Annotated in this window: 51 protein-coding genes, 1 tRNA gene and 1 riboswitch (1 of these 53 running past the window's edge); of the genes, 29 read left to right on the top strand and 23 right to left on the bottom strand. The window is 71.4% G+C overall.

What is annotated here, in order from left to right:
* Positions 1-1,125, bottom strand: a 1,125-nt coding sequence (locus FJ091_12605) for an acyl--CoA ligase (GenBank protein MBM4384194.1), incomplete at its 3' end; no start/stop codon positions are given.
* 146 nt (positions 1,126-1,271) lie between these two features.
* On the opposite strand from FJ091_12605, the gene FJ091_12600 reads away from it, so the two are divergent.
* The 3 genes from FJ091_12600 to FJ091_12590 all read left to right on the top strand — a co-directional run bounded on the left by FJ091_12600 (position 1,272) and on the right by FJ091_12590 (position 4,957).
* On the top strand, positions 1,272-2,432 hold the full coding sequence (locus tag FJ091_12600; protein MBM4384193.1) for a MaoC family dehydratase N-terminal domain-containing protein: 1,161 nt from the start codon (positions 1,272-1,274) through the stop codon (positions 2,430-2,432).
* Between the two features lie 82 nt (positions 2,433-2,514).
* Entirely contained in the window at positions 2,515-3,351 is an 837-nt protein-coding gene (locus FJ091_12595) for an SDR family oxidoreductase (GenBank protein MBM4384192.1), read from the top strand.
* 40 nt (positions 3,352-3,391) lie between these two features.
* On the top strand, positions 3,392-4,957 hold the full coding sequence (locus tag FJ091_12590; protein ID MBM4384191.1) for an acyl--CoA ligase: 1,566 nt from the start codon (positions 3,392-3,394) through the stop codon (positions 4,955-4,957).
* A gap of 9 nt (positions 4,958-4,966) precedes the next feature.
* On the opposite strand, the gene FJ091_12585 is transcribed toward FJ091_12590, so the two are convergent.
* The 3 genes from FJ091_12585 to FJ091_12575 all read right to left on the bottom strand — a co-directional run bounded on the left by FJ091_12585 (position 4,967) and on the right by FJ091_12575 (position 7,531).
* Positions 4,967-5,797: a GNAT family N-acetyltransferase gene (locus tag FJ091_12585; GenBank protein MBM4384190.1), complete on the bottom strand. Its 831-nt coding sequence runs from the start codon at positions 5,795-5,797 to the stop codon at positions 4,967-4,969.
* 2 nt (positions 5,798-5,799) lie between these two features.
* Positions 5,800-6,600, bottom strand: a complete 801-nt coding sequence (locus tag FJ091_12580; protein ID MBM4384189.1) for a glucose 1-dehydrogenase — start codon at positions 6,598-6,600, stop codon at positions 5,800-5,802.
* A 109-nt stretch (positions 6,601-6,709) separates the two neighbouring features.
* On the bottom strand, positions 6,710-7,531 hold the full coding sequence (locus tag FJ091_12575; protein ID MBM4384188.1) for a ThuA domain-containing protein: 822 nt from the start codon (positions 7,529-7,531) through the stop codon (positions 6,710-6,712).
* Between the two features lie 37 nt (positions 7,532-7,568).
* On the opposite strand from FJ091_12575, the gene FJ091_12570 reads away from it, so the two are divergent.
* Complete coding sequence (locus FJ091_12570) at positions 7,569-8,093, top strand: nuclear transport factor 2 family protein (protein MBM4384187.1); 525 nt, start codon at positions 7,569-7,571, stop codon at positions 8,091-8,093.
* Positions 8,094-8,096: 3 nt separating this feature from the next.
* On the opposite strand, the gene FJ091_12565 is transcribed toward FJ091_12570, so the two are convergent.
* From FJ091_12565 to FJ091_12555, 3 genes are all read right to left on the bottom strand, one after another.
* Positions 8,097-8,468, bottom strand: coding sequence for a DUF423 domain-containing protein (locus tag FJ091_12565; protein MBM4384186.1), 372 nt, complete (start codon positions 8,466-8,468; stop codon positions 8,097-8,099).
* 197 nt (positions 8,469-8,665) lie between these two features.
* A complete protein-coding gene (locus FJ091_12560) occupies positions 8,666-9,664 on the bottom strand; it encodes a chromosome partitioning protein ParB (GenBank protein ID MBM4384185.1) in 999 nt (332 codons plus the stop codon).
* The gene (locus FJ091_12555; GenBank protein MBM4384184.1) at positions 9,664-10,485 is read right to left on the bottom strand and encodes an amidohydrolase family protein; all 822 of its coding nucleotides are present in this window, start codon (positions 10,483-10,485) and stop codon (positions 9,664-9,666) included. The genes FJ091_12560 and FJ091_12555 overlap by 1 nt, the downstream gene beginning before the upstream one ends.
* Positions 10,486-10,543: 58 nt before the next feature.
* Here FJ091_12555 and FJ091_12550 point away from each other — a divergent pair, with 58 nt between their 5' ends.
* Both FJ091_12550 and FJ091_12545 read left to right on the top strand, forming a co-directional pair.
* Positions 10,544-10,954: a nuclear transport factor 2 family protein gene (locus FJ091_12550; protein MBM4384183.1), complete on the top strand. Its 411-nt coding sequence runs from the start codon at positions 10,544-10,546 to the stop codon at positions 10,952-10,954.
* Positions 10,951-11,559: an SMI1/KNR4 family protein gene (locus tag FJ091_12545; protein MBM4384182.1), complete on the top strand. Its 609-nt coding sequence runs from the start codon at positions 10,951-10,953 to the stop codon at positions 11,557-11,559. Before FJ091_12550 ends, FJ091_12545 begins: the two co-directional genes overlap by 4 nt.
* On the opposite strand, the gene FJ091_12540 is transcribed toward FJ091_12545, so the two are convergent.
* The 6 genes from FJ091_12540 to FJ091_12515 form a co-directional block, all read right to left on the bottom strand.
* Complete coding sequence (locus FJ091_12540; GenBank protein MBM4384181.1) at positions 11,556-12,623, bottom strand: HlyC/CorC family transporter; 1,068 nt, start codon at positions 12,621-12,623, stop codon at positions 11,556-11,558. The two genes, FJ091_12545 and FJ091_12540, sit on opposite strands and share 4 nt — an antisense overlap.
* Before the next feature lie 51 nt (positions 12,624-12,674).
* Positions 12,675-13,088, bottom strand: coding sequence for a VOC family protein (locus tag FJ091_12535; protein ID MBM4384180.1), 414 nt, complete (start codon positions 13,086-13,088; stop codon positions 12,675-12,677).
* Positions 13,081-13,977, bottom strand: a complete 897-nt coding sequence (locus FJ091_12530; protein MBM4384179.1) for an SDR family oxidoreductase — start codon at positions 13,975-13,977, stop codon at positions 13,081-13,083. The genes FJ091_12535 and FJ091_12530 overlap by 8 nt, the downstream gene beginning before the upstream one ends.
* Positions 13,974-14,768: a Rieske (2Fe-2S) protein gene (locus tag FJ091_12525; protein MBM4384178.1), complete on the bottom strand. Its 795-nt coding sequence runs from the start codon at positions 14,766-14,768 to the stop codon at positions 13,974-13,976. The genes FJ091_12530 and FJ091_12525 overlap by 4 nt, the downstream gene beginning before the upstream one ends.
* A 4-nt stretch (positions 14,769-14,772) precedes the next feature.
* Positions 14,773-16,038, bottom strand: coding sequence for an alpha/beta hydrolase (locus FJ091_12520; GenBank protein ID MBM4384177.1), 1,266 nt, complete (start codon positions 16,036-16,038; stop codon positions 14,773-14,775).
* A gap of 104 nt (positions 16,039-16,142) precedes the next feature.
* Entirely contained in the window at positions 16,143-17,687 is a 1,545-nt protein-coding gene (locus FJ091_12515) for an AMP-binding protein (protein MBM4384176.1), read from the bottom strand.
* Positions 17,688-17,804: 117 nt separating this feature from the next.
* On the opposite strand from FJ091_12515, the gene FJ091_12510 reads away from it, so the two are divergent.
* The 3 genes from FJ091_12510 to FJ091_12500 are packed head-to-tail and all read left to right on the top strand — an operon-like array spanning position 17,805 to position 19,787.
* Entirely contained in the window at positions 17,805-18,386 is a 582-nt protein-coding gene (locus FJ091_12510; GenBank protein MBM4384175.1) for a tRNA-(ms[2]io[6]A)-hydroxylase, read from the top strand.
* A gap of 8 nt (positions 18,387-18,394) precedes the next feature.
* On the top strand, positions 18,395-19,267 hold the full coding sequence (locus FJ091_12505; GenBank protein MBM4384174.1) for an alpha/beta fold hydrolase: 873 nt from the start codon (positions 18,395-18,397) through the stop codon (positions 19,265-19,267).
* 25 nt (positions 19,268-19,292) lie between these two features.
* Entirely contained in the window at positions 19,293-19,787 is a 495-nt protein-coding gene (locus FJ091_12500; GenBank protein MBM4384173.1) for a hypothetical protein, read from the top strand.
* Here the strand turns inward: FJ091_12500 and FJ091_12495 are convergent.
* Entirely contained in the window at positions 19,784-20,158 is a 375-nt protein-coding gene (locus FJ091_12495) for an energy transducer TonB (GenBank protein MBM4384172.1), read from the bottom strand. The genes FJ091_12500 and FJ091_12495 overlap by 4 nt on opposite strands.
* Complete coding sequence (locus tag FJ091_12490; GenBank protein ID MBM4384171.1) at positions 20,155-22,224, bottom strand: TonB-dependent receptor; 2,070 nt, start codon at positions 22,222-22,224, stop codon at positions 20,155-20,157. Before FJ091_12490 ends, FJ091_12495 begins: the two co-directional genes overlap by 4 nt.
* Before the next feature lie 104 nt (positions 22,225-22,328).
* A riboswitch (cobalamin riboswitch) is annotated at positions 22,329-22,521 on the bottom strand.
* 163 nt (positions 22,522-22,684) lie between these two features.
* On the opposite strand from FJ091_12490, the gene FJ091_12485 reads away from it, so the two are divergent.
* Together FJ091_12485 and FJ091_12480 are read left to right on the top strand one after the other, a co-directional pair.
* Positions 22,685-24,142, top strand: a complete 1,458-nt coding sequence (locus FJ091_12485) for an MMPL family transporter (protein ID MBM4384170.1) — start codon at positions 22,685-22,687, stop codon at positions 24,140-24,142.
* 27 nt (positions 24,143-24,169) lie between these two features.
* The gene (locus FJ091_12480) at positions 24,170-24,904 is read left to right on the top strand and encodes an MMPL family transporter (protein ID MBM4384169.1); all 735 of its coding nucleotides are present in this window, start codon (positions 24,170-24,172) and stop codon (positions 24,902-24,904) included.
* A gap of 141 nt (positions 24,905-25,045) precedes the next feature.
* Here the strand turns inward: FJ091_12480 and FJ091_12475 are convergent, their stop codons facing one another.
* Complete coding sequence (locus tag FJ091_12475; protein MBM4384168.1) at positions 25,046-26,137, bottom strand: aminotransferase class V-fold PLP-dependent enzyme; 1,092 nt, start codon at positions 26,135-26,137, stop codon at positions 25,046-25,048.
* Positions 26,138-26,201: 64 nt separating this feature from the next.
* Here FJ091_12475 and FJ091_12470 point away from each other — a divergent pair, with 64 nt between their 5' ends.
* The 7 genes from FJ091_12470 to FJ091_12440 all read left to right on the top strand — a co-directional run bounded on the left by FJ091_12470 (position 26,202) and on the right by FJ091_12440 (position 33,532).
* Positions 26,202-26,468 carry a hypothetical protein gene (locus FJ091_12470; protein MBM4384167.1) on the top strand — a complete coding sequence of 89 codons (267 nt, stop codon included), beginning with the start codon at positions 26,202-26,204 and terminating at the stop codon, positions 26,466-26,468.
* Positions 26,465-27,607, top strand: a complete 1,143-nt coding sequence (locus FJ091_12465) for a deoxyguanosinetriphosphate triphosphohydrolase (protein MBM4384166.1) — start codon at positions 26,465-26,467, stop codon at positions 27,605-27,607. Before FJ091_12470 ends, FJ091_12465 begins: the two co-directional genes overlap by 4 nt.
* Before the next feature lie 118 nt (positions 27,608-27,725).
* Entirely contained in the window at positions 27,726-28,112 is a 387-nt protein-coding gene (locus FJ091_12460) for a divalent-cation tolerance protein CutA (GenBank protein ID MBM4384165.1), read from the top strand.
* A gap of 7 nt (positions 28,113-28,119) precedes the next feature.
* The gene (locus tag FJ091_12455) at positions 28,120-29,286 is read left to right on the top strand and encodes a hypothetical protein (GenBank protein MBM4384164.1); all 1,167 of its coding nucleotides are present in this window, start codon (positions 28,120-28,122) and stop codon (positions 29,284-29,286) included.
* A 2-nt stretch (positions 29,287-29,288) separates the two neighbouring features.
* Entirely contained in the window at positions 29,289-29,591 is a 303-nt protein-coding gene (locus FJ091_12450; protein MBM4384163.1) for a S24/S26 family peptidase, read from the top strand.
* Positions 29,592-29,755: 164 nt separating this feature from the next.
* Positions 29,756-32,662 carry a hypothetical protein gene (locus FJ091_12445; GenBank protein MBM4384162.1) on the top strand — a complete coding sequence of 969 codons (2,907 nt, stop codon included), beginning with the start codon at positions 29,756-29,758 and terminating at the stop codon, positions 32,660-32,662.
* 90 nt (positions 32,663-32,752) lie between these two features.
* Positions 32,753-33,532, top strand: a complete 780-nt coding sequence (locus FJ091_12440) for a 7-carboxy-7-deazaguanine synthase QueE (GenBank protein ID MBM4384161.1) — start codon at positions 32,753-32,755, stop codon at positions 33,530-33,532.
* 7 nt (positions 33,533-33,539) lie between these two features.
* Here FJ091_12440 and FJ091_12435 read toward each other — a convergent pair whose 3' ends face one another.
* The 3 genes from FJ091_12435 to FJ091_12425 all read right to left on the bottom strand — a co-directional run bounded on the left by FJ091_12435 (position 33,540) and on the right by FJ091_12425 (position 38,037).
* Positions 33,540-35,624 carry a DUF3488 domain-containing protein gene (locus FJ091_12435; protein ID MBM4384160.1) on the bottom strand — a complete coding sequence of 695 codons (2,085 nt, stop codon included), beginning with the start codon at positions 35,622-35,624 and terminating at the stop codon, positions 33,540-33,542.
* On the bottom strand, positions 35,621-36,616 hold the full coding sequence (locus FJ091_12430) for a DUF58 domain-containing protein (GenBank protein ID MBM4384159.1): 996 nt from the start codon (positions 36,614-36,616) through the stop codon (positions 35,621-35,623). The genes FJ091_12435 and FJ091_12430 overlap by 4 nt, the downstream gene beginning before the upstream one ends.
* A 62-nt stretch (positions 36,617-36,678) precedes the next feature.
* Positions 36,679-38,037, bottom strand: coding sequence for a MoxR family ATPase (locus FJ091_12425; protein ID MBM4384158.1), 1,359 nt, complete (start codon positions 38,035-38,037; stop codon positions 36,679-36,681).
* Here FJ091_12425 and FJ091_12420 point away from each other — a divergent pair.
* The gene (locus tag FJ091_12420) at positions 37,924-38,736 is read left to right on the top strand and encodes a 50S ribosomal protein L11 methyltransferase (protein MBM4384157.1); all 813 of its coding nucleotides are present in this window, start codon (positions 37,924-37,926) and stop codon (positions 38,734-38,736) included. The two genes, FJ091_12425 and FJ091_12420, sit on opposite strands and share 114 nt — an antisense overlap.
* Here the strand turns inward: FJ091_12420 and FJ091_12415 are convergent.
* The 3 genes from FJ091_12415 to FJ091_12405 all read right to left on the bottom strand — a co-directional run bounded on the left by FJ091_12415 (position 38,733) and on the right by FJ091_12405 (position 42,808).
* Complete coding sequence (locus FJ091_12415) at positions 38,733-39,623, bottom strand: GDP-mannose 4,6-dehydratase (protein MBM4384156.1); 891 nt, start codon at positions 39,621-39,623, stop codon at positions 38,733-38,735. The two genes, FJ091_12420 and FJ091_12415, sit on opposite strands and share 4 nt — an antisense overlap.
* A gap of 237 nt (positions 39,624-39,860) precedes the next feature.
* A complete protein-coding gene (locus FJ091_12410; protein ID MBM4384155.1) occupies positions 39,861-40,664 on the bottom strand; it encodes an enoyl-CoA hydratase/isomerase family protein in 804 nt (267 codons plus the stop codon).
* Positions 40,661-42,808, bottom strand: coding sequence for a S9 family peptidase (locus FJ091_12405; GenBank protein MBM4384154.1), 2,148 nt, complete (start codon positions 42,806-42,808; stop codon positions 40,661-40,663). The genes FJ091_12410 and FJ091_12405 overlap by 4 nt, the downstream gene beginning before the upstream one ends.
* A 110-nt stretch (positions 42,809-42,918) precedes the next feature.
* Between FJ091_12405 and FJ091_12400 the strand changes: the two genes are divergently transcribed.
* The 3 genes from FJ091_12400 to FJ091_12390 all read left to right on the top strand — a co-directional run bounded on the left by FJ091_12400 (position 42,919) and on the right by FJ091_12390 (position 44,733).
* A complete protein-coding gene (locus FJ091_12400; GenBank protein ID MBM4384153.1) occupies positions 42,919-43,923 on the top strand; it encodes an AAA family ATPase in 1,005 nt (334 codons plus the stop codon).
* 123 nt (positions 43,924-44,046) lie between these two features.
* On the top strand, positions 44,047-44,646 hold the full coding sequence (locus FJ091_12395; GenBank protein MBM4384152.1) for a hypothetical protein: 600 nt from the start codon (positions 44,047-44,049) through the stop codon (positions 44,644-44,646).
* A gap of 11 nt (positions 44,647-44,657) precedes the next feature.
* Positions 44,658-44,733: transfer RNA gene (locus FJ091_12390), tRNA-Met, on the top strand.
* A 156-nt stretch (positions 44,734-44,889) separates the two neighbouring features.
* Here FJ091_12390 and FJ091_12385 read toward each other — a convergent pair.
* A complete protein-coding gene (locus FJ091_12385) occupies positions 44,890-46,452 on the bottom strand; it encodes an AMP-binding protein (protein MBM4384151.1) in 1,563 nt (520 codons plus the stop codon).
* A gap of 125 nt (positions 46,453-46,577) precedes the next feature.
* Between FJ091_12385 and FJ091_12380 the strand changes: the two genes are divergently transcribed.
* The 7 genes from FJ091_12380 to FJ091_12350 all read left to right on the top strand — a co-directional run.
* Entirely contained in the window at positions 46,578-47,441 is an 864-nt protein-coding gene (locus FJ091_12380) for a hypothetical protein (protein MBM4384150.1), read from the top strand.
* A gap of 28 nt (positions 47,442-47,469) precedes the next feature.
* Complete coding sequence (tilS, locus tag FJ091_12375; protein ID MBM4384149.1) at positions 47,470-48,477, top strand: tRNA lysidine(34) synthetase TilS; 1,008 nt, start codon at positions 47,470-47,472, stop codon at positions 48,475-48,477.
* Between the two features lie 98 nt (positions 48,478-48,575).
* Positions 48,576-50,495, top strand: coding sequence for an ATP-dependent zinc metalloprotease FtsH (ftsH, locus tag FJ091_12370; GenBank protein ID MBM4384148.1), 1,920 nt, complete (start codon positions 48,576-48,578; stop codon positions 50,493-50,495).
* Entirely contained in the window at positions 50,464-51,423 is a 960-nt protein-coding gene (gene folP, locus FJ091_12365) for a dihydropteroate synthase (GenBank protein ID MBM4384147.1), read from the top strand. Before ftsH ends, folP begins: the two co-directional genes overlap by 32 nt.
* Positions 51,420-52,289 carry a TIGR00159 family protein gene (locus FJ091_12360; protein ID MBM4384146.1) on the top strand — a complete coding sequence of 290 codons (870 nt, stop codon included), beginning with the start codon at positions 51,420-51,422 and terminating at the stop codon, positions 52,287-52,289. The genes folP and FJ091_12360 overlap by 4 nt, the downstream gene beginning before the upstream one ends.
* A complete protein-coding gene (locus FJ091_12355; protein MBM4384145.1) occupies positions 52,286-52,966 on the top strand; it encodes a hypothetical protein in 681 nt (226 codons plus the stop codon). The genes FJ091_12360 and FJ091_12355 overlap by 4 nt, the downstream gene beginning before the upstream one ends.
* A protein-coding gene (locus tag FJ091_12350) for a phosphoglucosamine mutase (protein ID MBM4384144.1) crosses the window boundary here: on the top strand, positions 52,963-53,983 show its 5' portion. It continues 344 nt past the right edge of the window; 1,021 of the gene's 1,365 nt are visible here — the first part of the coding sequence; its start codon is at positions 52,963-52,965; the stop codon falls past the right edge of the window. Before FJ091_12355 ends, FJ091_12350 begins: the two co-directional genes overlap by 4 nt.

Below are 53,983 nucleotides of genomic sequence, written 5' to 3'. Positions count from 1 at the left end.
CTTGTGCAGGACTCCGGGCACGGGTCGCCCGAACGAGCCGCGCAGGCGCTCGGGCAGAACCTCGTCGATGTGCCCCATCGTGTGCGGGCCGCACGTCTCGGTCATGCCGAGGCCCGTCGCGCGCAGCCCGAGATCGGCGGGCCGCTTCTCGGCGGGCAGCACGGCGTAGAGGTTGCCGCCGCGGATCGCGCGCAGATCGCGCTTCGCAAAGTCGCCGTGCTCCGCGAGCGCGCTGCCGTAGTGCGGCCAGCCGGAGACGAGGGTCGCGCGCTCGCGCTCGAGCAGCGCGAGCGTCGCGCCGGGCTCGAAGGCGTCTTCGGTGACGAGCGATGCGCCCGCGTGCATCACGGCGAGCAGCGAGAACACGAAGCCGCCCACCCAGAAGAACGGCATCGGGGAGTACATCCGGTCGCTCGCGAGGATGTCGCGATACGCGTTCAGATTGCGCGCATGCCGCAGCACCGCGCCGTGCGCATGGATCGCGCCCTTGGGCTCGCCGGTGCTGCCCGAGGAGTAGATCGCGACCATCGGATCCGCGGGCGCGACCTCGCGCTCCGCGGCCTCGAGGATCGCCTCGCTCACGCCCGCGCCTAACACCTCGAGCGCCGCCGCGCCTCCGCTCGTCCACGTGCGCTCGCGGCCGTCGCTCTGCCACACGCGAGCTTCCCGCAGGAACGGCAACTCGGGGGCGAAGAGCGGCGCGCCGCGCTGCTCCCCGAGGCTCGGCGCGGCTCGCTCGAGGCGATCGAGGTAGTCGTTGCCGAGGAAGCGCGCGCAGGTGAGCAGCAGCGCGACGTCGGCGTGGCGCAGCGCGAAGCCGAGCTCGCGCGCCTGATAGAACGTGTTGATCGGCACGACGAGCGCGCCGATGCGCGCCGCCGCGAGCCACGCCACGACCCAGTCGGGCCCGTTCGGCAGCAACAGGCCCACGCGCGCGCCCTTGCCGATGCCGCTCGCGAGCAGGCCCCGCGCGATGCGACGCGAGCGCGCGTCGGCCTCCGCGTACGTGAGCACACGGCCGTCCGCATGCGCGAGCAGCCGCGCCTCGCCGCTGCGCGCCGCGCAGGCGCGCGCGAACGCAGCCACGGTCAGCGGAGTCGCAGCCTGCTCGTTCGCGCCCGGCATGGTCATCTCCGCTCGCGCGCATTCTCACCCAACGCGCTGCGCCTCCCAAGCTCGCGAGCTCGCCGTGATACGGTGAGGGGCCAAGCGGGTCCGCGGTGCGCCGCCCGCAGAACCCGCCGAACAGCGCGCGCGAAGAGGCACCTGCGATGGCAGCCGACGTCGATTTCGACACGAGTGACGTGGATCGCTGGATCGGAGTGCCGCTCGGCGGCGGCGAGCTGAAGGATCCGGTCGGCGCGAACGACGTGCGGCGCTGGACGCAGGCGATGCAGAACCCGAACCCGCTGTTCTTCGACGAGCGCTACGCCGCGCAGAGCCGCTTCGGCCGCCTCGTCGCGCCGCTCTCCTTCGCGGTGTGCACGGACGACTCGCACGGCGCCGCGCCCGCGATCCAAGGCACGATCAAGGGCACGCACATGCTGTTCGGCGGCGACGAGTGGTGGTTCTTCGGGCCGCGTATCTACCCCGGCGACACGTTCCGCCACGAGCGCATGCTGTTCGACTACAAGCTCACGCAGACGAAGTTCGCGGGGCCGACGATGTTCTCGCGCGGCGATACGACCTACGTGAACGGCCGCGGCGAGATCGTGTGCAAGCAGCGCTCGACCTCGATCCGCTATCGCCCGAACGACGCGCGCGAGCGCGGCCAGTTCGACGCGAACCGCGAGAAGACGTGGACGGACGCCGAGCTGCGCGAGATCGAGAAGCAGAAGTTCGAGTACTACCGCTCGTTCCTCGACCTCGGGCACGAGAAGCGGCTGTACGTGAAGAAGGGCGACAAGCTCGCCGCGCGCCCGATCGGGCCGCACACGCTCGCGAGCTTCAGCACGGAGTGGCGCGCGTTTCTGATGAGCGTGTGGGGCGCGTTCGCCGAGAGCGGCGGGCCCACCTCGCTGTGGCGCGCGGGCTGGCTGCCGGAGATGAGCCGCGACCTCGAGGGCGCGAAGATCGACCCGAGCTACTCCGACGGTCTCTACTACGGCCCCTCGCGCGGTCACGTGCAGGACCGCTACGCGCAGGTGATCGGCATGCCGCGCAGCTACGGCTACGGCGCCTCGATGGGCGCGTGGATCCTCGACTACCTCGCGAACTGGGCGGGCGAGTGGGCCGACGTCCTGCACAGCAAGATGTCGTATCGCGCACCGGCGCTGACCGGCGACGTGACGTTTCTGAACGGCGAGGTGATCGAGCTCGCCGAGGATCGCCGCAGCGGGCGCAGCATCGCGACGCTGCGCGTCGTGATGACGAACCAGCGCGACGAAGTGATGGCGAGCGGCGACGCGGAGATCGCGCTGCCGAGCGCGTGACCAGGGCGAACGTTTCGGCCGGGCCGTTTTGTTCCACCGGTCATTTCGGCCGGGCCAAAATGTCGCAGCCAGGGAGTGAGTGATGTCCTTCGATTCGCAGCCGCTCGCCGGCAAGGTCGCAGTCGTTACGGGCGGCGCGCGCGGCATCGGCCGCGGCATCGCGCTCGCGCTGGCGGAGGCGGGCGCCGACGTCGCGATCGCCGACGCGCACCCCGAGCCGTTCCGCGGCGAGCGGTACTACCGCCTGCGCTCGCGCACGTCCGGGGCGGACGAGGAGACGCCCACCAGCGAGGCCGTGCGCGCGCTCGGGCGCCGCTCGCTCGCGCTGCAGGTCGATGTCGCGGACGCCGAGGCCGTGCTGCGCGTCGCGGAAGAGGTGGCGCGCGCGCTCGGGCCGGTGGACGTGCTCGTCAACAACGCCGGCATCGTGAACAACATCGCGCGCATCGCGGACATGAAGCCTGACGCGTGGGATCACGAGCTGCGCGTGAACCTCACGGGCATGTTCCACACGGTCCGTGCGTTCGTGCCGGCGATGGCCTCGCGCGGCTGGGGGCGCGTGATCAACATCTCGAGCGTCGCCGCGATGACACCATCGCTCGGGCAGCCCGCTTACTCCGCCAGCAAGGCTGGCGTGATCGCGTTCACGCAGAGCGTCGCGCAGGAGTTCGGCCGCGGCGGCGTCACTGCCAACGCCGTCATGCCCGGGCTGATCGCGACGCCGCTCGTGCTCTCGATGCCCGAGCACCTGCGCGAGCGCTCCATCGCGCAGACGCCCGTCGCGCGGCTCGGCACGCCCGCCGACATCGGCGCGCTCGTCGCGTTCCTCGCTTCGCCCGCGGCGGGATTCATTACGGGCGTCGCGATCCCGTGCGATGGCGGCATGTTGCACGCGGCACTCGGCGGGCTCGATGGCTGAGGCGGGGCTCGGTCTCGCTCTCCAGCCCGATGCTTCGCGCTTGACGCTCTCGCGCTTCCTCGAAGACGTCGCCGCGCGCCATGCTTCGCGCACGGCGTTGCGCTGCGAGGGGCGCAGCATCACGTACGCGCAGCTGCGCGACGAAGCGCGCGCAGTGGCGCGCGGGCTGATCGCCGCGGGTGTGGCGCGCGGCGAGCACGTCGCGCTGCTCTTCGCGAATCGCCCTGAGTTCGCCGTCGCGATGTTCGGCGCCGCGCTCGCGGGCGCGGTGGTGGTGCCACTCAGCACGTTCGCGACGCCGGAGGAGCGCGCGTACCTGCTCGACCACAGCGACGCGGTGGCGCTGCTCCATCAGCGCGCGCTGCTCGGCCGCGACTTCGCGGCGGAGCTCGCGCGCGAGCCGCTTCCGCCGCGCTTGCGCCTCGTGAGTTGTTGGGGAGACACCCGCGCGCTCCCGGCAGATCGTGCGCTCGATGCGGAGATCGGCGCACGCATCGCAGCGACCGCGCCCGAGGATCCGGGCATGCTCATCTACACCTCGGGCACGACCGCGCGCCCGAAAGGTGTGCTGCATCGCCAGCGGGCTCCCGTGATCCAGAGCTGGCGCTTCGCGGAGCTGATGGACCTGACGAGCGACGACCGCGTGTTCACCGCGCAGCCGTTCTTCTGGACGGCGGGCATCGCCATGTCGCTCGGTGCGACGCTCGCCGCGGGCGGGACGCTTCTCCTGCAGGAGACCTTCGAGCCCGGCGCAGCGCTCGCGCTGATCGATGCCGAGCGCGCGACCACCGTGCACGCCTGGCCGCACCAAGAGAAGGCGATGGCGGAACACCCGACCGCGGCGCAGCGCGATCTCTCGCGCGTGCGCAAAGTCGAGTTCGCGGGCGCGCTCGCGAAGCTCGTCCCGCTCGCGCGCGACGAGTGGGGCACGTACGGCTCCTACGGCACGACCGAGACGTTCACGCTCGCGAGCGCGTGGCCCGCGCGCGCGCCTGCCGAGCGGCGCCACGCCTCGCACGGGCCGCCGCTCCCGGGCAACGACGTGCGCATCGTCGCGCCTGGCGGCGGCCCCGCGCTGCCTCGCGGGGAGCACGGCGAGATCGCGCTGCGCGGGCCGACGCTGATGCTCGGCTACTGGAAGACGCCACCCGCGGAGTGCTTCGACAGCGAGGGTTTCTACCGCAGCGGTGACGCCGGCTGGATCGATGGGGACGGCTGCCTTCATTGGCGCGGTCGCCTGACGGGTCTCATCAAGACCGGCGGCGCGAACGTGTCTCCACTCGAAGTGGAGGAGAAGCTCGCGGCGTATCCCGGCGTTCAGTCCGCGCACGCGCTCGGTGTGCCGCACCCGACCCTCGGCGAGGTGCTCGTGCTGTGCGTGGTGACGACCGAGGGCGTCCGCGCGCGCGCGCTCGACCTCGCCGCGCTGCGCGAATTCCTGCGCCCGCAGCTCGCCGCCTACAAGCAGCCGCGCCTCGTGCTCGCCTTCGACGCGCGCGACGTGGCGCTCACCGGCTCCCAGAAGATCGCGACGGCGCAGCTGCGCGAGCGCGTGCTGGAGCGGCTCGCAGAGCAGGGCGCCGAGATCGCGGGGCATCGCTACTGAGTTCAGTCATTAGGCGATCACCGGGGCGGTGAAGATCGTTTGCGTCGCGATGCGACTGCAGCCGAGGCGCGCGAAGACGCTGCGCATCGGTGCGTTGCGCACGTCGCAGGAGTCGACGTAGCGAGTCGCGCCGCGCCCCTGCATTGCGCGCATGCCGCGCGACGCCATCGCCTGCGCGAGGCCGCGCGAGCGCGCCCACGGCAGCACGCCGAGGTAGAGATTCGTCGCCGGCTGGCGGCTTCGGTCGGCAAACGCGGGCAGCACGAACCCAGCCGCGCGCTCGCCGACGCGGGCGAGCTGCCAGTCTTCGGGGAAGAACACCTCGTCGGCCCGGCAGCGCTCCTCCATCTGCGCGAGGAACTCTGTCGCGTCCGTCTTGCGATCGGACTCCGTAACGGACGTCGCCAACACTTCCGCGAGCGCTTCGATCAGCTCAGGGTCTTTCGAGCCGCGCGCGGGCGAGAGCACGGTCTTTGCCCGCAGCGCCGCGCCGCCAGCTGCGACGACTCGTTCGATCGGGGCGCGCACGAGCACCTTCGTCACGTCGTGGCTGAAGCCGAGCTGCGGAGCGAGCGCGACGAGCGCCTCCGCGTGGTCGCCGCGGTCTTCGAGGATCCAGCGAAGCCGCGCGGCTCCGAGCCCGGCCGCGTGCGACCTCGCGGCGGTGGCAAGCGCGCTGACGACTCGAGCGAGCGCCGCGGCTTCGACGTGCGTGGGATGGAAGAGCACGAGCTCGAACGGTGGGGCGACGAAGAACTCGAGCCGCCCAGCGAGTGTGTCGCCCTGAACTGCGACGAGATGGCTCGCATCCGCGAGCTGCACGCGCAGCGCTGCGTCCACGCTCAACTCCGCTTTCGCACGGGGTACACCGCGCTCACGCCGCCATCGACGCGCAGACACGCGCCCGTGACGAATGCGCTCGCGTCGCTCGCGAGGAACAGCGCCGCGCCTTTGATGTCGTCCGCGCCGCCGGGTCGGCCGAGCGGCACCTGCGCGTTGTGGTGCGCGAGTGCGGCGGGGTCGCGGCGCAGGTGATTCAGCATGTCCGTGTCGAACGGCCCGGGCGCGAGCGAGTTCACGCGGATGCGGTGCTCGGCGAGCTTCAGCGCGAGGTCGCGCGTCATCGCCTCGACTGCGCCCTTGCTCGCCATGTACGCCGCGATCGGCTGCTCGCCCTCGCTCGCGCCGAAGAACGCGTTCAGCGAGCTCACGTTCACGATCGAGCCACCACCTTTGTCGCGCATATTCCGCGCGACTTGGCGCGCGAGCCAGAACGGGCCGCGCACGTTCACGGCGAAGCTGTTGTCCCAGGCCTCGAGCGGAAACTCGAGCGTCGGCGCCGCCCACGCGATCGCCGCGTTGTTCACGAGGACGTGAAGTCGCAGCGTCTTCGCGAGAACGCCGGCGACGCACGCGTCGATCGAAGCGGGGTCCGCGACGTTCAGCTCGCACGCGGTCGCGCGCCCGCCGCTCGCGCGAATCGCCGCGGCGACCTCCTCACACGCGGCGAGCTTGCGCGACGCGACGAACACGTGCGCGCCCGCCTCGGCGAGCCCCTCCGCGATCCAGCGCCCGATGCCGCGGCTCGCGCCGGTAACGAGTGCGCTGCGCCCGCTCAGGTTGAAGAGCTCGCGGACGTGCATCAGCAAGCGCAGCGCGCAGCGAGGCGAAGCCGTGCGGAGATCAAGCAGTGGCCTCCATGCATGCCGAACCTCTGCGTGTGGTGGTCGCGGACATCTGAGTGAACTCCCACTACGCCGCGTCGCGGATGCGCTTCGTCTCCGCGGCCACCCAGCGAATCGTGTTCTCGAGCAGCCTGCGCAGGCCCGGATTCTCGTAGGCCGCGGGTCCGTCGCCGCCGAGGATCGTCGCGGTCTGGCTCTTGCCGATGCGCTGCGCCCACGCGGCGAGGTTGGAGCCGCGTGGATGCGTCCAGCCCTCGTTCGTGAACATCTTGCCCGCGATCGCCGCCGCGGCGCTGTAGAAGTTCTCAGGCACGAACGCGTGCGAGCTGCGCGCGAGCGGTGTGACGAGCTCCTCGAACACGGGGCACAGGTAGAGCTCGTCGCTGATCTCGTAGCCGCTCTCGATGCCAGCGAAGACCGGGTGCTTCGGGTCCACCGGCGTGACGACGTGCTTCACGTCGTGGCGGTAGCCGGAGTCGGGATACTTCACGCCGCGCGCTTCGCCGGGCGCGTAGAGGAAGCGCGCGCCCGTCCACTCGCCGTACTCGGGCCACGTGGGCCAGCCGGCGATCGCGTGGTGGAGGAACACGATGCCTTTGCCGCCCGCGAGCAGCGCGCGCCAGCCGCGCTTCAGGGCCTCGCTCGGCGCGACGGTGCCGAGGGGGCTGCGCTTCGCGAAGTCGATGCCCGGCATGTCGTAGAGCACGATCGCGTCGTAGGGCGCCGCGAGTGCGGGGCTGAAGAACACCTCGGCCGCGGGGTGCTCGACCGCGGTCACCGCGCAGTCGGGGATCGCGTCGAACATGGCGTGGAAGGCATCGCGTGCGAAGGGGTGGCCCTTCGTGACGAGCAGGACGTTGAGCTTGGCGCCGTAGCGCATCGTCGACATGGGACCGCATCCTACGCCACCACGAAGGAGGCGAGCGATGGCGGCGCAGAAGAAGAGGCGGGCGGTGAAGGGCAATGCGAAGAAGCCGAAGGCGCGCCGCGCGAGCGACGTTGGCGCAGCGCTCGCGCAGCTGGTGCGCGAGCTGGCCGACCGACGCGCGATCGAGGACGGCATCATTTGTTATGGCCACGCGCTCGACACGAAGAGCTACGCGCGCCTCGCCGAGTGCATGAAGCGCGACGTGCGCGTGAAGTACGGCGACGCCGAGTGGATCACCGGCGTGGTGGAAGCGGGCCGCTACTGCGCGAACGCCCTCGATCCGCTCGATCTGAGCCAGCACCGCCTCGGCACCGCGGACGTGAAGCTCGCCGGCAACCGCGCGACTTCGAAGACCTACCTGTGTGCCGAGCACGTGAAGAACGGCGAGCGCTACACGGTCGGCGGCCACTACCTCGACGAGTGGGAGCGCACGCCCGCCGGCTGGCGCATCGCGGTGCGGCAGCTCGTGACGACGTGGACGGAGGGGAATGCGGAGGTGCTCAGCGGGGTCCAGCTGAAGTGAGCCTCAGCCGCGCGTGATCGCCGCCCTCGCGAGCCACAGCCAGCCCGCGATCAGCGCGAGGCCGCCGATCGGCGTGACGGGCCCCAACAAGCGCGGGCCGCCGAGGCTGAGCGCGTAGAGCGAGCCCGAGAAGAGCACGATGCCCGCTGCGAAGCACCAGCCCGCACCGCGCAGCTGGGGCGCGTGGGGCGAGAGCGCGAGCGCGAGCAGCGCGGCGGCGTGAATGAGGTGGTACTTCACCGCGGTCTCCCACACCGCGAGCTGCTGCGCGTCGAGGCGCGACTTGAGACCGTGCGCGCCGAAGGCGCCGAGCGCGACGCCCGCGGCGCCAAGCAGCGCGGCGACGAGAAGCAGGGAGCGCACGCGATCGTCCATCCTTGTTTCCTCCGCTCGGCTTCGAGGACTTCGCCTCGCTGCGCGCCGCGATGCTCCGCTTGCCGATTGTTGACTCCGCTCGGCTTCGAGGACTTCGCCTCGCTGCGCGCGGCGATGCGCCGCTTGCCGATTGTTACCTCCGCTCGGCTTCGAGGACTTCGCCTCGCTGCGCGCGGCGATGCGCCGCTTGCTCGCGGCTAGTCGCTGCTCGCCGCCGCGACGAGCGCCACGTCGCGATCTTTCACGCTCCCCACATCGAACTTCTTCGCACTCGCGAGCATCTTGGTGAGCGCCGCCGCGAGCGGCGTCTTCGAGCGCTCGCCCGGCTTGACGCGCTCGAAGCGCACGGGGTTGATGCGCGCGACGACGTAGTTGCGCAGGTACGGCGACTTGAAGCCGCGCGCCTCGAGCGCCTTCAGCACGCGCTTCACCTCGGCGTCGATCTCGAGCAGGCGCGCGGCGAGGCCGGCGCGCTGTGTGAGCGACTTGGCGAGGGCGTCGTCCGCGAAGCGATCGGTCTTCCGTAACAACGAGCCATACGCGCCGCCGGCGAAGCGGCCCTCGCGCTCGTACACGATGCCGAGCGTGAGCAGCTCCGGCGCCTCGAGCTGCGCCGCGTACGCTGACTCCTTCGCCTTCGCGTCGCGCTCCGCGAGCGCGCGCGCCATGCGGATCGCCTCCAGCGCGCGGTCGCGCAGGTTGTGCGCCTTCTCGGTGTTGAGCGCGAGGATGCGGAAGGCGAGGTCGGCGTCAGGCGAGACGAGCGCGGTGATCGCGCGCTGGCCGAGCACCTTGCTGGCCGCGAGGCGGTGGCGCCCGTTCGGGGTCCAGAAGCTCGCCCCGTCCGGTGCCAGCACCGCGATGATCGGATCGAGGAACGCACCGGTCTCGGCGATCTTCTCCGCGAGTCGCTTCGCGTGCGTTGGCGAGAGGTCGCGTTGAAACGGCGTGGGCTCGACCTTCTCGCGCGGGAGCGAGGCGAGCAGCACGGGGTGATCTCCCTGAGGGTCGCGGTATGCGCCGAGCGCCGCACCGCCGGCGGCCTCGACCGCAGCCGTCAGGGACGCAAGCTCCGGCCCGCGCGGATCGAGCGGCATCGCGCTCGGGACGGGGCCGCTCGCGGCGCCGCGCGGCGTGAGGCGCTGCTTCGCGGCGCCCGCCTTGCGCGGCTTCGACGCCGTCTTCCTTGCCGCCATCAGCGCGCACGTCGCGGCGAGAAGAACAGCCGCTCGGCGTTGGCGCGCAGGTACTTGTCGAGCACGCCGGGCCGCAGATCGAGCTTCTGCGCCTCTGCGATGCAGCGCTTGAACGAGAGCACCGGGTGATCCGACGCGAACAGGATCTTGTCCTGGCCGCGCGTGTTCATGAAGTGGATCAGCTCCGGCGGGAGGTACTTCGGCGCGTACGCGGAAGTCATTAGGTGGAGGTTCTTGTACTTGATCATCAAGCGGATCGCGACGCTCCACCACGGATCCGCGCCGTGCGCCATGCAGATCTTCAGCTCGGGCAGCTGCACGCACACGCGGTCGAGGTGCAGCGGGTCCTGGCACTCGCCGGGGACGGGCGGGCCCGGCAGATCCGTGTTGATCGAGACGGGCAGATCGAGCTCGATGCACTTCACGTAGAGCGGGTAGTAGTTGGGATGGCTCGGCGGCGTGTCGGTCGTGAACGGCACCACGCGCGCCATCGCGACGGGCTCGCTCTTGGTGAGCGCCTCGAGGTCCCACACCTCCTGCATGCGTCCCGTCGGCCGCACGCTCAAGGAGTAGAACACGCGGCCCGGGTGCTTCGCGGCGAAGCGCAGCGCGTGCTTCGATGGATTCGTCGCGTCGAGCGTCACGACCGCCTTCTCGACGCCCGCCTCGTCCATGTCCGCGATCAGTCGATCGGGCTCGATGTTCTGGAAGAAGTCGTCGCCGCCCTTGAAGTAGTCCTCCTTCACGCGCACGAGAAACTCGGGCGGCTCTTGCTCGCCCATCGTCACGTTCACCCACAGATCGATCGCGCGTGCGGACATCGCGGCCTCCTCACGAAGCGGCCGACTGTATCGTGCTCGCCCTGCGGGAGAGGACGCGATGAGCGACGCGAACAAACAGTTGGTGCGCGACTACCTGCGCGCGATGGCGAGCGGCGATCCGAAGCTGCCGGAGCTCTTTACCGAGGACGTGACGTGGTGGGTGCCGCCGTCCTCACCGCTCGGCGGACTCAGGCAAGGCAAAGCCGCGGTGCTGGAGCTGATGGGCAGCGGCATCGGGCTCTACGACACGACGGTGCCGTTCGGAATCGAGGTCGAGGCGATCGTCGCGGACGAGGATTGGGTCGCGCTGCAGATGGTGATGACCGCGCGCACCGCGAGGGGCGCCGCGTATCGCAACTACTACCACTGGGCGTTCCGCATTCGCGGCGGCCGCATCTGCGCGGTGAAGGAGTACGTGGACACGCTCTACGCGCAGAAGATGTTGTTCGACGGGAAGGGACCCGAATGAGACTCCCCTCGCTCGACGCTGCCGTTCGCGAGCACGCGGGAGAGTTCATCTGCGAGCTAATCCGTTCTCCCGGGGAGACCAAGGTGGTCGCGTTCCACCACGAGGTCTCTCCTTCAGTGGGGTCCGGCGGTCTGCCTGACCTCGGAAGTCTGAGAGACTTCTACGACACGTTCGGCAGCGTCGAGTTCTACAGAGACGCGACCGACGATGTCGCTTTCCGCATCGCCAGTCCGGGAGAGTGGGACGAGCTCAAAGCTGAGTTTCGCGCGTGGTTTGAGGATGCTCCGGACCTGGCCGAGTTCGTCCCGCCTTGGGTAGGCGATTGTGTCGTCTTCGGAGAGCAACCCCGGACGGGCAACTATCTGCACCTCCCGACGACTGGCGCAGTCGCCGGTCGTGTCTTCCGCTTCGAGCACGACGGCTTCGACTTTCCCGAGATCGCGGACCACCTCATCGCGTTCGTCGAGCGTCTCCTCGAGCCCGATCACGAGATGCTGATGGAGATCGCGTCGCACAAGCGGTTCGTCACGGACGACGACTGGTCGGTGCAATGGTGGATGCGGGAGATGCGTGACAATCGCGGCCGCGTGATGCGCACCAGCTAACTCAGCTCCATCGGCGCCTGCGCTTCTTCCATGTCTTGCTCGTCCTCGATGGCGCCGACGATCTGCTCGAGCACGTCCTCGAGCGTGATGATGCCGAGCACCTTGCCTTCGGCGCCGCGCACGACGGCGAGGTGGCGGCGCTCGCGGCGGAACAGGCGCAGCGCGTCGGCGAGCGAGACGTCCGGCGCGATCTCTTGGTGCGGGCGCAGCGCGTCGTCGAGGATCACGAGCAGCGAGAGCGAGTGCAGGTAGAACACGTCCTTCGCGTGCAGCACGCCCACGATGTTGTCGAGCGTGCCGTCGTAGACGGGAAAGCGCGTGAAGCCCTCCTCGCGCACGAGGTCGAGCATGTCGTCCATCGCCATGTTGCGCGGGATCGCCTTCACCTGATCGCGAGGGATCAGCACGTCGGCCACGGTCTTGTCGGTGATGCGGAACAGGTTGCCGAGCATCTGTGCCGCGTCGCTGCGCAGCTGACCCGCGTCGCCGGCCTCGCGCACGAGCAGCGCGAGCTCGGCCACCGAGTGCGACTTCTCGCCGTGGCCCGCAGGCGGCACGCCGATCGCGCGCACGAGGAGGTTGCCCGCGCGGTTCATCACGCTGATCAGCGGGCGGAAGAGCGCGCCGAACAGCAACAGCGGGCGCGCGCAGATCAGCGCGACGGGGCCGGGGCGGTCGAGCGCGAGCGCCTTGGGTGCGAGCTCGCCCACGACGACGTGGAGGAACGTCACGAACGTGAAGGCGATGCCGATGGCGATCGCGTGCGCCGTGGCCTGAGAGTCCGCGCCGAGGTCGGCGACGAGCGGAGAGAGGAGGTCTGCGAGCGCCGGCTCCCCGAGGAATCCGAGGCCGATGCTCGCGAGCGTGATGCCGAGCTGCGTCGCCGCGATCGCGTCGTCGAGACGGTCGAGTGTGCGCGCGACCGAAGCGGCGCCGGGCACGCCTTCGCTCTTCCAAAGCTGCACCTGGCTGCGCCGCACCGCGACGAGCGCGAACTCGGTGGCGACGAAGTACGCGTTCAACAGGATCAGCGCGAAGATCGCGACGAGTCCGAGCCAGCTCATGCGAGTTCACGCGCGCGCATCGCGAGGACGTTAGCTGCGCAGGCTCGCGATTCAGCCGCGAAGCGTGGCGAGTCCGATCTCCTGGCCGTGCGACAGCTCGAGCGTGTGGTTGTCGGGGTCGCTGATCAGCGCCCAGTAGCCGACCGGCGGGCCTGAATCGGTCGGCCCCCACACGGGGCGCTGCTCCGCGCGCGCCTCCGCGACGAAGCGATCGACCTCGTCGCGCGAGGCGCAGCCGACGCCGAGATGCGCGATCGGCAGCAGCGGCGCGGCGACCTTGTCGGCCTGGATCAGCACGATCACGAACGGGCGCGTGCCGTCCGTGAGCCACACCACCTCACGCCCGTCGCTCGCGTCGACCCGCTGATGCACGACGCGCATCGCCGCGTACTTCGCGTAGAAGGCGACGCTCGCGGCGATGTTCGTGACGGGCAGCGCGACGTGCGTGAGCCCTCGGTCAGTCATCCAGCGTGCCGCGCTGCGCCGCCTCGAAGCGCTCCGCGCCGATCGCGCCGCGTGCGATTTCGTCGAGCGCCGGGAACGCGCGCAGCGAGTGGCCGCCGTCGATCGTGAGATTCTGTCCCGTGATCCAGCGCGACTCGGGGCCTACCAGGAAGCGGATCGCGTCGGCGACTTCGCCGGGCTCGCCGAGGTGGTTCAGCGGCTGCTGCGCGAGGAACTGCCCCAACAAGTGCGGCGTGGACGCGAGGAACTCGGTGCCGTCCGTGCGCGTGATGCCGGGGCGAATCGAGTTGACGCGCACGCCGAGGTGGCCGAGCTCGTCGGCCGCGACGCGCGCGAGGTAGTCGACCGCGGCTTTCGCGGCGCCGTAGCCGCCGAGGTAGCGGTTCGAGAACGCCGCGGAGTTCGAGGACATCAGCACGATCGAGCCGCCGCCGCTGCGTGCGATCGCGCGGCCGCCGTACTTCACCGCGAAGAACGCCGGCATCGCGTTGGCCTCGAGGTCGCCGCGGAACGCGGCGTCGTCCATCGCGAGCAGCGGCGAGAACGTGCCCGCGCCGGGAATGCACACGAGCGCGTGGAGGCCACCGCCGTCCGCGACGAAGTCGACGGCGCGCCGCACCTGCTTCGCATTCGCGCCGTTGCAGAGAATCGCGTCGAGGGAGGCGCCGGGGACTTCGCGCTCGAGCGCGACGAGGGCGTCCTGCAGCACGGGCTTGCGGCGCGCGGAAATCACGACGTGCGCGCCGTGGGCGGCGACGAGGCGCGCGGTGGCGAAGCCAATGCCGCGGCTTCCGCCGATCACGAGGATGCGTTTTCCGAAGAGGGGGCCTTCGATCGAGGCTGCCGTCGCGACGGACCTCGGTTTGCGCGGGTTGTTACGGCTCGTCACGAGATCACCAGCCAGGCTTCGCCGCGCTCCGTCACGCGCACCTCTGCGCGCGCCGGCATACGGCAACGTTGTGCGGCGGGCCCGCGCCCGCTCGCGAGGTCGAAGCGATAGCCGTGCCACGGGCACATCACCGCGTTCTCTTCGATGCGCGCGCTCGCGAGCGAGGCGCCCCAGTGCGGACACGCGACGGCGTGCGCGACGAGGCGGCCCGCGTGCTCGCGCACGAGCCAGGCGTCTCCGGCGACGTCCACCGCGAGGGGCAGCTGCGCGCGCAGTGCATCGGCGCGGCCTAACAGCTTCGGCGCGCGCGCGCCTGGGCGCGGCGGGCGCGGCGCGACACCATCCAGGAACGCCTGCCGGTGCTGCATCATCGCCTCGTCCTCGTCCCAGAGCCGCGTGTAGAGCTGCACGAAGGCTGCGCCGAGCTTGCTCACCGCGTCAGCCGGAACGTTCGGCGCGAGAAACGCCACCGCGATGTCGGTGGCGTGTGCGCCGACTTCGGTGACGCGCGTGAAGATGTCGGTGCCGGCGCCCGGGCCGCCGACCGTGCGCGAGTGATAGGAGCGGCGATCGGACTCGAGGCTCAGCTCGAGCGCGATCTCGCCGCCGTTCGCGAGGCCGATCTGCGCGCGCCAGCCGTTCGCATCGGCGCGCGCGCAGCGAATGCTGCGGAACGAGGCGGCGTGCAGAGTCGGGAGGTGCTCCCAGTCATGCACGTTTTCCCACACGCGCTCGGCCGAGGCGCGCACGCGGCGCGAGTAGGTCGCGACCTCGCTGAGCGCGGCGCTCATCGCGTCACGCCTTGCGCCGCAGCCACGCGATCACCTCCTCGATCGCGCCGTCGCGGCCCTGGTCGGCGGGGAAGCCGTAGTGGTCGCCCGGCACCGCGCGGCGCGTCACGTCCTTCGAGGCGAGGCTGTTCGCGATGAGGTCGGTGTCGCTCGGGAAGATCGCGTTGTCGCCGTCGTACTGAACGACGAGCGCGGGCAGCGTCATGCGCGCGCCGGTGTGCGCGATCTCCGCTCGCGACGTGTTGCCCGACCACGTCGAGAGCCAGGCTTCGGGCGAGACGACGCGCGAGAAGCCGACCGCGCCGTAGTTGATGATGTCGGGCCGGCGTCCCCAGAGTGAGCCGTAGTCGCGCCGCGAGGGATCGATCGAGAGATCGACATAACGCGGATCGGCGTCCGTGCGATAGAGCAGCATGAAGTCGGTGATCGTGGCAGCACGCCGATCCGCGACGGAGCCTGTCTTCGCGGCGCGCTCGCGCGCGGCGGACTTCGCGGCGAGGCGCGTGCGCGCGATGGCATCGATGCGTGCGACGCGGGCCTGCTGCGCTGCGCGGTAGCGGGCGAGGAACTCGCGCGAGTAGGCGCTCGACAGCGGAGGCGCCGCGAAGCCGTTCGCGGGCTCGTACATGTCGAGCTCGGCGTCGCACGAGAGCGCGTTGCCCTCCTCCACGAGCGACGGATCGATCGCGTGCAGCAGGTAGTGCCCCTCGCCGGGGTGCGCGGCGACGTACGCCATCAAGTCCGCGCGGGGCATCTCGAACTGGTTGAGGTCGAGTGCCTCGCCCCAAGGCAGGTCGCGCAGGCGCGCGCCGCTCGGGGCGAGCGCTTGGCTCAGGTAGAACGTGTAGAGCGAGCCGCCGCCGGAATTGCCTAACAAGACCACGCGCGAGAAGCGCGAGCGCGCGAACTTCACGCCCTCGGCCACGTCGAGCAGCACGCGCTCGTGCACGAGCGTCGAGTCGTTGTTCAGCCAGCGCGAGTTCTGGCACAGCACAGCGAAGCCCGCGTCGACGAGGCCCGGCACCGCGTAGTGCCGCGAGAAGTTCGCGCGCGGGTGCATGAGGCACACCACGGTGTCCTCGCCGCCACGCGAGTAGAGCCAGCCGTGCGAGATCGCGCGATCGGGCGTCGCGAGCTTCACCGGCTCGCAGCGCGTGCCGGTTGGCGGCGAGCGATGCCACTCCGCCACCTCGAAGGCGTTGTCGTACCGACCGACCTTGGTGACTCCGCTCGGCTTCGCCTCGCTGCGCGCTTCGCTCTTGCTCGTCAAGGCATTCACCTCTCGTTCGGGCTGCGCTCCGCTTGCGGTCGCGACGACCTCGGCGCTCGGTCGCTACACAGAGGCTCCGGCTCCGCGCGCGTGGGAACGCGGCGTCACACGATCCGGCTCGTCTTGTTCCCCCAGTAGCGATCCTTGATCAAGCGCTTGTAGAGCTTGCCGGTCGGGTGGCGCGGCAGCTCCTCCATGAAGTCGACGCTGCGCGGGCACTTCACGTGGCTGATGCGCGCCTTGCACCACTCGATCAGCTCGCGCTCGAGCTCGGGCCCCGCGAGCGCCATCGAGACGGGCTGCACGACGGCCTTCACCTCTTCGCCGAAGTCCTCGTTCGGGACGCCCACCACCGCGCAGTCCGTCACTTTCGGGTGGCCGATCAGGCAGTTCTCGGTCTCTTGCGGGTAGATGTTCACTCCGCCCGAGATGATCATGAACGCCTTGCGATCTGTTAGGTAGAGCCAGCCCTCCGGGTCGACGTAACCGACGTCGCCGAGCGTGGTCCAGCCCTGCGGGCTGCGCGCGCTCGCCGTCTTCGCCTCGTCCTTGTGGTACGAGTACTTCGCAGCGCTCTCGAAGAAGATCGTGCCGACTTCGCCCGCAGGCTGTTCCTTGAACTCGTCGTCGAGGATGTGGAGCTTCGCATTGAGCGCGCGGCCAACCGAGCCGCGGTGCTGCAGCCACTCCTCGCTGTTGATCGCGACGAAGCCTTGGCCCTCGGTGCCGGCGTAGTACTCGAACAGAACGGGCCCCCACCACGCGATCATCTTCTCCTTCACCTCGACGGGGCACGGCGCGGCGGCGTGAATCGCGATCCGGAGGCTCGACACGTCGTACTTCGCGCGCACCTCCTCGGGCAGCTTGCACATGCGCACGAACATCGTCGGCACCCACTGCGAGTGCGTCACGCGGTGCTTCTCGATCAGCGCGAGCGCCTGCTCGGCGTCGAAGTGCTCCATCACCACGACCGTCCCGCCCACGCGCAGCATCGACATGGTGAAGCCGAGCGGCGCGGAGTGATAGAGCGGAGCAGGCGAGAGGTAGATCGTGCTGGGCGAGGCCCTGTAGAGCCCAGTGATCAGGGAGAGCAGGCCGGGCAGGGGCTGCCCGATCGGCACGTCGGGGAGCGGGTGCTTCACGCCCTTGGGCCGGCCCGTCGTGCCCGACGAGTAGAGCATCGGCGCGCCTTCGCTCTCGTCCGCGATCTTCGTCTTCGGCTGCGCAGCCCGCGCCTCCTCCCAGCGCGTGCAGCCCGGCGCGTCGCCGTTCACCGCGTAGCGCGCGATCAGCTTCGGGCACTTCCCGACCAGCTCGCCCGCCAGCTCCGCCTTCTCGCGCGACGTGATGAACACCCGCGCGTCGCAGTCGTCGATGATGTACTCGACCTCGGGGCCCGTGAGCCGCGAGCTGACCGCGGTGTAGTAGATGCCCGCGCGCTGCGCGGCCCACGCGATCGCGTGGTAGTGCGCGTTGTTCTCCATGCAGATCGCGATGTGGTCGCCGCGCCGGAGGCCGAGGCTCCGTAACAAGTGCGCGCCCTGGTTCGAGCGCTCGTCGAGCTGGCGATAGGTCACGACCTCACCGCTGCCCGCCATGATCACGGCGGGCTTGTCCGGGAACGTCTGCGAGTGAATGCCGGGGTACATCGCGATCTCCGAGTGGTCGCGGCGCGGGCGCGCGCGAAGGCCAGAGGGGTAGCGCAGCGATCGCCGAGATCGTGAGCACCCGCGCGCACTTGCGAGCGGTCCTTTAGGATGGGCGCGATGCGGCTGATCGCTTCGCAGACCGAGCCCGGCTGGGCGGCCCACGCCCTCGCGCACCTCGACGAGGTGCTCGTCGATCACGCGCACCTCGAGCGCAAAGCCGCCGGCACGGCGCTGCGCCTCTTGTTCCAGTACCCCGATCGCCTCGCGCTGCAGGCGCCCCTCGCGGCGCTCGCGCGCGAGGAGCTCGCGCACTTCGAGGAAGTGCTCGCGCACCTCGCGCGGCGTGGCGTCGCGTTCGGGCGCCAGCAGCCGAGCCAATACGCGGGCCGCCTGCGCGCCGCGGCGCGTTCGCGCGATCCCGAGCGCCTCGTCGATACGCTGCTCTTCTGCGCGCTGATCGAGTCGCGCAGCTGCGAGCGCCTCGGGCTGCTGGCGGAAGCGCTTGCCTCGCTCGACGCTGACCTCGCGCGCTTCTATGCCGGCCTCGAGCGCGCCGAGGCGCGACACCAAAATGTGTACGTCGAGCTCGCGGAGACCGTGGCGGCGCGCGACGACGTGCGCGCGCGGCTCGCCGAGCTCGCGAAGCACGAAGCCGACGTGGTCGCCTCGCTGCCGCGCGCGCCGCGGCTGCACAGCTGAGCCGCGCGATGAGCAGAAGCGTGCGCGTCCGCGGCATCGACATCTTCGTCGAGGAACACGGGGCCGCGCGCAGCGAGCCGCGGGCGAGCGAAGTGGATGCGGAGCGGCCGCTCGTGCTCGTGCACGGCTTCACCGGCTTCCGCCAAGACTTCGCGCCCGCGATCGAGCCGCTGCTCCCCGCGGCGGGCCGCATCGTCACGCTCGATCTGCGCGGCCACGGCGCCAGCACCAACAGCGGCGTCGAGGCGCACTACACGCTCGACGCGCTCGCCGCGGATGTCGCCGCCACGCTCGCAGCGCTCGGCATCGCGCGCTGCGATCTGTTAGGACACTCGATGGGCGGGATGCTCGCGCAGCGCGTTGCGCTCGCGGCGCCGGAGCGCGTCGCTTCGCTCGTCTTGCTCAGCACGAGCGCAGAGCCGCTCGCGTGGATCAACGAAGACATGCTCGCGCTCGCGGCGCGCATCGGGCGCGAGCAAGGCATGGCGAAGGTGGCCGAGATCCAGCGCGCGATGGCGCCGAGCGACAAGTCGCGCAGCGAGCCCGATCGCAGGCTCGAGCGCGAGTGGGGTGCGGAGCGCTTCTGGGCGTGGCGCAGCGCACGGGTCGCCGCGATGGACCCGGTGGCGTACCCCGCGCTCGGGCGCGCGATGAAGTACGCCGCAGACTTTCGCGCGCAGCTCGCGGGCATCGCGTGCCCCACGACCGTGATCGTCGGCGCGCTCGACGCCGAGTTCGTGGCGCCGAGCGCGCGCATCGCGGAGGCGATTCGCGGCGCGCGGCACATCGTGTTGCCCGAAGCCGCGCACCAGCCGCAGCTCGAAGCGCCGGAGGCGTTCGCGGCTGCGATGCGAGCGCATCTCGCCGGAGCGCGCGGGTAAACGCTCGCGCAGGAAGGAGCGAACGATGAGCCCGTTCGACACGCTGAGCACACTCGCGCAGCTCTCGATCGCGCTGGCCGGTTTCTCGAGCGTGACCGTCGTGTTTCGGCGCAGCGGCGCGCAGGGCGCCTGGCTCCAGGAGGACGTGTTTCGCTTCAAGTTGATGCTTCGGTTCAGCTTGCTCGCAGGGCTCCTCGCCATGATCCCCGCCGTCGCCAGCAACGGGGCCGCGGCTGCCAACGCCTTCCCGCCAGCGCTGAACGTGCTCTCGGCGGTCACCGTGGCGGTCGTGTTCATCCTGGCGCGACGCGAGGGAAGCGGGTTGGCGAGGCGACTGGATCGAGGCGTGTTCGCACTGAATCTCGCGTCGATCGCTGCGGCGGTTGGGCTCCAGCTGCTCGGGGCGCTGCGCGTCGTCGATGGCGCGAGCGCATACATCGCGGGCGTCGCGATTCTCGCGAGCATTGCAGGGCTGATGTTCTATCGCCTGACCACGATCCCACTCGACGAGGGCCGCTAGCGCCGCGCGAGCTCGAACCTCACCGGAATGCGCACCCAGCCGTAGAGCTGCGGCAGCGTGAGTGCGTCGCGTGCGGCCTGCAGCGCGGCGCCGTCGAGCAGCTGCGAGCCGCTGCTCTCGACCGTAACAACGTCTGCAGCGCGCCCGGCTGGATCGATGCGGAACTGGATGCGCGCCACGCCCTGAATGCCGCGCTCGCGCGCAGCCGGCGGATACACGACGGCGGCCTGCACCCGTTCGCGAATCTGCTCGAGGCGCACCTCCGGGTTCGGCGGTGCGGCGACGAGGTCGACTTCACCCGCGCGCACGCCTGCACCCGCGCTTGCAACCGCGAGGGCGAGCGCGGCGAGCGTGCGCGCGGTGCGGGTCATCGCTCGAACCGAATGCGCGCACCCACGGACCAATTCGCCTGCGCGGCAGGGTAGAAGCGCGTCGCAGGCGGGAACGAGAAGATCGAGTAGCCCGCGAAGTCCGCGTAGTCGCTGCCGGTGAGATTGCGCCCGTTCGCTTCGAGCGTGAACGCGAGCCCCGGCGCGAGATCGCGCGTGTAGGCGAGGTGCGCGTCGAGCGTGGCGTAGCCGTCCAGGTCGGCGACGGAGCCGAGCGGATCGTTCGCGACGCGGCGATCGCCCACGAAGGTGCCCGCGAGGCGCGCCTCGATGCCGAGCGGCAGCTCGGCTTCGAGTGCGAGCTGCCCGCGATTCTTCGGCGTGATGGGCAACTGCTCGCCCTCGAGCGAGCCCACGGAGTCGCGCGTGACCTTGACGTCGTCGCGCGTGTAGCTCGCGCTGGCGTGGAGCCAGTCGAGCAGGGCGACGCGCCCTGATAACTCGGCGCCTTCGTGCCTCACCTCGTCGAGGTTCACGTTCTGGCCGAAGCCGCTGAAGGGGTCGAAGAACATCTCGTCCTCGACCCACATCGCGTAAAGCGCGCCGCGCAGCTCGAAGCGCTCGCTGCGCCAGCTCGCGCCGGTTTCAACCGAGTGCGCACGCTCGGGGGAGAGCGTGGGCGAGAAGCCGAAGAACCCGAATGTCTCGTCCACGTTCGGGAAGCGGAAGCCGCGGCCGTAGCTCACGTAGGCGGAGCCGTTCTCATGGAAACGCCACGTGAGCGACGCGCGCGGTGACCAGAGCGCGTGCTCTTTGTCGAAGCGCGTTCCGGGGAACTGCGTGCTGCGGCCTTCGAGGTCGCTGCGATCGCGGCGCAGGCCGAAGGAGAGCAGCACGTCGTCGCGCAGCCACGACTCGGCCTGCACGAACACGCCACACACTCGGCGGCGCGCGTCGTTCTTCGCGAACGAGCTCGCGACGTCGATGTCGTCCTGACGAAGCTCGGCGCCGCCGAGCAGGCGCACGGACTTTCCGAGCACCTCGAGATCGCGGCTCAGCTGGAGGTCGACGCCGGCGCTGTCGTTGTCGGCCTCCGAGTCGAACGTGAAGAACGGGTTCTCGAAGTGATTGCGAGCCTTCGAGTGCCGGTAGTACGGCGTCGCTTGCATGCGCCACTCATACGGAAGCTCGAGGTCGAGCGCGCCGCGCACGAAGCCCTCGCGCTCGCGCGCGAAGTCGAGCGTGGTCGGGTCCGTGCTGCGGGGATCGGTGCCTGCGTCGAGCGCGCCGGGCCGCGAGCGCTCCGAGGACGCGTAGCCCGCGGAGAGTCCCAGCTCGCCGCCGTCCGCGAGCTCCCAGGCGACATCGACGCCCGCGCGCTTGTTGTTGAGATCGGAGCGCGCGCGGTAGCCGCTCGTGTCGTCGAACGCTGCGCTCGCGCCGACGCGCAGCGCGCCGAAGCGCTGCGACACGAGCGCAGAGGCGCGCTCGGCATCGAAGCTCGCGCGCTCCGCGGATAGCGCCGCGAGCGTGCCGCCCTCGGCCGACGCGCCGCGCGTGAAGATCGCGATCACGCCGCCGAGCGCGTTGTCACCGTAGGCGGCGGAGCCGGTGCCGCGGATCACCTCGACGCGCTCGATCTGGTCGAGGCCGAGGAACGTCCAGTCGACGCAGCCCGAGTCTGGCTCGTTGGCGCGCCGGCCGTCCACCAGCACGAGCGTGCGGCAGCCGCTGCCCGCGCCGTTCAGGAAGCCGCGCGCCTCGACCGTGTAGCCCTCGGCGTTCGTGGTGGTGTTCGAGACGCCGATGCCGGCCTCGCCCCGTAACAACTCAGGCAGGCTCGCCGCGCCGCTGCGCTCGATCGCCGCGCGATCGAGCACCGTCACGTGCGCGGGCACGTCGAGCAGATTGCGCTCGCCGCGCGTGGCCACCACCGAGACTTCACCCGCGTCGCGAATGATCGTGGGCGGGGCGGGCGGCTCGGCCTGCTCGGCGCCCGCGAACAGCGGGCAAGCGAGCGCGAGCAGGAGGGCGAACGAACGAGAGGGAAGGCCGCTCGTGCGCGCGCAGACTTTGCGCGCAACTCGAGCGACGGGTGCCGGCGTCATCGTGGACTCCTCGCACCCTTCGCGAGATGTCCGGGGATGACAGGGGCGCGCGCTTTCGCGATCGGCCGGTCGTCATCGCACCGCTCTCTTTCGCGAAGAGCAGTTGCTGATTCCGCCGCCCGGGCAGGTCTCCTGGCTCTCGGATCCATGCGTTCGCGACGCCTTCCCAGCCCGTGGGCCAGTGGCAGATGTCGCGAAAGCTCCCCGATCACAGTGGCGCGACCGCGGCCGATTCTCACGGCCTTCCCTCGAAGCCCCGCTCACCTTGAGCGGTGCACCCGAGCAGCGCGGGCGAGTTTGCAGCGCGATGCGCGCGTGGTCAACCGCGCGCGAGCGCGGGCGAACGTTTCGGCCGGGCCTTTTTGTATCAGCGCCACTTTGGCCGGGCCGATTCGTTCGCGGGCCGAGTCGCGCGGCGCGGTCGCGTCGCCGGTAGCCTGCGCGCGGCACTGGGGGGTGCATGCGCTCGGACGCCTCGCTCGATTCGCCCTACGCGCGCTTCGGCGCCGCGCTCGCCCGTCTGCGCTTCGCGGTGATCGCGCTGTTCGCAGCGCTGCTCGCGGTCGCCGCGATCTACGGCTCGAGCGCCGCGGATCACCTCCCCGCCGGCGGCTTCGAGGTGCCGGGCAGCGAGAGCGATCTCGCGGTGAAGGAGGCCGAGCGCCGCTTCGGCATCGGCGCGCCCGACGTGCTCGTGCTCTACCGCGACGCGACGAGCGACGTGCGCGATCCGCTCTTCGGCTCGCTCATTCTGGATCTGCTGGAAGTCGTGTTCGAGGACGACGGCGTCGTGGGCGCGACGACTTATTGGGACACGAGCCAGGAGTCGCTCGTCTCGCACGACGCGCACGAGACGCTCGTGATCGTCTCGCTCGGCGGCACCAACGCGCACAAGCTCGCCACGCTGAAACGCATCGAGCCGCTGCTGCGCGAGGTGGAGGAGCCGATCGAGGTCGCGATCGGCGGCCACGTCGCGGCGTCGATCCTCGCGCAGAGCACCGCGAAGGTGGATCTCGCGAAGGCCGAGGCGTTCGCGCTGCCCGTCGCGCTCGTGCTCACCCTGCTGTTCTTCCGCAGCGTCGTCGCGGCGCTGTTGCCGATCCTGATCGGCGGCTTCGCGATGGCGGCCTGCGCAGCACTGGCGCGCTTCGGCTCGAACTTCATGGACATCTCGATCTTCGCGCTCAACGTCGCCGCGTTCCTCGGCCTCGGGCTCTCGATCGACTACGCCTTGTTATTGGTGCAGCGCTACCGCGAGGAAGCCGGGAAGGGCCTCGCGCCGAGCGAAGCCGTCGCGACCACGCTCGACACCGCCGGCCGCGCGATCTTCGTATCGGGCCTGACAGTCGTCGTGAGCCTCGCCGTGCTGATCCCCGTGCCCGTGCCGATCCTGCGCAGCATCGCGATCGGCGGCGCGCTGGCGGTGGTCGCCTCGCTGCTCGGCGCGCTCGTGTTGCTGCCCGCGCTGCTCGCCTGGCTCGGCCCGCGCGTGAACAAGTGGGCGATCGGCCGCGCGCCCGAGCGCACCGAGCCCGGCGTGTGGTGGCGCCGGATCGGCGGCTTCTCGATGCGGCACCCCGTCGTGACCGTGCTCGGCTGCCTCGTCGCGCTGGCCGCCTTCGCGAGCCCGGTGCTGCACATGCAGAGCGCCGTGCCCGACACGCGCATGTTCGCGAGCGACAGCGAGGTGCGGCGCGTCGACAAAGCGCTCGGCGACGCGAGCCGCTTCGATCCCGGTGGTGCTTCGATCATGCAGGTCGTCGCGACCGCACCGGGCGATCCGCTGGCCCCTGACAACCTGCGCCTCCTGCGCGCCTACGCCGCGCGCATCGCCGCGGTCCCCGGCGTGACCGAAGTGCGCACGCCGCTGAACGACCTCGATCCCGACGCGCTCACCGAGGCCGAGATCCGCGCCTAGGCCGCCGCCGATCCGCTCGCGACGCGCGTGCGCCGCACGCTCCACGAGGACACCGCGCTGCTCGTCGCGGGCAACTCCCACCCGTGGCGCTCGCTCGCCGCGTCCGGCGTGCTCGACTCGGTGCGCGCCGTGCCGCACCCCGGTCTCGAGTCGAAGGTGGGCGGCGCGACTGCGCAAATGAACGACCTCAAGGCGATCATGAAAGAGTGGGGCCTCGGCGCCGCCGCGCTCGTCCTGCTCTGGAACTTCCTCGTGTTGTTGTTCGCCTTCCGCTCCGTGTTCGTCCCGCTGAAGGCGACGCTCATGAACATCCTCTCGCTCTCGGCGAGCTACGGCCTGCTCGTCTGGGTCTTCCAAGACGGAAACTTGTCAGGCCTGCTGAACTTCGAACCGCTCGAAGGCATCGACCCAACGATCCCGGTGATCCTCTTCGCCGTCGTGTTCGGCCTCTCGATGGACTACGAAGTCTTCCTGCTCTCGCGCATCCGCGAAGAATGGCTGCGCTCGCGCGACAACCGCGAGAGCGTGCTCCACGGCATCGAGCACACGGGCCGCATCATCACGAGCGCCGCGCTGATCCTGATCGTCGTGATCGGCGCCTTCGCCGCCGGCGACCTCGTCTACGTAAAGCAAGTCGGCGTCGGCATCGCCGCCGCCGTCGCCCTCGACGTCACGCTCGTGCGCGCGCTGCTCGTGCCCGCAACGATGCAGCTGATGCGGGAGTGGAACTGGTGGGCGCCGGGGTGGCTCAAAGCCAAGTGAGGAGGCGCCGGTTCGCGTGCGTTTCCGGGCAACGTGCGTCGCACTGATCGCGGGGCTCGGAATCGCGGCACGCGCGTACTCCGACCCGAGCTGCGATCTCGGGTGTGTGCAGGCGGACGCCTCGATTGGTGGGGGGCTTGACTAAGCCAACGCCTCGACGAGTCGCCTCACATTCTCCTCTCTCGCATTCTCCCCCATCAGCCCCACGCGCCACACCGTGCCCGCCAGCTTCCCGAGCCCGCCGCCCACTTCGATGTTGTGCTCGTCGAGCAGCTTGCGGCGCACCTTCGCTTCGCCCGCGGCGACGATGCGCTCGGAGAGGCGCAGCGTTGTTAGGGAGGGGAGGCGCACTTCTTCGGCGACGAGCGGCGTGAAGCCGAGCGGGGCGAGCTGCTCGATCAGGGACTGCGCGGCGGCGCGGTGGCGGGCGGCGCGGGCGTCCATGCCTTCTTCTTCGACGATGCGCAGCGCTTCGGCAATCGCGTAGATCATCGAGATCGGCGCGGTGTGGTGGTAGACGCGCTCGCCGCCGTAGTAACGCGCGAGCATCGAGACATCGAGGTACCAGCTCTGAACTTTCGTCTTGCGCGCGAGCACGGTCTCGACGGCGCGCGGCGAGAACGTGACGGGGCTGAGGCCCGGTGGGCACGAGAGGCACTTCTGCGTGCCGCTGTAGGCGGCGTCGATGCCCCACGCGTCGAGCGTGACGGGGATGCCGCCGAGGCTCGTGACGCAGTCGAGGATCACGAGCGCGCCGACCGACTTCGCAGCCCGCGCGATCGCCTCGACCGGCTGCAGCACGCCCGTGCTCGTCTCGGCGTGCACGAACGCGACCGCTTTCGGCCGCACGTGCGCGATCGCGCTCGCCATCGCTTGCGACGAGAGTGCGCTGCCCCACTCGGCGTCGACGCGCGTGACGCGCGCGCCCGCGCGAGCCGCGACGTCGCACATGCGCTCGCCGAACACGCCCGCGACGCCGACCACGATCGCGTCGCCGGGCTCGAGCAGGTTCACGAGGCACGCTTCCATGCCCGCGGAGCCGGTCGCGCTGAGCGGGAGCGTGAGTGCGTTCTGCGTGCCGAACAGGCGTCGCAGCCGCTCCTGCACCTCGTCCATCAGCGTTAAGAACTGGGGGTCGAGGTGGCCCACGAGTGGCGTCGCGAGGGCCGCGAGCACGCGCGGGTGGGCGTTCGAGGGACCGGGGCCTAACAGCAGTCGCGGGGTGATGGGCATGGCGGCGGATGGTAAACGTGAGCCGCGCGTGCGGCACAAGGCGAAACGCGCGAAGGGGGTTGGCGTGGCGAAAGGCGTGAAGACGTCGCTCGCGGTGCGCGGCGCCGCGTTGCTCTTCGCTCTCGCCCTGGTCGCCCTCGCGGCGAAGCTGTGGCTCGATCCCGCACAGGAAGCGCCACTGCCGGAAGCCGGCGAAGCGGTCGTGGAGGAGGAAGAGGGCGCTGCCGCCATCTCCGCGGAGCCGCCGCCGCCGGATTACGAGGAGACCCCCCCCGAAGACCGCGAGGCGATGCGCGAGTTGTTACGGAAGTCGCAGGAAGCGCCGGAGTGAACCCGCTCCGCACGCGCACGGACGCCGAGGCGGAGGAGCGCGCGCGGCTCGCGCCGTACGCGCAGAAGGCGGCGGATTCGCGCGGGCGCGTGCACGCGGAGCCGGAGCACGCGTACCGCACCGCGTTCGCGCGCGATCGCGATCGCGTCGTGCACAGCCGCGCGTTTCGGCGCCTCGAGTACAAGACGCAGGTGTTCGTGCCGCACGAGGGCGACCACTACCGCAACCGCCTCACGCACACGCTCGAAGGCGCGCAGATCGCGCGCACGCTCGCGCGTGCGCTGCGCCTCAACGAGGACCTCGCCGAGGCGATCGCGCTCGCGCACGACCTCGGGCATCCGCCCTTCGGCCACGCCGGCGAGCGCGTGCTCGACGAGCTGTTAGGGGAAGACGGCGGCTTCGATCACAACCGGCAGACCCTGCGCATCGTCGACTGGCTCGAGGATCGCTACCCCGCGTTCCGCGGCCTCAACCTCAGCGCCGAAACGCGCGAGGGAATCCTCAAGCACGGCGCGCACTGGCCGCATCCGGTGGCGCTGCCGCAGCGCGGCGCCCAGCCGTCGCTCGAAGCGCAGCTCGCGGACCTGAGCGACGAGATCGCGTACCTGAATCACGACCTCGACGACGGGCTGCGCTCGGGGTTGTTATTGCCCGCCATGCTCGACGAGGTGCCGCTCTGGCGCGCGGCATTCGCCGAGATGTCGCGAAGGCTCGCCGGCGCGAGCGAGTCCGTGATGCACGCGCAGACGATCGTCGCGCTGATCAATCAGCTCGTTACGGACGTGCTCGAAGAGTCCGCGCGCCGCATCGCCGCGAGCGCGTGTCAGAGTGCGGACGCAGTGCGCGCGCACAAGGACGCGCTCGTGCACGCGAGCCCCGGCGTCGCGCGCGAGCAGGCCACGCTGAAGCGCTTCCTCTACGAGTGCCTCTACCACCACCCGCGCGTGATCGCCTCGATGCAGCAGGCAGAAGGCACGCTCGGCGCGATCTACCGCGCCTATCGCCGCGACGCGGCGCTGCTGCCGCCGCAGGTGACGGCGCGCTTCGCCGAAGAAGGCGAGGCGCGCGCGATCGCGGACTACATCGCGGGCATGACCGACCGCTTCGCGACCGCGGAGCACGCGAGGATCCTGGCGTGAACGCGCTCGGCCGCGAGTTGCGTGAGACATTTCGGCCGGGCCGAAACGTCTCACGGGTGAGACGATTCGGCCCGGCCGAAATGTGTCGGCGCCGCCTTGCCGCGCGGCGGTTCCCCGCGTGACGCCTCGACGGCGCGGCGCCGCGCCTCGCCGCAGCCGCGAGCCCGGCGCGCGCGAAGCCGCAGCGGTACGCCTCTGCCTCGTCACCGCGCCCGACGCCGACACCGCGCAGCGCATCGCGCGGGCGCTGGTGGAGGAGCGGCTCGCGGCGTGCGTGAACGTCGTGCCGGGCGTGACCTCGATCTACCGCTGGCAGGGCGCGCTGCACAGCGACGCGGAGCAGCTGCTCGTCGTGAAGACGACCCGCGCGCGGCTGAAGGCTCTGGCGGAGCGCCTCGCGGTTCTGCATCCCTACGCGCTTCCCGAGCTCGTCGCACTCGCGCCGAGCGGCTGGAGCGCGCGGTACTTCGACTGGGTCCGCGCCGAAAGCGAACCCGAGAGGTGATCCCGAGATGAGTCTGGCTTCCGCGCTCGACGCCGCGGCGCGCGCGCTTCCCGAGTACGAAGACCTGATCCGCCCCGCGAACGGCGACTCGCTGCGCGTGCTCGCCGGCGCTTCGCCCGCTGCCGCGCAGAAGCTGCTCGGCTGGCTCTTGTCCGAGCATCCCGACGACGCGGACGAGCTCGTGAACGAGTGGCTGAGCGAGGAGGCCGGGCGCAGCGCGCTGTTTGGACTGAAGGAGGGCGCGCTCTCGAAGCCGGGCAAGAAGGCGCTGCGGCGTTGGCTGCATCGCCTGCGCTCTGCGGGCGACGCGGTGCCGAAGCCCGCCGCGCCCGCGCCGACGGTCGCGAAGCTCGCCAAAGTCGAGGAGGACGTGACGGGCGCGTACCTCTCGGCGATCGATGCGAGCGGCATCCGCATGGCGTACTTCCTCGAGCCGCATCCGCAGGGCGGGACGCGCGTGTTCGAGGTGGTGTTCGACGACGCGCACGGGATCCAGGGCTTTCGCGTGCTGCAGGCGACGCGCGGCAACGCACGGCGCTTCCTCGACGATCTCGCGCGCGAGAACAAGGGCAGCGCGGACGCGCTCGCCGCGGACAGCGTGCGCGCGGTCGTGGCGCGCGCGGCAGCGCGGCAGCCGAAGGATCGCCCGCTGCCGCGCGGCTTCGCGGAGTGGCGAAGCCGCGTCGCTGCGGCGCCAGAGGGCGCGCAGCTGCCCGGCGAGATCGCCGAGGCCGCGCTCGGCGCGAGCGTGGTCGCCGAGGACCTGCGCGCGGCGGTGAAGCTCGTCGAAGAGAGCAAGCTCGGACCGTGGCCGCCGCTGCGCGAAAAAGTGTTGCCGATCATCGAGCGCGTGCGCGCGGATCTCGCGAGTCCCCTCGCGCTCTCGGGTGCGACGAAGGCGGAGCGCCTCGACGGCCGGATCGAGGAAGCGCTCGCCGACCTCTACGACGCGGACGGCAGCGCGACGGCCGCGCACCGCTGCCGCGAGAGCGCCTTCTCGTTCTGGCGCGCGGGCGATGAACCCGCCGCGCGTGCGTGCCTCGCCGCCGCGCGCGAGTTCGCAAGCGCGAAGCCTGCCGACAACCCGGTCGCGCGCGCGCTCGCGGAGCGGCTGCTGCGCCCCGCGTTCGAGGCGCTCGCGCGCGAGGCGGAAGCGAGCGCGAAGCCGGCGTAGTCGTGGGCTGGGCAAGTGCGCACATCGCGAAGCTGCAGGCGGGCGAGCCCGTGCAATTCCGCCCCCGCGGCAATTCGATGTCGCCGCGCATCGAGTCCGGTCAGCTCTGCTTCGTCGAGCCCGTTGACCCGGCCAACCTCGCGGTCGGGGACATCGTGCTCTGCCGCGTGCGAAGCGCCGAGTACCTGCACTTCGTGAAGGCGATTCAGGGCGCGCGCTTCCAGATCGGGAACAACCGCGGCGGCATCAACGGTTGGATCGGCGCACGCGGCATCTTCGGCCGCCTCGTTCGCGTCGAGTCGTGACCCGGCCAAGGCACGCTCGGCAGCGACGTCAATTCGAATGGCCTTCGCTGTGGAACTTCCGCACTAGAGCCGCCGCGCCTTGTTTCCTCTCGCTGCGGCAGGTACTTACCCGCGCTCACTCCCCCTTTTGAGCGCAGGCGCGCCGCGCCGCGCGGGATGACGCCATGTTTGGATTTCGTGGGCGCTTCGGGCGCCGTCGCAGCAACTCGAACCGACCCTCCGCGATCGACGAGGCGTGGCTGCGCAAGCTCGCGGGCGTCCTGCCTGGCGACTCGGTGGCCCGCGTCTCGTGCGAGCAGGTCTCGGACACCTTCGCGCTGCTCGCCTCGGGGCGCGACGCGAACGGCACGCCCTGGCTCGCGGCGGTGAGTCCGCGCAGCGGGCTCGACGCGGCGCTTGCCGTGGCCGTCGCAGCGGGCCGTGGTGCATGCGACGCGGGCGCCGTGCTCTACGCCGCGTCGCCGGATTGGACGGGCGCCGCGCGCCGCCTCGCCGCGCAGGTGCGCGCGGCCGATGGTCGCGCGATCGCCCAGGCTGCGGTCGCGGCCGATGGCGACGCGCCCGAGGACGAGACTCCGGTGTTCGTGCCGGCGGAGCTCCTTGCGGCGGGCCTCGCGAGCGCGGAGGCGCGCGCCACGTTCGAGCGCGCGGCGGAGGGCCTGCGCGGCCTCGCGGCGAAGCACGGCGGGGCACTGCGCAGCGCGAACGGCGAGCTCGAGCTGGTCGTCGCGGCCTCCGCGATCGCGGCGCTGCGCGCTGAGGGCGAGCCGAGCCTCGAGATCCGCTGGCCCGATCGATCGCGGCACGCGCTCGGCGGAAGCCAGCTCGCGGACGCGCTCGATCGCCTCGAAGGTCAGGTCCGCAAGCGGCTCGGCGAGCGCGACGCGCGCGACGGTGAGGACGGCATGCGCGCGCGGCTCTCGCGCGCGTTCGCGGCGAGCGAGGCGCGGCGCTTCGCGGCGCTGTGGCCCTTCGGCGGCGCTGCGGAGCCAGTGGATGCCGTCGGCGTCGCCGACGACGGCGCCGTCGTGGTGCTCGCGGCGCGCGAGCGCGTGGGCTTGATCGAGGTCGCCGCGGTGATGCAGGCGAGCGCAGCGCTCGAGCCGGTGCTCCCGCATCTCACGCGCGATGTGGCGCCGCCCGTGCGCGTGCTCGAATCGCCGCGCGTGCTGCTCGCGGGGCTGAACTTGCTGCCCGCGGCAGAGGACGCCGCGCGCCTCGTGGGCAGCGCGCTCACGCTCGTGCGCGCGAGTGCGATCGAGGGGCCGTTCACGCCGATTGCGGCCAGTGCGCCTCCCGCCGCTGCGGCGAAGCCCGCACCTGCACCGGTGTTCGCGCCTCCCGCGAACGTGCCTTCGGCAGCCCCGCTCGCGACTGCGCCCGCTGCGGCCGCAGCTCCCGCCGGAGCGGCACCGTTCGTTTCGGGCGCGCCTGCGCCCGAGGGTGATCGCGACGAGAACGGCGAGGAAGGCCGCGGCGGGCGACGGCGCCGGCGGCGCGGCCGGCGGCGTGGTCGCGGCGACCGCCCCTTCGGCGACGAGCGCGATGCGCAGGGGGGCGACTCGTTCGAGGCTTCCGACGGCGACGACTTCGCGGGCGATGACGGCGCACCGGAGGAATCGGCGCCGGTCGCTGCCGCTCCGGCAGAAGCGCCGGCCAGCGGCGGGTTCGAGACGCTCTCGCTGCTCGATCTCGACGACGACGCGGGCTTTGGCGGAGAAGAGGCGCCCGCGGGCGACGGCGCGGAAGACGGCCGCGACGGGCGACGCCGGCGCCGGCGCGGTCGCGGCGGCCGCAGTCGCCGAGGCGGCGACGGCGAGCGCAGCGAAGGCGAAGACGAGGAGGAGCCCGCGGGCGCAGCGCGGGTCGCGGCCTCGGAAGACGAGGACGATCACGCCGAGCTGCCCGAGCTCGCGGAAGCGCCCGAGCTGAGCGCGGTCGACGTTCCCCGCTACGAGGACGAAGAGGAAGAGCCCGAGTCCGAGCTCGATCGCATTCGCCACGAGCGCGAGCGGCGGCGGCGTGAGCGCGCAGCTTCGGGCGAAGGCTCGGCTGCTCCGGTGGACGACGCCGGCGCCGCGGCGCCGGCCGAGCAGCGCGGCCTTCCGCGCGGGCGCGTCGCGATCGTGGCGCACGCCGATCGCGAGTCGATCGCGGCGGCGGTGCTGCTCGCGCGCGAGATGCGCCAGCTCGAGGGCATCTGGATCTATCCGCAGGAAGATCTGATGACGTTCTTCCGCGGCGTCGCGACCGACCTGCGCGAGGACACGCCGATCTACTTGTTAGGGTTCGCAGCGCGCCCGGCGCGCGACGCGCTGCAAGCCGCGAGTCTCTATCAGGGCCGGCTCGTGTGGTTCGATCATCACGAGTGGCCGCCGGAAGACTTGGGCGCGCTGAAGGGCTCGCTCGGCGACTTCGCGTTCGTGCACCCCGGCGGCGGCTCCGTGCTGCCGCTCGTGCTGCCGCACTGCGGCCGCCGCAGCCGCTTCTCGGACAAGCTCGTCGACCTCGTGACCGGCCGCTTCACCGCGCACGACTTCCAGCGCTGGGGCCGCCTCTGGTGGTGGCGGCTCGGTCAGCTCGCCGCGAAGAAGGGCGAGCGGCGCGCGGAGCTGAATCTGCTGATCGAGGGCCGTCCATCGGACCTCGCGCGCGAGGCCGAGCGCTGCGACGTGCCTGCGCCGCCGAGCGAGGTGGAGTGGGCCGCTGCGCGCGACTTCCGGATGGTGCACTTCGCCGGCATCGCGATGGTGATCGCCGAGGTGCCCGCGGAGCTCGATCTGCACATGAGCCTGCGCATCGCGCGCGAGCGCTTCGGCGCGCTGCTCGGCCTCGGCCGCCACGAAGGCGAGTCGACGTTCGTGCTGACTGCCGAGGACAGCGCCGGGCGCCGGCCCGTCGATGTCGCCGGCATGGCTGCGCACCTCGCCGAGAAGTTCTCGTGGGTCGAGGCGCTCCCCGACGACGATCACGTCGCGCGCTTCCACGTGAAGAACCTCGCGAGCGACCCCGCACGGCTCGAAGCGCTGATCGCCGAAATCGGGATGGGGCGCTCCATTCTGGAAGGCTGAAGCCGACTCCGCGCCTCTCCGAGCGGGGCGAAGTGTCATGCGAGCGTCAGACTCCTCCATCACGTTGCGCCTCAGGTTGGCGCGGGCGGTATGAGCGGCACCGCGAACCTCGTCGAGATGTTCTCCTCGATTCAGGGCGAAGGCCCGTTCGCGGGGCTCTCGACGCTGTTCATCCGCTTCGGTGGCTGCGACCTGCGCTGCAGCTGGTGCGACACGCCGCACACGTGGCGGCCCGCGGCGCAGGCGCGCATCGAGACGGCGCGCGGCGGCGGAGAGTTCGCGGTGCGCGCGAATCCGTTGCCGGTCGCGCAGATCGTCGCAGCGGCGGAGTCATTAGGGGCGGCACGACATCGGCAGGTGAGCCTCACCGGCGGCGAGCCGCTGCTGCAACCGGAGGCGATCGCCGAGGTCGCGCGAGCGCTGCACGGGCGCGGGCCGCAGATTCTGCTCGAGACGCACGGGCTGCACGCGGACTCGCTCGAGCGAGCGCTCGCGTGGATCGACGTCGTCTCGATGGACTGGAAGCTCGCGAGCGACGTGCGCCGCGAGGGCGCGCCCACGACTGCCCCGCGCGAACAGTTCCACGACGCGCACGAGCGCTTCCTCGCCGTCGCGAAGCGAGCGCCGCACGTCGTGGTGAAGCTCGTGATCACCCGCGCGAGCGAGGACGCCGAGATCGAGGAGGCGCTCGCGCGCATCGCGCGCACGCACCCTGCAGCGTGCGTCGTGCTGCAACCCGTCACGCCGACCGGCGCGGTGAAGGATGGTGTTGCGAGCGCGCGCATGCTCGCGCTCGGCCGCCGCGCGGAGGAGTTGCTGCGCGAGGTGCGCGTGATGCCGCAGCTGCACCCCGTGATGGGCGTGCGCTAGCGGCGGCCTAAGCGCTCCGCTTCGCGAGCAGGCTCTCGCGCAGCCGCGTCAGCGCCTGGTCCGTGCTCGCGGCGCGCGCGCCGCCGAAGCGCTCCGCGAGGTACGCCTCGGTGATCGCCGCGAACGCGTCGGCGCCTTCGCGCGGGATGCGCGCCGCGACTTCGCCGGCGAAGGCTCGCGCACTCGTCGCGTCGCCGCGCGTGAGGCCGCGGCGGCGTAACAACCGGAGCGCGCGCGCGTAGTCGCGCGGCAGGGACGCGGCGCGCTGCGCCGGCCAGCGCGCGCGCAGCTTCCAGATCGCCGCTGCCGCGAGCGCGCCGGCCGCGATCCACTTCCACGGGAGCCCGCTCGGCTCGCGCGAGCCCTCCGCCGGCACCGTCTCGGCGCCGCGTGGATCGCTGCGGTGCTCGCTGCGCCACTCGTTCCAGCGCATCCACAGCGCGCGCAGCGCGCGCGCTTGATGCCCGCGGTCGAAGTCGACGACGTTGCGGAACCACCAGAGCTCGAGCGCGGAGGCGAGATCGGCGAGCGAGCCGGGGCGGGCGTCGTCTGCGCTCGCGAGACGCTGTGCCGCGGGCGTCGGATCCGCGGGCACCCAGCCCGCGCGCTCGAAGTACACCTCGACCCAGGCGTGCGCGTCGGAGTTGGTCACCTCGACGAACCCGCCGAGCGCATTCTCGTGGCCGCCGGCGTATCCGTTCACGATGCGCGCGGGAATGCCGAGGCTCCGTAACAACACGGCGTGCGCGCTGGCGAAGTACTCGCAGTGGCCCTCGGTGCGCTCGAGCAGGAACTGCTCGACGGGGCTCACGCCCTCGCGGATCGGCGGGGGCGAGGTCGTGTAGACGCCGCGCTGCTGGAGCCAGCGCGCGAGCAGCGCCACGCGCTCGGCGTCGCTCTGCGCGCCGGCGGTGATTTCGCGGGCGAGCGCGCCGATGCGCGGATCGAGCGCGGGCAGCTGCACGTACTTCGCCGCGGCGTCGGCAGGCGCGGCGGCGCGATCCCCCGCGAGATCGGGCGCCTCCGGCCGCGTCACGACTTCGTAGATCACGCGTCTTGCGGTCGTGGCCGGCGCGATCAGCGAGCCGTTGGAGTCGCGCGTGAGCCGGCCGGTCGCGCCGCGCAGCAGCGTGGGTCGGCCCGCGGTGAACAGAACGCCCGGCGTGACCTGCTCGCGCGCGATGCGCTGCACGACGCGCGCGCCGCGCCGCGGGCCTCCGAGATCGATGCCGAAGTCGGCGTCGCCGAGCACTGGCTTCGGCACGGGATCGGCCACGCTCCAGCCCCGCCCGTCGAACGTGTCGAACGCGAGCCCGCGCCAATAGCGCTCCTCGGGAGCGAGCCGCGCGCCCTCGAGCGTCTCGACGCGCAGCGCGACGCTGCGGTCCTCGTCGATCTTTCCGGCGTGGCCGAGCTCGATGCGATCGGAGAAGCCCGCGGACGCCTCACCGCCACCGAACGCGCTGTGGAAGATCGCGCCGGAGCGAATGCGCGGGAGAAGCGGGAACAGGAGCGCGGAGAACGCGACCGAGCCGAGGCTTGCGATCAGGGTCGTACGCCAGAGACCGACGGTGAAGATGCGCTGCGCCGCTGCGAGCTCGCCGGACTCGATCGCCTCCGCGCGCAGCGTGTGCACCACGAGCGTCCACACGCAGCACACGGTGAACGCCACGAGCAGCAGCGGGTACCACGCGCTGTCGGTGAGGTTCGCGCCGATCGTCACCTGAAACACCGCGAGTGCGACGAGCAGGAACTCGCTCGGGCGCGGGCGCGCGTCGAGCAGCTGCAGCGCTTGAGCGAGCACCGCGAAGTGCGCGAGCGCGACGATCGGGAGCGCGCCGGTCCCCCAGAGCGCGACGCCGGCGCTGACGCACGCGATCAGCCCCGCATTGAGAAGCCACGGGTTCAGCCGCCAGCGCGCAGGCGGATCGCCGCGCAGGGCGATGTAGGCGAGCACGAGCGCGGAGCCGCCGAGGGCCCACGACGCGATCTGGCCGGAGATTGCCAGCGTGGCCGTGGCGAGCGCGACCATCGCGGTCGCCGCGGGCGGACGCGGCAGCGCGACGGGAACGCGGAACTCGCGGCGGCTCACGGCGCGGGCTCCGCTTCCGGCGCGGCGGTCGCGAGATAGCCGAGCAGCAGCGCACGCTGACGGGCGCCGCTTCCCGCGAGGAACGCGGTGTCGTCCGTTCGCAGCGAGACGCGCCGGCCGTCCGCGAGATGCACTGCGACCTCGGAGGCGACGCGCCGAACCTCGCGCTCGAAAGCGTCACCGGGCTTCGCGCCGCGTGTCGCGAGGCGCAGCGTGACCTCGTGCTGCTGCTCCTGCTCCGGCTCGCGCACGAGCAGCTCGTCGCGCCTCAGCGAGGCGCGCCAGTGCACGCGCCGCAGCGAATCGCCGCGGGCGTACTCGCGCAGCCCCGACGCTTCGGCCGAGGCGCCACCGCGCGCGCCCGCGCGCTCCGCCTCGCGCGGCTGTCCGCCGCGCACGCCGCGCACGTCGACCGGATCGAGCGCGGGAAACACGACGATCTCGCCCGTGAGGTCGAGCCACATCGCCTTCGAGAACAGCCCGAACGGGAAACGCGTCGCGACGCGCACGCCCGTGAACTCGAGCAGGCCGCGCGTCGCAGGCAGGAACGTGTAGCTGCGCTGCTCGCGCTCACCGGGGCCGACGCGCAGCGCGAAGGCGCGGCCCGTGACGACGCGTTCGTCGCCGGCGATGCGCACGCAGTCCTCGACGACGATCGCGAACGAGAGAATGCGGGTTTGGCCGTTCGTGATCTCGAGCGCGACTTGACCGGGCCGCTCCGCCACGAGCTCCGCCGGGAGAATTCGGCGCACGCGAATTCCGCGCAGCGCGGACTCGGAGAAGACGCCCGAGAGCACGAGGAACGAGAGCAGCAGCGTGTGGATCATGTAGAGCAGGTTGTTGCCCGTGTTCAGCGCGGCGAGTCCCACTCCGAACGTGAACGCGAAGAACACCCAGCCCGCGCGCGTCGGCCGCAGCGTGCGCGGCAGGCCCCTGCGAAGGCCGCGCGCCTTCGCCGCGCGGCGCTCGGCCCGCGTCGGCGAAGCCGGCACCCGGGCGCTTGCGGGGGAGCGCCGTGCGACCGCTCGCGGCAATCGCGTCTTGTCGGAGCGGGTCACAGCGGAACCGGTGCGCGCTCCACGATCTCGCGCAGGATCCAGCGCGCTTCGGCGGCGGCGCCGGCCGAGCCCGCGCGCGCGGCGAGCTGAACGCGATGCGCGAGCACGTCGACCGCGAGCGCCTGCACGTCCTCGGGAATCGCGAAGTCGCGCGCGTCGAGCAGCGCCTGCGCCTGCACCGCGCGGCGCAGCGCGAGCGCGGCGCGCGTCGAGGCGCCGAGCGCGATCGCCTCGTGCTCGCGCGTCTCGTGCACGAGCGAGAGCAGGTACGCGATCAGCGCGTCCGAGATCTTCACGCGCAGTGCGGCCTCGCGCAGCGCGAGGAGCTGCGCGGTCGTCAGCACCGGCGCGAGGCGCGGCAGCTCGTTGGCCGAGGGGTCGTCGCGCAGGACCGCAGCCTCGTCGGCGGCGCTCGGGTAGCCGACCTCGAGGCGCATCATGAAGCGATCGAGCTGTGACTCCGGCAGCGGGTTCGTGCCGTAGTGCTCGAGCGGATTCTGCGTGGCGACGACGAAGAACGGATTCGGCAGCGCGTGGGTGACGCCGTCGACGCTGACGCGCGCCTCGCTCATCGCTTCGAGCAGCGCCGACTGCGTCTTCGGGCTGGCGCGATTGATCTCGTCCGCGAGCACGACGTGCGCGAACAGCGGTCCGGGCTGAAAGGCGAGGGCGCCGGTCCTACTGCCGTTCGCGAGCTCTGGCACGGAGGCGCCCGTCATGTCGCTCGGCAGGAGATCGCTCGTGAACTGGATGCGGCGGAAGCTCGCGTCGAGGCTGCGCGCGAGCGCTGCGGCGAGCGTCGTCTTGCCCACCCCGGGCACGTCCTCGAACAGCAGGTGGCCCCCCGCGACGAGCGCCACGGCCGCGCGTGAAACGACTTCGGGTTTGCCGCGCACCGCGCGTTCGACGTTCGCGCGCAGCTTGGCGCCGAGCGCGGCGGCGTCCTTGGGATCGAGCAGCTCCAGCGCGGACAAGACGCCTCCGTCTGTGGATCGGGGAATCCCGGTGGACCCACCCGGCGCGCGGGTTCGCTCGCCTGGCGCGGCGAGCGAAGCGCAACCCAGCCAGCCGAGCGAAGACGCGTGCCCGGCTAGTGTCGGCAGATGGCGGAGGGCACTGGAGACGACGCGCGCGCGCAGCGCACCGGCAACTCCGCCATGACGACTGCGCAAGACGGCGAGCACGGCGGCACGGCGGCGAGCGAAAGCGCGCGCATCCGCATCGCGAGCGCGGACGCGGAATTGCTGGAGCGCGCAGCGGCCGAGGCGTACGAGGCGGGTGCTGCTGGTGCGATCGAGCACGAGGGCGCGCTCGAGCTGTTCGTCCCGCGCGCCCACATCGCGGGAGTCGAGCATGCGCTCGCGCGGCTCGCGCGCGCGGGCCTCGCCGTTGGCGAGCCGCAGGCAGAGCGCGTCGTCGAGTGGTCCCAGGAGTGGAAGCGCGGCCTCGCGGCGGTCGTGATCTCGCCGCGGCTGCTCGTGCGGCCCCCGTTCGCGGATGCGCCCGCGGACTTCGCCGGCATTCAGCTCGTGATCGAGCCCGGCCAAGCCTTCGGTACGGGCGGCCACGCCACGACGCGCCTGGCACTCGCGGGCCTCGACGCGCTCCCGAGCGAGAGGGTGCGCGGCGCGCGTGTGCTCGACGTGGGCTGCGGCAGTGGCGTGCTCGCCCTGGCAGCGCTCGCGCTCGGCGCAGCGCACGCCGACGGCTGCGATCTCGACCCGCTCGCCACCGAGGCCGCCGCAGTCGCCGCGCGCGAGAACGGCTTCGCGGAGCGCGCGCGCTGGCTCACGGGCTCGACCGCCGCGCTCGCGGACCGCTACGACGGGATCGTCGCGAATCTGATCCGCAGCGAGCTGGCGCCGCTGCTCGCCGACTTCGCGCGCCTCGCGAAGCCGGGCGCGTGGCTCGTGCTCGCGGGCCTGCTCGCGAGCGAGCGCGACGTGATGCGCGCGGCGCTCGCCGCCGTGGGGTTTCGCGTGCTCGCGGAGCGAAGCGAAACGGACGCGACGGGCGACGCGTGGCTCGGCTTCACGGCCGAGCGCTCGGCCTAGGCGATCCGCTCGCGCCAGTCGCGGAGCAGCTCGCGCAGCGTGTCGTCGAGCGAGCGCTGCGGGCGCCAGCCCGTCGCCGCGCGGAGCTTCTGCGCATCGCCGATCGTCGCATCGGGCGCGCGCATCGGGTCCGGCGTCTCGACGATCGCGGGGGCGACACCGGCCAGCGCGCAGAGCCTTCGCGCGAGCGCCCCGATCGTGAGCGCTTCTCCGCTCGCGACGTTGTAAGCGCCCGCCGGCGGGCGAGAGTCCAGCAGCGCGAGATACGCCGCGATCACGTCGTCGACGTGCAGGAAGTCGCGGCGCGATGCCGCGTTCGGAACCTCGAGGCGCGGCGCACGCCGGGCCGTCGCGATCTCCGCGACATCACGTGCGAGGCGCGCCTCGACGAACGCCGCGGGCCGCCCCGCGCCCGTGTGGTTGAACGGCCGCGCGCGCACCACCGCGAGGCCGCGCTCCGCGTGCGCCGCCCCTAACAAATCCGCCGCCGCCTTCGTGCGCGCGTACGCCGACTGCGGCCGCAGCGGCGCACGCTCATCGAAGCCCGCCGCATCGACCCCCGCACTCCCGTACACGGCGGCACTCGTCACGAGCACCACGCGCGCCCCCGGCGCCTCGCGCCGCACCGCCTCCAGCACGGAGCGCGTTCCCAGCACGTTCACGCGAAACGCCCGCTCCGGCGCCGACTCCGCCTCGGGCACGTGCGAGATCGCCGCGAGGTGCACGATCGCATCCGGCCGCGCCGCGCCGACCGCATCGCGAACGCGCGCCGCATCCGTTACATCGAGCTCGCGATCGCTCGCGACGACCTCATCGCCGCGCGCCCCGAGCGCCGCCACCAGCCGCCTCCCAACGAACCCCGCCGCCCCGGTCACGAACACGCGCATCGCTCACTCCAACCCGCGCGACGAATCACGACACCTCCAAGCAAGGCGACTCTGCGCGCGCTGACGCTCCCTGCCTGACGCGCCGCCCAAGCGCCAGAACATCCTCGCAGTCGAAGCCACCCGCCAAGCATGTCGGCCGAGGCCGCAAGCGAAGCGCGCAGCAAACCGCGGAGTCTTCGACGCGGTTTGCGAAGTAAACAAGGAGAGCCGCGCGAGCTCGTTGCCCCAGCGAAGCCACTACGCCTCGGGCAACTCCTTACTCACTAACCCGCTCCACTTCGGCGCGCGCCGCTCCAGGAAGTGCGCGATGCCTTCGCGCGTGTCCGCGTGACCGCCGAGCTGTGCGAAGGGCGGACCTTCCGCGCGCATCATCGCGGGCGCGTCGAGCGCCATGCCCTGCCACAGCAGCTTCTTGCTGAGCGCGACGGCGAGCGGCGCTGCGAGCGCAAACTCGCGCGCCTTCTCGCGCGCGGCGGCGAGCACCTCGCCGGCGGGCAGGGCGCGCGATGCGAGGCCGAGCTCGGCGGCCTCGCGGCCCGAGAACTGGCGGCCGGTCAACAACAAGTCGGCCGCGCGCGAGAAGCCGATCACGCGCGGCAGCAGCGTGTGCGAGGCCAGCTCGGGCAGCACGCCGCGGCGCACGAAGGCGAACTGCAGCTTCGCGTCCTCCGCCACGTAGCGGATGTCGCACGTGAGGGGCAGCGTGATGCCGACGCCGATCGCGTGCCCGTTGATCGCGCACACGACGGGCTTGCGCACTTGGAACGGCCAGATCGCGGTGCGTGCCGGCGCGCCCGAGATCACGCCGCCCTCGCGCGGCTTGAACGTGTCGCCGCCGCCCGAGAGATCGGCGCCCGCGCAGAACGCGCGCCCGGCGCCGGTGATCACGACGGCGCGCACGTCGTCGTTCGCGTCGCATGCGCGCAGCGCGGCATCGAGCCCAGCGGCCATCGCCGGGTTCCACGCGTTCATCGCTTCGGGGCGATTCAGCGTGATCGTCGCGACGCCATCTTCGACGGCGAGCAGAACGGGGTCGGTCACGGCTGGGTCTCCTGTGCGACCGCGGCGGGCGCCGCTGCAGGCGTTGGCGCCGCGGGCGCGAGCGCAGTCTGGAAGAACGCGGTCAGCTTCTCGAACCACCGCACGCGGTTCTTCTCGTTCGCGAGCTCGTGCACTTCGCCCTCGAACTCGACGAGCTCGACGCTGCGCCCCGCCTTGCGTGCGACCTCGGCGTAGCGCTCCGAGTGGTCGAGGGTGACGCGCTCGTCGTGCTCCGAGTGGAGCAGCAGGACTGGCGCCGTGACGGACGCGGCGTACGTGATCGGCGAGAGCGCGCGCAGCTGCTCCTCTTTGATGCGCCGCGCGCCCATGATGCAGCGCGACCAGTCGGGCTCGACGCGCTCGCGATCGTCCTCTTCGAGCAGCTCCACGAGATCGGTCGGACCGCCGTGGCTCGCGGCAGCGCGGAACGTGGCGTTGCCGCGCGAAATCCCCATCAGCGCGGCGTAGCCGCCATAGCCGCGGCCGTAGATGCCGATGCGCGCGGCATCCGCGATGCCTTCCGCGACGAGCCACTTCGCGCCGTCCTCGAGATCGTCCTGCATCGCGGCGCCCCACTCGCCGAGGCCGGCGGAGCGGTGGTCGACGCCGTAGCCGGAGGAGCCGCGGTAGTTGGGCTCGAGCACGGCGAAGCCGCTGCGCGCGAGCCACTGCACGAGCGGATCGAAGCGCTGGTGAACGCGCTGATCGGGACCGTCGTGCACGATCACGATCGCGGGCGCGGGCTTGCTCGCGTCGAGCGGGCGCGTGAGATAAGCCGGGATCTCGTGCCCGTCCCGCGCGAAGTATCGGGTGGGCTCCATCGGCGCGAACTTCTCTTCCTCGAGCCGCCCCCGCTCGGACAGCTCGAGGCGCATCTCCTTTTTCGCGCGATCGAACAGGTAGTAGGCCGGCGGCCGCACGTCGCTCGACGCGCGCACGAGCGCGAGGCTGCGGTCCGCGCTCTCGGACACGTACTCGAGCGTGAGCCCCGGCAGCGCGCGCTTCATCTTCTCCAGCTCGGAGGCGAGCTTCTCGCCGAGCGCGTGGAGCTGCGGCGTGTCGTCCACGTAGCCCACCGCCACGAGCTTCTGCTGCGCCTCGTCGAACACGAGCGGCCCCGTCACGTCGAACTTCGGATGCGCGAACACCTCCTCCGCGATCGAGTCCGAGAGGCGCAGCAGCACGAGGGCTTGGCGGCCTTCGATCGGCGCCCACGCGTAGATCAGGTCGGGGTCATAGGAGTACGCCGCGAAGCGTGCGGTCGCTTCGAGCGGCGGGATGAACGTGGAGATCTCCTTGACCCGGCGCCCTTCGCGGCGGAACAACACGGTGCCGCCCTTGTCCGTGTCGCTCTCGCCGAGCTGCACTTCGCCGGCGTGGTTCGCGAACCAGCGCTGCACCTTTCGGTTGGGGGGCACGAGGGTGCGGAGGCGTCCCGTGTTGACGGTCATCGACTGCACCGTGGGCGCCTCGATGCGCCGCGAGACGAACCGCTCGGACTCATCGATCGAGACCAGCACGCGCCTGGGATCGGCGTCGAGCCAGTGAATGACATCGTCCTGAATGCGCGCGGGAAGATCCCAATCGCGCCCGAGGTGCCGGCGTCGCTCGCGCGTGCTGTCGAAGCTGTACACGTGCGTGACGCGGCCGGCGGGAATCTCCTTCGGCGGCGGCTGCGGCGGGATGTGATACCCGACGATCTGGCCGCGGCGGTTGAAGATCGGGGTCGGCGGCTCGGGATCGCGCTCGGGGACCTTCAGCAACGTGCGCGGCTGGAAGCGCTCGATCGAGACCAGCACGCGGTCGCCCTTGGTCCAGCGCAGCCACACCGGCCGGAAGCGCAGGGCGCCGATCACGCGCGTCGAAGCGTCGTCCCCGGACACCGCGCGCACCGCGACCGCCCGGGTGTCGTCGTCGCGGTAGACGATCGCCATCTGCTTTCCGTCGGGAGACAGCGCGGGCAGCGTCGCTCGCGGGTGACCGGCGAAGTCGGCGATGCCGATCGGCGCGGGCGGCGCCGGCGGTGGTGCAGGGGCCGGCGCGGGAGCTTCCGTCGCGGCCGGAGTGGGCGCGGGCGGAGCTTCCTCCGCGTGCGCGAACGCGCTGAGCAGGAAGAATTGCAGGGCGACTGCGCGCGTTCCCATGGCGCAAGTCTAGAACGCAGCGCGGCGGTTCGGGTTACGCGAAACGCAACTCGCGGTCGTTGACGCGGCTGCGGGCGCGCGTTCCAATCGCCGCGAGTTGGGGGGCGCGCATGATTCTCGGGGTCTCGGGCCTGAATGCGTCCGGCAAGGGCGAGGTGGTGGCGTACCTCACCGAGCGCTCGTTCTACGCGCACTCGCTCTCCGACGTGATACGCGCCGAGCTGAAGGCGCGCGGCCAGACCGAGACGCGCGAGCGCATGATCGAGCTCGGCCGCGAGCTGCGCGCGCGCGAAGGCTTGGGGGCGCTCGCGCTGCGGCTTGTCTCGCAGCTCCACGCCGATCGCAACTACGTGATCGACTCGATCCGCCACCCTGCCGAGGTCGCCGCGCTGCGCGCCTCGGGCCAGCGCTTCCGGCTGATCTGGGTGGAGGCGGAGGAGGAGCGCCGCTTCGAGCGCATGCGCGCGCGCGCGCGCGCCGGAGACCCCGCCACGCTCGCGGAGCTGCAACGCCTCGAGGGCCGCGAGCTCGGCAGCGCCGACCCGAGCGCGCAGCAGCTGCTCGCGGTGCGCGAGCTCGCGGACGACACGCTGCGCAACGACGGGAGCCTCGCCGAGCTGCACGAGCAGCTCGGCCGGCTTCTACGCGCGAACGCGAGCTTCGAGCGCCCCGACTGGGACACGTACTTCATGAACATCGGCCGCGTGGTCGCGACGCGCAGCAACTGCGTGAAGCGCAAGGTCGCGGCCGTGATCACGGTCGACCGCCGCATCATCGCGACCGGCTACAACGGCACGCCGCGCGGCGTCACCAACTGCAACGAAGGCGGTTGCCCGCGCTGCAACGCGTTCGGCCGCGCCGGCGCCGATCTCGGGGAGTGCCTGTGCTCGCACGCGGAGGAGAACGCGATCACGCAGAGCGCCTACCACGGCGTCTCGGTGCGCGGCTCGACGATCTACTCGACGTTCTGCCCGTGCCTGATGTGCACCAAGATGATCATCAACGCCGGCATCGCCGAGGTCGTGTTCAGCGCGGAGTACCCGCTGGGAGACATCTCGCTGCGGCTCCTGCGGGAAGCGGGCGTGAAGGTGAGGCAGCTGGGTGGAGAGGCCTGAATTCCTGCGGAGCCCGCCGCGCCTGATCGCGCCGGGCACCTTGCCCGCGAGTTTCCACTCAGATAGAAGAGCCCAGCTTCCGCGTCGGCCGTTCAGGAAAGGCGCGGCGGAGATCCGACGCCGATGACCTGCAGACTGCTGCGCGCCCTCTCGATCGCCCTCGCCGCGACTGCGCTCGCGCTCGCCGCGAGCGCCCAGGAAGTCGCCCGCGTGGCGGTGCTGCCGGTGGTGATCCACTCCATCGAGGAATCGGCGTATCTCCGCGCGGGCATTTCGGAAATGCTCACCTCGCGGCTCAGCCAGCAAGCCGGCGTCTCGGCGCTGCGCGTCGACGATGCGAGCGCCGCGACCGCGGACGCGGACGCCGCGCGGACCGCGGGCCGCGCCGCCGGCGCGAGCTGGGTCGTGTACGGCTCCTTCACGCGCTTCGGCGAGGGCGCGAGCCTCGACCTGCGCTGCATCCCCGTCGAGTCCGCCGGCAGCGCAGGGCCGCGCTCGGTCTTCGTGCACGCGGGCGCTCTCAGCGAGCTGATCCCGCGGCTCGACAACGTGGTGACGCGCATGGGCGCGCACATTCGCGGCGGCGCAGCGGCGGCGAACGCCGCACTGCCGGTCGCGCCCACGGTCGACGTTCAGGCAGAGCTTGCGGCGCTGAAGTCGCGCATCGAGGCGCTCGAAGCGCGCGGCGCGACTGCGACGGCGGGGAGCCCGAGCACGAATTAGGTTTCTCTTGGGGCGGTGTAGCTCAGTCGGTAGAGCAGCGGTTTCATAAGCCGCGTGTCCCCGGTTCGAGTCCGGGCACCGCCACCAGTTCGTTGCGAGCTCCGCCCGCTTGGCGGGCTGCGCGCGGCCTGAGCGGCTTCGCCGCTCGGGCCGCTTGCGGGAGGCAGAGCGCCACCGAGTTGAGCGCGATCTGCGGTGGCGCTTGGGGGCGGGGTGCGTTGCCGCTCAGCTCGGCGCGGTCGATCAGCCCTCGGTCGCGCCTAACAACTTGAACTTCTGCACTTTGCCGCTGGCCGTGCGGGGCAGCTCGTTCACCTGCACGAAGCTGCGCGGCACCTTGAACGTGGCGAGGCGTTCGCGGCCCCAGATGATGAGGGCTTGCTCGTCGAGCTTCGCGCCGCTGCGGAGCGCGACGTAGGCGCGGCCGACTTCGCCCCACTTCGCGTCGGGGATGCCGACCACGGCGATCTCGACGATGTCGGAGTGCGCTTCGTACGTGGCTTCGACTTGGCGCGGGTACACGTTCTCGCCGCCGCTGATGAACATGTCCTTCGAGCGGCCGGTGAGCGTGACGAAGCCTTCGGCGTCGAAGGCGCCGAGGTCGCCGGTCACGAGCCAGCCGCCCGCGCGAAGGGTCTCCGCGCTGGCCTCGGGGCGCTCCCAGTAGCCGAGCATCGTGATGGGGCCGCGCACGACGATCTCGCCGGTCTCGCCCGGCGCGCAGTCGCGCCAGGAGTCCGGCGCGAGGGCGAGCGTCTCGCTGCGCACGATGCGCAGCTCGGCGTGCAGCACGGGGCGGCCCACGCTGCCGGCTTTGCGCGTGGCGTCCTGCGCGTCGAGGCAGCACAGGATCGAGGTCTCGGTTTGCCCGAAGCCTTGCTTCAGCACGAGGCCACGGCGCTCGAAGGCGTGGATCTGCTCGACGGGGATCGCGGCGCCCGCGGTGAAGAGGAAGCGCAGCGAGGACACGTCGGGCTCGTCGCGGTCGAAGGCTTCGCCGAGCGCGCGGAACATCGTGGGCACGCCGCCCATCAGCGTGACGCGCTCGCGCGCGACGCTGCGCCAGGTGTCGGCCGCGTCGAAGTGGCCTTGCAGGATCACGCTCGCGCCGGCGTAGAGCGCGGGCAGCGAGAGGATCTTCAGGCCGAAGGAGTGGAAGAGCGGGACGGCGACGAGCACGACGTCGCGGCGCGTGAGCTCGAAGAAGAGCTGGGCGTTGAGGCAATTGAAGAGCGTCTTGCGCTGCGGGAGGAGCGCGCCCTTCGGCACGCCGGTCGTGCCCGACGTGTACATGAGGATCATCGCGTCCTCGGGCGAGGCCTCCGCGATCTCCGCGTGCGGCGCCGCGCTCGCGAGCGCGTGCTCGTAGGCGTCGTCGTCGCCGCCGACCGGCATCGCGAGCGCGCAGGCGATGCCGCTCTGGGCGAGCGCGGCCTTTGCGCCCGCTGCGAGTGACGCCTCGTACGCGAACACGCGCGGCCGGCAGTCGCCGAGCAGCTGCGCGACTTCGGGCGGCGCGAGGCGCGAGTTCAGCGGCGCCGCGATTGCGCCGAGCCGGGCGCACGCGAACACCAGCTCGAGCGTGGCGCTGCGATTGCCGAGCAGCAGCGCCACGCGCTCGCCGCGCGCGACACCTGCCGCCGCGAGCACGCCTGCAGCGCGCTGGATGCGCTCCTCGAACCCGGCGTAGTCGAGCCGCCGCCACGGGTCCGCAACCGCGAGCTGCCGCGGCTGCGAGCGCGCGCGCTCCGCGATCCAGCGCGCGCAGTTGTGGGCGCGCGAGCGCGAGCTGTCGGATTGCGTCATGGCGCGCGCGTTCTGCTGGACCCGAACCGCGAAGTCAAGCGGCCCGGCCTCGCCTTGCGCCCTTCGCCCCCGCAAACGCGGCGGCGCGCGGTCTATCGTGATCGCACACGCAGCGAGGTCCACGCATGAACCTTCTCGGAGAGCCGGCCTTCGTCGGCCGCCACTGCGGCTCGAACAGCTACGACATCACGCCCGAGGTCGTCGCGCTTTACGCGGACGCCCTCGACGACCACAGCCCGCTCTACGCGAAGTGGGCGCCGCCGCTGCTGCACCACAGCGAGTGTTACAAGCACGTGGGCCAGTGGTACCTGAAGAACCTGTTCGGAAATTTGCACGGGCGGCAGGACTGGGAGCTGTTCGCGCCGATTCCTATTGGGGCGCGCGTGCGCACGCGCAGCACCATCGTCGAGCGCTACGCGAAGCGCGGGCGCGACTACGTCGTGAACGAGACCGACGTGCTGGACGCGAGCACGCTCGAGCTCTACGTGCGCGGACGCACGCACCAGTCGTTCCTGCCGCCGAAGCAAGAGAAGCCCGCGAGCGGCGCGTTCGTCGTGGACGAGAAGACCGCGCAGGCGAAGGAGCCGCGCGCGGCCTTTCCCACCGCGACCGGCGTCGACCTGACGAGCGTGACCAAGCGCATCGATCAGCGCCGCTGCTGGATGTTCTCTGGGCCGGGCGCGAACTATCACACCGACCGCGAGCAGGCGAAGAAGCTCGGCTTCCCGAACATCGTCGTGCAGGGAATGATGACGACGTGCTTTGCCGCGCAGGTCATGCTCGATCGCTTCGGCGAGGGCTTCCTGCGCGGCGGAAAGATGTCGCTCAAGCTGACCAACGTGGTGTGGGTGGACGAGACGCTCACCGCGTACGGGCGCGAGGCGGGGCGCACTGCGGAGGGCACCCGCACGCGCGTGCACTGCGAGGTGTGGGTGGACAAGCAGGACGGCACGCGCGTGCTGCTCGGCGAGGCGAGTGCGCTCGAGTAGGCGCGCCACGCGGGCCGCGGCGAGCGAGGTGCTCGACGCGCTCGCAGCGTCCTGCGACGCGCTCGCGCTGCGGGGCGCGCGCGTGCTCGTCGCGATCTCGGGCGGCGTCGACTCGTGCACGCTCTTGCGCGCACTGGCTGAGATCGCGGCGCAGCGCGGACTCGCGCTCGCCGCGGGGCACGTGAACCACGGCCTGCGCGGCGCGGAGTCGGACGCGGACGAGGCCTGCGCGGCGGATCTCGCGAAGCACCTCGGCGTCGCGTTCGCGGCGAGGTCGGTCGCGCCGCGTGCGCTGCGCGAAGGAGTCGCCTCGCGCGCGCGGCCCACGCTGCAGGAGGCCGCGCGCAAGCTGCGCCACGCCGCGCTGCGCGAGATCGCGAGCGAGCTGCGCTGCGACGTCATCGCGACGGCGCACACACTCGACGACCAAGCCGAGACCGTGCTGATGCGCCTCTTCCGCGGCGCGAGCCCGGCGGGCATGGGCGGCATTCCCGAGCGCAGTGCGGACGGACTCGTCGTGCGCCCGCTGCTCGGCGTCTCGCGTGCGCAGATCGAACGCGCCGCGAGCGAGTGGGGTCTCTCCTGGCGCGAGGACGGGAGCAATCGTGATCCGCACTACGCGCGCGGGCGGCTGCGCACCAGCGGGCTCTCGCAGACGGCGGCGCAGCTGAATCCCGAATGGCTCAGGGCCGTCGGCCAAATGGCCGAAGCGCAGCGGAAGGAGTCGGAGTGGATCGACGAGCAAGTTGCGCGCGAAGCAGAGCGCCTGATCGCGCGAGGCGACACCGCGCTCTCGATCGAGCGCGCGGGCCTGCGGGCGTTGCCCGATGCGCTGGCGCGGCGGCTCGTGCGCGAGGCGCTGCGTGCGCTGGGCGGCGCGCGCGATGTCTCGCGCGCACAGATCGAGCGCTCGCTCTCTTTCGCACGCGCAGCGCGTCCGGGCGCGCGGCTCACGCTGCCGCTCGGCCTGTGCCTGCGTGCCGAGCGCGAGCGCTGCTGGCTCGAGCGCTCAGGCAGCCGCGACTCGCGCTGCTAGTCTCGCTCAATTCTTCGGCTTTTCGACACGCGCCCGGCGCTCTGCGCCACTCACTCCACGCTTAGGGAGCGGCGGTGAACCAACAGATCTTCAAGAACATGGTGCTGTGGGTCGGCATTCTGCTGGTCGTGATCCTCTTGTTCGCGGTCGTGAACAAGCGCGAAGAGGTTCCCGCAGAGAAGACCTACAGCCAGCTGGTCGAGGCGCTGCGGCACGGACAGGTGACCGAGCTCGTGATCGAGGACGGCCACGTCACGGGCAAGGACTCGGACGCGAAGAAATTCCAGTCGTACTACAGCGAGGCCGCGGGCGAGCGCTTCTTCAGCGAGGTGGAGGCCGCGCGCGAGCGCGACCCGAACCTGCGCGTCGAGATGAAGCCGAAGGCCGAGGCGTCCGCGTGGCAGCAGATGCTGTTCGCGTGGGGCCTGCCGCTGCTGCTGATCATCGGGTTCTGGGTGTTCATGGCGCGGCAGATGCAGGCGGGCGGCGGCAAGGCGATGAGCTTCGGCAAGTCGCGCGCGCGCCTGCTCACCGAGAACCAGACGCGCATCACGTTCGAAGACGTGGCGGGCGTCGAAGAGTCGAAAGTCGAGCTGGAAGAGATCATCGCGTTCCTGCGCGACCCGAAGAAGTTCACGCGGCTCGGTGGGCGCATTCCGAAGGGAGTGCTGCTCGTGGGCCCGCCCGGCACCGGCAAGACGCTGCTCGCGCGCGCGGTCGCGGGCGAAGCGGGCGTGCCGTTCTTCTCGATCTCGGGGTCGGACTTCGTCGAGATGTTCGTGGGCGTCGGCGCGTCGCGCGTGCGCGATCTCTTCATGCAGGGCAAGAAGCACGCGCCCTGCATCATCTTCATCGACGAGATCGACGCCGTGGGCCGGCACCGCGGCGCGGGCCTCGGCGGTGGGCACGACGAGCGCGAGCAGACGCTGAACCAGCTGCTCGTCGAGATGGATGGCTTCGAGTCGAACGAGGGCGTGATCCTGATCTCGGCGACCAATCGCCCCGACGTGCTCGATCCCGCCTTGTTGCGACCGGGCCGCTTCGACCGCCGCGTGGTCGTGCCGCGGCCCGACCTGCGCGGGCGGCTCGCGATCTTGCGCGTTCACACGCGCAAGGTCCCGCTCTCGGACGACGTCGATCTCGAGGTGCTCTCGCGCGGTACGCCCGGGTTCGTGGGCGCGGACCTGCAGAACCTCGTGAACGAGGCTGCGCTGCTCGCCGCGCGCCGCGAAGCGAACCGCGTCGCGATGGCCGACTTTGAGAAGGCGAAGGACAAAGTGCTGATGGGCGCGGAGCGCCGCAGCATGATCATGAGCGACGAGGAGAAGCGGACGACGGCGTATCACGAGGCCGGCCACGCGCTCGTCGCGCTGCTCACCGAGCACAGCGATCCGGTGCACAAGGTCACGATCATCCCGCGCGGAATGGCGCTCGGCCTCACGCAGACGCTGCCCGAAGAGGACCGCCACTCGTACACGCGCGATCAGATGGTCGCGATCATCAAGTACGCGATGGGCGGCCGCGCCGCGGAAGAGCTGGTGTTCTCGCACTTCTCGACCGGCGCCGCGAACGACCTTCAGCGCTCGACGCGACTCGCGCGCGACATGATCTGCACCTACGGCATGAGCGACGCGATCGGGCCCGTCTCGTTCGACGACGAGAGCGGCGACGTCTTCCTCGGGCGCGACTACATGACGCGCAAGAACTACAGCGAGAAGACCGCCGAGCTGATCGACGACGAGGTGAAGCGCCTGCTCACCACGCTTTACGACGAGGCGAAGCACATTCTCGCTTCGAACCGCGAGCGGCTCGATCGCATCGCCGAGGCGCTGCTCGAGCGCGAGACGCTCGAGACGAGCGATCTCACCAAGCTGATCGCGGGCGAGTCGCTGCCGCCCTTGCCGCCGCCGACGGGCGGCGCTGTCGCGACCGCGAAGCCGCCGAAGCCCGCGCGCACGCGCGAGGCGTCGCCGGTGCGAGGCGGGGATCTTCCGGATCCGGAGCCGATCGCGGGATAGCAGGGCGCGCAGCGAGGCGAAGCCGAGCGGAGATCGAACAGTGGCCTCGAAGTCCGCAAAACCTGAGAGCCACGAGCGCGAGCGTCCCTCGTCGACCGGGCGCACCACCGAGCTGTTCCATCGCGACCGCGTGACGATTCTCGGCGTGCTCAACGTCACGCCCGACTCGTTCTCCGATGGCGGGCGCTTCGCGGACCTCGCTGCCGCTCTCGCCGGGGCCCGCGCACAGCTCGCGGCCGGCGCGCACGTCCTCGACGTGGGTGGCGAGTCGACGCGGCCGGGCGCGCAGCCCGTAACAACCGTGGAAGAGATCGCGCGCACGCGGCCCGTGGTCGAGGCGCTCGCGAAGGAGCTCGGCGCGCCGATCTCGATCGACACGCGGCGCGCAGAGGTCGCAGAGGCTGCGCTCGACGCGGGCGCCTGCATCGTGAACGACGTGAGCGGCGGCGCCGACGCCGCGCTGCTGCGCGTCGCGGCGCAGCGAGGCGCGCTCGTGATCCTCGGGCACCTGCGCGGGCAGCCCGCGACGATGATGCGCGACATCGCGTTCGGGGACGTCGTCGCCGAAGTGGGAGACGAGCTCGCCGCCGCGATCGCGCGCGCCGAGGCCGCGGGGATCGCGCGCGAGCGCATCGTCGCGGACCCCGGCATCGGCTTCGGCAAGCGCACCGCGCACAACCTCGCGTTGCTCGCGAACGTCGAGCGGTTCCGCGCGCGGCTCGGCGTCCCCATTCTCGTCGGGCCCTCGCGCAAGGCGTTCCTCGGCGAGCTGACGAGCGAGCCGGTTCCCGCCCGCCGCGATCTCTCGACGCACGCTGCGTGCGCCGTCGCGGTGTTCGCCGGCGCCGACGCAGTGCGCGTGCACGATGTCGCCGGCGCACGCATCGCCGCGCAGGTCGCGCTCGCGCTGCGGGAGGCGCGACGATGATCGAGGCGCTGCGCGATCTCGTGATGGGGCAGCTCGCCGAGCTGCGCGCCTTCCTCGAGACGAGCTACGAGCCGGTGCGCGACACGCTCGACATCGTGCTCGTGGCGCTCGCCATCTACTGGGTGCTGATCCTCATCCGCGGCACACGCGCGATGCAGGTGCTCGCGGGCCTCGGCCTCTTGATGGGCGTGCGCGTGCTCGCCGACGCCGCCGAGCTGAACACGGTGACGTGGCTGCTCGACAACTTCGTCGGCGCCGCGGTGCTGATCGTCGTGATCCTGTTCCAGAACGACATCCGCCGCGCGCTCGCGCGGGTCGGGCGCGGGCTCTCGCCGCGCTTCGCGGAGCGCGAGGAGTCGCGGGTGGTCGAGGAGGTGGTGCGCGCGTGCGCCGAGCTCGTGCGGCGGCGCATCGGCGGGCTGGTCGTGTTCGAGCGCGAGACCCGCCTCGAAGACTTGATGGAAGGCGGTAGCCCGCTCGACGCCGCGGTCTCGAAGGACCTCGTCGTCTCGCTCTTTCTCCCCACCTCGCCCCTGCACGACGGCGCGGTCGTGATCTCGCACGGCCGCATCTCGCACGCGAGCTGCATTCTTCCGCTCACGCTTCGCACCGAGCTGCCGGAAGGCGTCGGCACGCGACACCGCGCGGCGCTCGGCATCACCGAAGAGAGCGACGCGATTGCGGTGGTGGTGAGCGAGGAGACTTCCGCGATCTCGCTCGCGCAAGGCGGCGAGCTCGTCACGCAGATCGATCCAGCGCGCCTGCGCGTCGCGCTGTGGGACGCCTTCGCGCGCGGACCCGAGGAGCGCGAAGAGAAGCCGGACGACGCCGAGGGCGAGTCCGAAACGCGGACGGCGCGCCCGTGACGCGCCTCATCGACGTTCGCCTCGCCGCGCTCGCGCTGTTCATGGCCATGTTGTTGTGGGGCTTCTCGCAGAGCACGGCCACGCAAGAGCGCGGCTTCGACATCCCCGTCGTGGCTGCACAGATTCCCGACGACTTGATCCTCACGGCGCGGTCCTCGGACGCCGTCGACATCCGCGTGCGCGGCAGTCGCGTGGCGCTGCGCAACGTGCCGCCGGATCTCGAGTACTCGGTCAATCTGAGCGAAGCGAAGGCCGGCGTGATCGCGAAGGAAGTCGACCTCACGCAATTCGACGTCGGCCGCGGCGCGCAGATCGTGAGCCGCTCGCCGACGCAGCTCGAGTTCACGCTCGAGCCGCGCATCTCGCGGCGCATGACGGTGCGGGCGAACGTGGCCGGCAAGCCCGCCGATGGCTTCGTGTTGGGCGAGGTCGCGGTAACGCCGCGGCGCGTGCTGGTGACCGGCGCAGAGTCCGAAGTGCTCCGGTTGGGCGAGGTGCTGACCGAAATGATCGACGTGTCGGGAGCGACCGCGTCGTTCGAGCGAGCCGTCAGCGCAGCGGCGCTCGGTCAGAACGCATGGATCGAGCCCAAGCAGGAGCTGAAAGTGCGCGTCGAGATTCTGCCGGCTCCGCCGCACGAGCCCGAGCCGCCCGCGACCCGGAGAAGGAATCGATGAGCGAGCGACTGTTCGGCACGGACGGCGTGCGCGGGACTGCGAACGTGCACCCGATGACCGCCGAGTTGGCACTGCAGCTCGGGCAGGCCGTCGCGCACGTCTTCCGGGGCGGCAGCGGCAAGCACCGCATCGTGATCGGCAAGGACACGCGCCTCTCGGGCTACATGTTCGAGGACGCCCTCGCCGCGGGCATTTGCTCGATGGGCGTGAACGTGATTCAGGTCGGCCCGATCCCGACGCCGGCGATGGCGTTCCTCACGGCGGACATGCGCTGCGACGCGGGCGTGATGATCTCGGCCTCGCACAATCCGTTTCACGACAACGGGATCAAGTTCTTCGCGCACGACGGCTTCAAGCTGCCCGACGAGGTCGAGGATCAGATCGAGCGCTTGATCACGAGCGGCGATCTCGCGCGGCTGCGCGCGGCGCCCGATCGCATCGGCCAGGCGCGCCGCATCGAGGACGCGCAGGGCCGCTACGTCGTGATGCTGAAGAAGACGTTTCCGCTCGAGCTGCGCCTCGACGGGCTGCGCGTCGTGCTCGACTGCGCGAACGGCGCGGCCTACCGCGTCGGCCCGACCGTGCTCGAGGAGTTGGGAGCGGAGCTGTTCACGATCGGCGTGGAGCCGAACGGGCGCAACATCAACGACGGTGTGGGCTCGCAGCATCCCGAGAAGCTGATCGAGAAAGTGCGCGAGCTGCGCGCCGACATCGGCATCGCGGTCGACGGCGACGCTGACCGCGTCGTGCTCGTGTGCGAGAAGGGCCGCGTGGTCGACGGCGACGCGATGCTCGCGCTGTGCGCGCGCGACCTCGCCGAGCGCGGCGGCCTCGCGGGCCGCGCGGTGGTCGCGACCGTGATGAGCAACCTCGGCCTCGAGCGCGCGCTGGCCGAGATCGGCGTCGATCTCGTGCGCACGCAGGTCGGCGACCGCTACGTGGTCGAGGAGATGCGCCGCCACGGGTACAACCTCGGCGGCGAACAGTCCGGCCACGTGATCTTCCTCGACCACAACC

It is taken from the genome of Deltaproteobacteria bacterium (genome assembly GCA_016875395.1).
In the GTDB taxonomy this organism is placed as follows: domain Bacteria; phylum Myxococcota_A; class UBA9160; order UBA9160; family UBA6930; genus VGRF01.
The sequence above is the reverse complement of the archived record's forward strand: the minus strand, read 5'-3'. Positions and strand labels throughout refer to the sequence as shown.

Bases quoted from the DNA above. Each gene is read 5' to 3' on its own strand.
- FJ091_12600 (MBM4384193.1), top strand. From the start codon at position 1,272: ATGGCAGCCGACGTCGATTTCGACACGAGTGACGTGGATCGCTGGATC.
- FJ091_12595 (MBM4384192.1), top strand. From the start codon at position 2,515: ATGTCCTTCGATTCGCAGCCGCTCGCCGGCAAGGTCGCAGTCGTTACG.
- FJ091_12580 (MBM4384189.1), bottom strand. From the start codon at position 6,600: ATGCACGTCCGCGAGCTCTTCAACCTGAGCGGGCGCAGCGCACTCGTT.
- FJ091_12575 (MBM4384188.1), bottom strand. From the start codon at position 7,531: ATGTCGACGATGCGCTACGGCGCCAAGCTCAACGTCCTGCTCGTCACG.
- FJ091_12570 (MBM4384187.1), top strand. From the start codon at position 7,569: ATGGCGGCGCAGAAGAAGAGGCGGGCGGTGAAGGGCAATGCGAAGAAG.
- FJ091_12565 (MBM4384186.1), bottom strand. From the start codon at position 8,468: ATGGACGATCGCGTGCGCTCCCTGCTTCTCGTCGCCGCGCTGCTTGGC.
- FJ091_12560 (MBM4384185.1), bottom strand. From the start codon at position 9,664: ATGGCGGCAAGGAAGACGGCGTCGAAGCCGCGCAAGGCGGGCGCCGCG.
- FJ091_12555 (MBM4384184.1), bottom strand. From the start codon at position 10,485: ATGTCCGCACGCGCGATCGATCTGTGGGTGAACGTGACGATGGGCGAG.
- FJ091_12550 (MBM4384183.1), top strand. From the start codon at position 10,544: ATGAGCGACGCGAACAAACAGTTGGTGCGCGACTACCTGCGCGCGATG.
- FJ091_12545 (MBM4384182.1), top strand. From the start codon at position 10,951: ATGAGACTCCCCTCGCTCGACGCTGCCGTTCGCGAGCACGCGGGAGAG.
- FJ091_12540 (MBM4384181.1), bottom strand. From the start codon at position 12,623: ATGAGCTGGCTCGGACTCGTCGCGATCTTCGCGCTGATCCTGTTGAAC.
- FJ091_12535 (MBM4384180.1), bottom strand. From the start codon at position 13,088: ATGACTGACCGAGGGCTCACGCACGTCGCGCTGCCCGTCACGAACATC.
- FJ091_12525 (MBM4384178.1), bottom strand. From the start codon at position 14,768: ATGAGCGCCGCGCTCAGCGAGGTCGCGACCTACTCGCGCCGCGTGCGC.
- FJ091_12515 (MBM4384176.1), bottom strand. From the start codon at position 17,687: ATGTACCCCGGCATTCACTCGCAGACGTTCCCGGACAAGCCCGCCGTG.
- FJ091_12510 (MBM4384175.1), top strand. From the start codon at position 17,805: ATGCGGCTGATCGCTTCGCAGACCGAGCCCGGCTGGGCGGCCCACGCC.
- FJ091_12505 (MBM4384174.1), top strand. From the start codon at position 18,395: ATGAGCAGAAGCGTGCGCGTCCGCGGCATCGACATCTTCGTCGAGGAA.
- FJ091_12500 (MBM4384173.1), top strand. From the start codon at position 19,293: ATGAGCCCGTTCGACACGCTGAGCACACTCGCGCAGCTCTCGATCGCG.
- FJ091_12495 (MBM4384172.1), bottom strand. From the start codon at position 20,158: ATGACCCGCACCGCGCGCACGCTCGCCGCGCTCGCCCTCGCGGTTGCA.
- FJ091_12490 (MBM4384171.1), bottom strand. From the start codon at position 22,224: ATGACGCCGGCACCCGTCGCTCGAGTTGCGCGCAAAGTCTGCGCGCGC.
- FJ091_12485 (MBM4384170.1), top strand. From the start codon at position 22,685: ATGCGCTCGGACGCCTCGCTCGATTCGCCCTACGCGCGCTTCGGCGCC.
- FJ091_12475 (MBM4384168.1), bottom strand. From the start codon at position 26,137: ATGCCCATCACCCCGCGACTGCTGTTAGGCCCCGGTCCCTCGAACGCC.
- FJ091_12455 (MBM4384164.1), top strand. From the start codon at position 28,120: ATGAGTCTGGCTTCCGCGCTCGACGCCGCGGCGCGCGCGCTTCCCGAG.
- FJ091_12445 (MBM4384162.1), top strand. From the start codon at position 29,756: ATGTTTGGATTTCGTGGGCGCTTCGGGCGCCGTCGCAGCAACTCGAAC.
- FJ091_12440 (MBM4384161.1), top strand. From the start codon at position 32,753: ATGAGCGGCACCGCGAACCTCGTCGAGATGTTCTCCTCGATTCAGGGC.
- FJ091_12425 (MBM4384158.1), bottom strand. From the start codon at position 38,037: ATGCTCGACTCCCGCGATGTGGGCGCGCGGGACGAACAGCTCGAGCGC.
- FJ091_12415 (MBM4384156.1), bottom strand. From the start codon at position 39,623: ATGCGCGTGTTCGTGACCGGGGCGGCGGGGTTCGTTGGGAGGCGGCTG.
- FJ091_12405 (MBM4384154.1), bottom strand. From the start codon at position 42,808: ATGGGAACGCGCGCAGTCGCCCTGCAATTCTTCCTGCTCAGCGCGTTC.
- FJ091_12400 (MBM4384153.1), top strand. From the start codon at position 42,919: ATGATTCTCGGGGTCTCGGGCCTGAATGCGTCCGGCAAGGGCGAGGTG.
- FJ091_12395 (MBM4384152.1), top strand. From the start codon at position 44,047: ATGACCTGCAGACTGCTGCGCGCCCTCTCGATCGCCCTCGCCGCGACT.
- FJ091_12385 (MBM4384151.1), bottom strand. From the start codon at position 46,452: ATGACGCAATCCGACAGCTCGCGCTCGCGCGCCCACAACTGCGCGCGC.
- FJ091_12380 (MBM4384150.1), top strand. From the start codon at position 46,578: ATGAACCTTCTCGGAGAGCCGGCCTTCGTCGGCCGCCACTGCGGCTCG.
- ftsH (MBM4384148.1), top strand. From the start codon at position 48,576: ATGGTGCTGTGGGTCGGCATTCTGCTGGTCGTGATCCTCTTGTTCGCG.
- FJ091_12360 (MBM4384146.1), top strand. From the start codon at position 51,420: ATGATCGAGGCGCTGCGCGATCTCGTGATGGGGCAGCTCGCCGAGCTG.